Below are 57,671 nucleotides of genomic sequence, written 5' to 3'. Positions count from 1 at the left end.
TAATTTATCTAGTAAACCCAATGACCAGCTGATGAAAAAACCCAGAACGCTGACAACTGCTAGGATGGTCAACATATAGCCCTGAGATTGCCCAGAAATGCTGTACTTTAAAGTTTGCCCGCTAAAAATGGTCGCAAACCCAACCAAGTTTACGAAACCATCGACTAAGTAGCGATCGCTCCAAGCAGAAATTTTAGATAGCAGTGCTACTGCACTCACCACGGTTACAAGATAAACTCGGTCAATATAAAAATCATAACCTAACAAGTCTTGCAGAAATCTCCACGCCAATATTCTCGATCTTGACCAAGCTTTGTGTAGATAAACTGTACACCCAAGACCTACCCCGACTACGGTAGAAGTAAACAATGCTAACGCCACATACCAATTAATACTTTCCCAATCGGGTAGTAAGTACCATTGTTGTAGCATCAAAGGTACAAGCAGAGTCAGGACTGTGAGAATCACCATTGGCAGCGCCATCTGCCAACCAACTTCTGGCGTGCGACGGGTCTTCTGTTGCGGTTTCCCCCAGAAGACTAATCTAAATACTCTGGTCAAGTTGAATGCTGTCAAGCCATTGACTAATACTAAAACCCCAATTACCCAAGGGCTAATATTCACGAAACCGTCAGCCCATGCTAACATTGCCCAGAAACTTCCTAGTGGTAGCAGTGTTACCATCCCCGCTGAACCGACTACAAAGGCTGTGGTGGTGGCTGGCATCCGCGACCACAGACCGCCCATTTCTGTTAAGTCTTGGCTTTGGGTAGTCAAGATGACTGAACCGGAACTCATGAATAATAATGCTTTTGCGATCGCATGAGTTAACAGCAACATCAAGGCTACACCCCCTTGCTGCAACCCCACTGCCAAAAACACTAACCCCATGTATGCACTGGTGGAATGAGATAGCGATCGCTTAATGTCAATTTGAGCTATAGATACTAATGTTGCCCCAATCGCCGTTACCGTGCCCATAACTACCAAGGCATTCAAAGCAACTGGTGACAATGCTAATAATGGTTGAAATTTATACAGTAAATAAGCACCACCAGCAACTACCAGCGAGTTCCGCATTACTGAGGCGGGGTTTGGCCCTTCCATTGCCTCATCTAACCACAGGTGCAGTGGAAATTGGGCACATTTACCAGCAGGCCCAGCAATTAACGCCAACCCCAGCAATGCTGATGTCATTGGACTTAAATTAGCTGTTTGCGCCCACTCATATAAATCCGAAAAGTTCAAACTCCCAGCTAAGGTGGAAAGTGTCACTACAGCCATCAGCAGCAACAAGTCTCCCACCCGTTTAGTCCAAAACGCATCCCGCGCCGCCGTCACTACTAGAGGTTGAGCATACCAGAACCCCACCAGCAAGTAAGTCGAAAGTGTCAGGACTTCCAAAAGGGCATAGCTGAGAAACAAAGAATCACTGATCGCTAGACCACTCAGCGCCGCCTCAAAAAATCCCAGCAGCGCAAAAAAACGTGCCAACGACCAGTCCTTTTCCATGTAACCCAGAGCGTAAACTTGTGCCAGTAAACTTAACCCCGTAATTAAAACTGTTGCCCCAATACTGACTGACGACAGTTCCAAGTTAAAAGATAAGTCTAAATCAGCAGCTTTGAACCAGGCAATTAGTAACTTTTCTGGTTCTCTATCCCAGATTTTTTGAAATACAAACAGGCTATGGACAAAGGCCACAACGGTCGTCAACAAATTGAAGTATGCCGCAGGTCTTGGCCCTGTTCGCTTAATTATTCCTATTCCCCACGGCAAGGTCAAAATTGCACCCAATAAGCTATAAAAAGGCACAAACCAACTTGTTGAAAATAGAAATTGATCCATTTAAATTTTCCTTGACGACTCAGCCTTAATTTTAAAAAACTTTCAAACAATTATTTATTTATTAAAATAAATCTACCAAAAGCCCGATGTTTTTTTAATATTTTTTAAAGTCAATTTCCATGAAGAATTTTACTTAACGTTACCCTATTAAATATAAGTAAAATATAACTTTACATAAGCAAAAGCATTTACTTCCCTTAACATCACTGACCTTTTTACATTTGTATTTCTACTTTAAGCAAAGTAATTTATACGATATATTTGAAAAAATTATCTATTTTTCACCTAGTCCTTGTACATACAGTTATTTTTGAGGAAAGATAGATGCAGCAAAAGACGCAGCCTATGCTTGCCCTTTGCGAGATAGGATTAGCCTTGGTTATGAATGTCGTTTTGTAAATGTGATAAAGAAATTATAAAGCATAAGTGGCTGCTCTAGGAATCAGTGAACTTTAATTGCCCAGAAGCACAGATAAATTTTTGTTAAGTTTTTTAAAACTTTCTTATCATAAACTATTATAGTGATTTATATTGCCAGGGACGCCAAGCTTTCCTATGCTTAATTTGGAAGTGTTTTCTTAGCTCTAAGATAAAGCTCTCCCCGTCAAAAATTTCAAACAACAGTACTGATTAGATTCATTTTGTAGGAGTTCTGCGATGCCAATTGCAGTTGGGATGATTGAAACGAAGGGCTTTCCGGCAGTAGTGGAAGCTGCTGATGCGATGGTGAAAGCCGCCCGTGTCACTTTAGTAGGCTATGAAAAAATTGGTAGCGCTCGTGTCACAGTGATAGTTAGGGGAGATGTATCGGAAGTTCAAGCTTCTGTAGCAGCTGGGGTTGAAGCGGCGAAAAGAGTCTTTGGTGGTGAAGTGTTATCCACTCATATCATTGCTCGTCCTCACGAAAACCTGGAGTACGTCTTGCCGATACGTTACACAGAAGCGGTAGAACAATTCCGTACTTAAAAGCTGTTTAAACAAAGTAATTAACGCTCTTTGCCTGAAAAGAGCATCACTTTTGTCCAAGGCTAAAAACTTTCAAATAGGGATTAAAACTAATGTCAATTGCAGTGGGAATGGTTGAAACGCTAGGCTTTCCAGCAGTAGTGGAAGCTGCTGATGCAATGGTGAAAGCTGCCCGCGTCACCTTAGTAGGTTATGAAAAAATTGGTAGTGGTCGAGTGACGGTCATTGTCCGTGGTGACGTTTCGGAAGTGCAAGCTTCTGTGGCCGCAGGAGTTGAATCTGTAAAGCGAGTTAATGGCGGACAAGTGCTGTCTACTCACATCATTGCTCGTCCTCATGAAAACTTGGAATACGTCCTCCCAATTCGTTATACAGAAGACGTAGAGCAGTTCCGGGAAAATGTGAATGCAATTCGCCCTTTCGGTAGAAGACCGTAATTTGTAATGCAAGTTGCCAAAGTTCGCGGCACAGTAGTTAGCACCCAAAAAGATCCAAGTCTCAGAGGTGTGAAACTACTGTTGTTACAATTAGTGGATGAAGATGGAAACATCCTGCCACAATACGAGGTAGCAGCAGATAGTGTAGGAGCAGGAGTAGATGAGTGGGTACTTGTCAGTCGTGGTAGTGCCGCTCGTCAAGTTACTGGAAATGAACAACGCCCATTAGATGCAGTGGTGGTGGCGATCATAGATACCATTTACGTTGAAGATCGCCTTATTTACAGTAAAAAAGATCAATATCAATAGTCATTAGTCATTGGTCATTAGTCATTAGTCATTAGCTCTCGACAAAGGACAAATGACAACTGACAAATGACAACTGAACAAATGACAATACAGGAGGAATCTCGCGATGGCAGTCCGCAGCACGGCGGCACCCCCAACCCCGTGGTCAAGGAATTTAGCTGAACCCAAAGTCCATGAAACTGCCTTTGTACATTCATTTTCCAATCTGATTGGGGATGTACGAATAGGTGCAAATGTAATCGTTGCTCCGGGGACTACGATTAGAGCGGATGAAGGCACACCTTTTTATTTGGGTGAAAACACCAATATTCAAGATGGTGTTGTCATTCATGGGTTGGAGCAAGGCCGAGTAATTGGCGATGACCAAAATAAATACTCAGTATGGATTGGTAAAAACGCTTGCATTACCCACATGGCTCTAATTCACGGGCCAGCTTATGTAGGTGATAATTCCTTCATTGGCTTTCGCTCTACGGTGTTTAATGCCAGGGTGGGTGCAGGTTGCATCGTGATGATGCACGCTTTAATTCAAGACGTAGAGATTCCCCCTGGTAAATATATACCTTCGGGAGCGATAATTACCAGCCAGCAGCAAGCTGATCGCTTGCCAGATGTGCAAGATCAGGATAAGGAATTTGCTCATCATGTGGTTGGAATTAATCAGGCATTACGAGCTGGTTATCTCTGTGCTGCGGATAGCAAATGTATAGCACCCATTCGGGATGAGAACGCTAAATCTTATACAGGTAATGGTATTACTGTTTTAGAGTTGGAAAGGAGTAGTGAAGTGTCGAGCAATAGCTTGGGTGCAGAAACAATAGATCAGTTGCGGTATCTATTGGGGCAAGGGTATAAAATTGGTACGGAACATGTAGATCAAAGACGATTCCGCACTGGTTCTTGGACTAGTTGTCAGCCAATCGAACCGAGATCAATCGGTGAAGCGATCGCAGCATTAGAAAGCTGTGTAAATGATCATAGCGGTGAGTATGTCCGACTGTTTGGCATTGACAAAGATAGACGGCGTGTGCTAGAAGCTATCATCCAACGTCCTGATGATGATGCAAAACCAGCTACCAGCTTTAAAGCGCCGACTAGTCATAGCAATGGCAGCTACAGCAGCAGTAATGGTAACGGTAACGGTTCTAGCAGTGGCAAAGTCAGTGGCGAAACTCTAGAACAAATCCGCCACTTGTTGGCAGGTGGTTATAAAATTGGTATGGAACACGTAGATGAACGTCGTTTCCGCACTGGTTCTTGGACTAGTTGCAAGCCAATTGAAGCAACTTCCACAAATCAAGTCATCTCCGCCTTAGAAGAATGCATAGCAAGCCATCAAGGCGAATATGTGCGTTTAATCGGTATTGATACCAAAGCCAAACGGCGGGTATTAGAGACTATTATCCAACGTCCAAATGGTCAAGTAGCTTCCTCTGGTAGTCAGAAATCATTTACTACTAGTGCAGCACCCTCTTCTACAGGAACAGCTACCAGTAACCGCTTGAGTTCTGAAGTAGTAGACCAACTCCGGCATTTATTGGCTGGCGGATCGAAGATTAGCCTTGAACACGTAGATGAGCGCCGCTTCCGTACAGGTTCCTGGACTAGTACCGGTCAAATTCAAGCCTCCTCAGAAAGAGAAGCGATCGCAGCCGTAGAAAGACAACTCGGCGAATATCCAGGGGAATATGTACGCTTAATTGGTATTGACCCTAAAGCCAAACGGCGGGTATTAGAGACTATTATCCAACGTCCAAATGGTCAAGTAGCCTCTTCTGGCAGTCAAAGTCAAAAATCATTTACTAGCAGTACACCCTCTGCTACTGCAACAGCAACAGCTACCAGTACGCGCTTGAGTACAGAAGTAGTAGGTCAACTCCGGCAATTATTGGCTAGCGGCTCAAAAATTAGCATTGAGCATGTAGATCAACGGCGGTTCCGTACTGGTTCCTGGACTAGTACCGGTCAAATTCAAGCCTCTTCAGAAAGAGAAGCGCTCGCAGCCGTAGAAAGACAACTCGGCGAATATCCAGGGGAATATGTACGCTTAATTGGTGTTGACCCCAAAGCCAAGCGTCGGGTATTAGAAACGATTATTCAACGACCATAGCAGTACTGAGTGCTGAGTTAAAAGTGCTGTTAGCGGTAGCGGGGCGTTTAGCCCGTGCTGAGTTAACACTTTAAAGACACCAGTCACACCAACTGTAAACTCAGATTTTAGAACATACTAATCACTAAGTACTAATTACTCAGTACTAATTACTCAGCACTCAGCACTCAGCACTCAGCACTACACCTGCTTCCGAGGTTAAAATTTCCATGTCTGTGCCGCCACTGCGCCTCAGCAATAACTTTGATACTTACATTAGTGGTGAGGTGACTATTCATCCAAGCGCGGTACTTGCACCTGGGGTGATCCTCCAAGCGGCTTTAAACAGCAAGATCATCATTGGGCCAGGGGTCTGTATTGGTATGGGAGCAATTCTCCAAGTCCATGAAGGAACCTTAGAGGTAGAAGCAGGTGCAAACCTGGGAGCCGGGTTTTTGATGGTTGGCAAGGGCAAAATTGGAGCAAATGCTTGCATTGGTTCAGCAACAACAGTTTTTAACTATTCGGTTGAACCTGGAGAAGTAGTGCCACCGGGTTCAATTCTAGGAGACACCAGTCGGCAAATTACTCAAACAAAGCAACTAGAACCATCTACAAATAACCCAGCTTCTACAAATACATCACCGCAGCAGGAAGAAGAAAATGGCTTAGGGGGAGTTAAGGAAAAGGTAGTTTCCTCAACTAACTTCTCAGCTTCGGCTTTTGTGGATTTTAAACAAAACAAGTCGATTTCTTACTTTAAATCTCCCGCCACTCCAGAAAGCCAGCCTCCTCCGGTGGAAGAACCGGTCAATAATGCTGACTCCATCTTGGAAGAAGCCGCCCAAACGTCTACAGAACATAACTCAGACCCCAGTCAGCCAACCACAGAATCCCCTAACGGTTTCGGGACTCAAATTTATGGACAAGGGAGTATAAGCAGACTGTTGACTACATTGTTTCCTCATAGACAATCATTGAACGACCCAAACTCTGACAATCAGTCCGAGTAAGTGTTAATTGTAAGTTGTCGGCTTTTTCCGTATTTTGGAGAATTGACATGGAAACATATAATCAACGGCCTATTCGTGCCATCCAGGGAGCAAGTAGTCAAGAAACCTTTCAGGATACTGCTTTGGGTTTAGTTTCTACCCGCAGCTTTCCAGCGATCGTTGGTACAGCGGATATGATGCTGAAGTCAGCGGGAGTTCACCTCATTGGGTATGAAAAAACTGGTAGTGGTCATTGTACTGCGATCGTCCGGGGTGGAATTGCTGACGTGCGTCTGGCGGTAGAATCTGGTGTGCAAACGGCTGAACAGTTTGGTCAGCTAGTTTCTAGTTTGGTGATTCCCCGGCCTTATCCCAACTTAGATATAGTGCTTCCCATCACAACCCGTTTTACTAAATTGATGGAAGAGGGCAATTACAGCCGTCTGAGTAATCAAGCAATTGGTTTGGTAGAAACGCGAGGATTTCCAGCGATGGTAGGAGCTTGTGATGCCATGCTCAAAGCTGCTGATGTTCAGTTAGCAGCCTATGAAAAAATTGGTGCGGGTTTATGTACAGCCATTATTCGTGGTTCCGTAGCAAATGTGGCAGTAGCAGTGGAAGCGGGAATGTTTGAAGCCGAACGCATTGGGGAATTAAATGCAGTCATGGTAATTCCCCGACCTCTCGACGAAATGGAGCTAACCTTGCCATTAGCAAGATGTTGGATAGAAGAACGCGAACCGTTAAACTTACCAGTGAATATTAAAGAACAAGTTGCCGAAATCGAGGTACTAAGATTACCAGATTTAACCAAGCTACCTACAAAAGTTCAAGAAGAATTATGGAATGATGAATGATGATAGATGAATTTTGAAAAACCATCATTCAACATTCATCGTTTAGATGGAAGGCATCTTACGCTTTTGCTGTTCTGATAATAGCTTCTTCAATCCATAAGTAGAATACTTTTGTTTTAATATAAATAATAGAGTTTTATCTATAATGAAACTCGTAACTTTCTGTGAGCATTGCTATATCATTTGCCAGTGTTCAGCAATACTAGTTATATATCTATTAATCGTTATATACAGGAGAATCACCCTTGAACCAAGCGACGCTGCACCAGTTAAAGGTGTTCGAGGCGGCGGCACGGCACAGTAGCTTTACTCGTGCTGCGGAGGAATTGTTTCTCACCCAACCTACCGTTTCTATGCAGATCAAGCAACTCACAAAATCGGTAGGTTTGCCATTATTTGAGCAAGTGGGGAAGCGATTGTATTTGACGGAGGCAGGACGGGAATTATTTGCCACTTGTCGGCAGATTTTTGACAATATAGCCCAGTATGAAATGAAGGTGGCAGATTTAAAAGGGCTAAAACAGGGACAATTACGCTTGGCAGTAATTACAACAGCAAAATACTTTATTCCACGTTTGTTAGGGCCATTTTGCGAACTCTATCCAGGGATTGATATCTCGCTGCAAGTAACAAATCACGAACAAATTTTAGAAAGAATGAGTCAAAATCTGGATGACTTATATATTATGAGTCAAATTCCAGACAATATAGATGTGACTTGTGAACCATTTTTAGAAAACCCTTTGATAGTCTTCGCACCGACTAATCATCCGTTATCCAAGGAAAAAAATATTCCTATACAACGCTTATCTAACGAACCTTTTATTATGCGGGAACCTGGATCAGGAACTCGTCGCGCCGTCCAAAAGCTATTTGAAGAAGAAGGGGTAACGGTAAAAGTCAAGCTAGAATTGGGAAGTAACGAAGCAATTAAACAAGCGATCGCAGGTGGTTTAGGAATTTCTGTTTTATCCCGTCATACCTTACTGTCAGACACTTCAGAATTTAGCATTTTAGATGTACAACACTTCCCCATTCAGCGACATTGGTACATGGTTTACCCATCTGGCAAGCAGCTATCTATTGTCGCTCGTGCCTATTATGAGTATCTACTAGCTGCGGCAAAGAATTTTGTCGAGCAAAATGTTGATCCTGTTTCTAATAGTGCGTTTGAACCAAGTCACGGGTAAAATAATTCGTAATTCGTAATTCGTAATTACGAATTACCTAAAAGGGTTGACTGTTAGACCAGTAAACATTGACAATTAACCAGCAGAATCATTAAGAATGGGGGAAAACTAGTAGTGGTTAACCCGGAAATACCATCTTGGCGCAAAACAGTACAAAGCGAGATTGTAGCTGTTACCGTGTATGCTGACAGAGCATTGGTTACACGGCGGAGTGTAGTTGATTTAACAGGAATTGAACAGGAATTAGTAATTACCGCAATGCCAATGACTCTAGAAACTGAGTCTGTTAGGGTTAGCGGTACAGGTACGGTAGCGGTGCGCTTGGTGGGAGTTAGTAGCGATCGCATCTACACTACTGAACCTGTAGCGGAGCGAGTCGCACATTTGACAAGGCAAATTCAGCAATTAGAAGCAGAAAAACGCCACCTGCAAGCTCAGGTGGATGCTTTAGCATTGCAATCTAGTTTTATCGCTGGCTTACGTGAAAAAACAGAAGAACCCTTTTCACAGAGTTTGTCTCGGAAAAATCTCAGCCTTAGCGAAACTTTGGATTTTTTGAACTTTCTCGGAAGCCAGTATAGTGAATATGCGATCGCATCTGGAGAGTGCAAAACCCAACAGCAGGAATTAGACAAACAACTGCAAGCACTCCACACCTCATTGCAAAAAATTCAAACGCCCCATCCAAAAGAGAGTTTTAACTTAGTTGTAGCAGTTGAAGTAGCGGGTGAAGGAAAATTTGAATTAGAGGTATCTTACATAGTAAATCGCGCTAGTTGGAATCCGCTTTATGACTTACGCTTTAGCACTACCAGCGATATTGTACATCTGAGCTACCTTGCAGAAATTACTCAAAGCACTGGCGAAGATTGGATTGGTGCAAATCTTACCCTTTCTACCGCTAAACCGGGATTAGGTACACTCCCACCCAAACTTGAACCCTGGTATATTGATGCGCCACGTCCACAACTGTTACAACGACACCGATTTACTGCCCAGCCACCACTGCTACCTACCATAGCAGAACCGCCTGCTTCTGCTGCCAGAGCGGATTGGCAAGAACAAGATGAAGTTGCACAAGATAGTCTGATCGCAGCAGAAACCGTTACAGCAGAAGTATCCAAAGAAGGTAGTGTAGTTACCTTTAAATTGAATAGTGGTGGCAATATTCCCAGTGATGGCGCACCCCATAAAACTACGATTTTTAATGATGATTATCCTTGTAGCTTCGATTATGTCGCAATGCCGCGCTTGGTAAGCTTTGCTTATCTACAAGCGAATGTAAAAAATAATCCCAACGGTGCAACTTTGTTACCAGGTAAAGCGAATATTTTCCGCGACAACGTTTTTGTCGGCACTACTGGGTTGGAGAATATTGCACCAGGGCAAGAATTCAAACTGAACTTAGGAATTGACGAAGGTTTAAAAATTGAGCGCGACTTAGTTGAACGTCTGGTAGATAAAAGATTAATTAGTAACCAGCGCCGGATTACTTATAGTTATCGGCTGATAATTACTAACTTACTCGACAAAGAGCTAAATCTGAAACTAACTGAACAATTGCCAGTTAGCCGCAACGAGCAAATTAAAGTGCGTCTCAGTCGTAGCAACCCACAAATTCAACTTGGTGAAATGGGGATTTTAGAATGGCTGTTAACTCTTCCAGCCCAAGAGCGACGAGAGATATATTACCAGTTTAATGTTGAACATCCACCTGACCTAATGGTAGTTGGGTTAGATATCTAGGGAATCCCAAAATTAAAGGAGGCATTCAAGATCCGCCTCGTAACTTTGCCACTTAGAGCGACAAGAAACTTTGGGACGCTCAAAAGTAAGCGGGAGCATCTCACTTTTACAAATATACCAGGCGATTAGAAATCGCGGCTACACGGACTCAAAGAATTTGAAACCCACGGAGGTGGGTTTTGTTTGTATAGCCGCGAATTTCATTCGCCAGAGCTAGCTTTCTCTGGTCGTAGCAATTCTTGGTGCAATACAGTTCAGATAAGACCAAAACACTTGTAGAGACGGCGATTTATCGCGTCTTGAAAACCCACAATTTTGTACTATTAGCCCTTAACCGAACCGTATTGAGAGGCATCCGGCTTTGGCAGACTCGAACCGTCTTCGTCAGAATCCGCGATCGCTGATAAGTCAGTTTTATGTCTACCATCAGTCTTTGTTTGTCAAGTCCTATTGACGATTTGTAACAAATTTGTTATATTTGTTTACATAAGATAACAAAACAAAGAAAAAAACCATGTATACCACCACTAACGAAGACGGCATTCTCAACAACTATGCAGCAGAACCCAAGATGTACTACGCTGAGTACCCAGCAATTTGGGAACAACGTAAATACGTTTTACAGGGTCTTTTTGCAACCTTAATCGTCACCGCTTTAGTTTTGATTAGTTTTACTGTTAGCTAAGATTTTTGATTTCGGTATCGCTGTATCTCATTGTCATTCATACTTCTCTCTGTAACCCCGGTTAGTTTCGCTGGGGTTTTTTGTGTTTTACGTATCCCAGAACGGCTAATTGCCTATTTACAATCTCAAGGTATTGATCCAAATAATTTGCCTTAGCATATATGCATAGGTAACCCCAGCATGAAACGAACTCTTCGCACCCAGGCGGTGGTGAGCGAGTGAGTGATTTAGAAAACCTGATTACCCGTAGTGGCTACAACCGTTACGCTGATGAAGGATTCAGGCGTCATACAGAAATTCAAGCACGGGTGAAAAAGCTACTCGTAGAGAAAAAAGCTAGAGAGGAAAAAAATAGGGTTTTGCTGAATCAAAAGCCAGAATTATTCGTCACTTAAACTATCAATTCCCTACTTACTTCTACTGGAGGATGATTTATGTCATCACAACTGATTCGGTTGATTTCTTTAGGCAGTATTGGCTTATCTTTGTGTCTGGGAAATTCGGCAGCAATGGCGCAATATGATTCTACTGGCGATGGTGTAGTAGTACCAACAATACCATCAGGTGGTACATCAGCACCCGTACCAATTGACACATCGACAGGTATACCACCTTCACCCTCATCTGACGGTACAACTCGGTTTAGCTGTCAGACTTACAATGGACAGTATACTGTCATGTATCAGCCACAAAGTCAACCAGGACAATTCTTTCCTTGGGCGGCGCCTGCGGCTTTAGGTGGTGGTTGGGACGCACAAAGACGTTGTGCAGCGATCGCCAGTCGCTTAGAACTTTATCGCCCAGATGGCTTACAAGAACTCCAGACATCTGTAGAAAATAACGAAAATACTGTCTGCGTCACAACTGAAACTAACCCAAACTGTAGAATTGTGCTGACAGTCCCGCGTGGTAAAGATCCTGTTGTTATTCGCAATAGCATTTTTCAAAACTTGACTATTGCTGATAGTGGACAGCAAACCATAGCTGTTAACACTTATGGCAATCGCAATAGTGGAAGCAACGAAATATATAATTTAGGACGCACACTTCTAGGTAGTGGCAATAATCGGGTTAGTTCATCTAGAAGTGGGATTAATTTGAAACCTTTCCTTGATCGCCAAGATGGTGGTACTGGAAATAATTTGCGGAGTGGAGTAGCAATTCGTCGTCAGTCTCAACCTAACGGTGCTCGTCTAGCTCCTGGTAAGTTCCGGTAAGCAAGAGTGGCTTTTAATACAAAATGACTTTCAAATAAAAAATATCCAACTACTTATTGTGGGGCGGGCATCTTGTCCGCCTTTTTTATGCAATACGCTTGGGTTAAGGGCTAATAGTACAAAATTGTTTTCAAGACGCGATAAATCGCCGTCTCTACATGAACTGTATTGCTTTTTTATGGGCGTAAAATTGCTGCCCCTCCGACTTCTTCAACTAAATTCAGGTGTATATCTCAGAGCAACTGACTACCAAATATTTGTTCTTTTAACCTTTTGCTAGCGGTTTCTTAATGTTGCCGAGATAACTTGAGGTTGCTGAATATGGATTAATGCTAGTAAAATCCGTAGCTTTTTTGACCACAAAATAGTTTTTTTTGATAGTGATATTGCGATTGTCAATATGACTTGATTATGTTTGCAAATTATTCCTGAATATCAGCTTTTCAGGTGGTTCTCAAACAATACAAAATAAATTGAAGGAGACGTTATTAATGGCTTTGACACAAGGCGATATTGCTTTTATCTCTTTCAATGCCGATGAAGATGGTTGGTCTATTGTCACGTTTGTAGACATAGACCCGAATACAATCATTTACTTCACTGATAACGAAGCTACTAGCCTGACATCTTTTAACACTGGGGAGTCTTATTTTCAGTGGAATTCAGGAGCTAGTACCATTACTGCTGGTACTGTAATTCGTTTCAGCGCAATTGACAATGCTGTTAATCTAGCAGCGTCGATTGGTACATTGAGTCGGGTTAGCGTTTCTGGTAGTGCTAACTATGGTCTTGCTGCATCTGATGAGACTCTTTATGCTTATCTCGGCACTAGCGCCACTGCTCCAACCACATTTTTGGCTGGTGTGTCAAGTGAGGGAACGACAAATCTAACTCCTGCTGGGCTAAGTAATGGAGTTAATGCGATCGCACTCTCGAATGACTCTGACTATGGGGTATATAATGGTTCACGCAGTGGACAAGCCAGTTTTGCAAACTACAAACCGCTTGTTAACAACGTCGCCAATTGGTTCGATGGCGGAGATGGTAGTTATGCTGCAACAGTCCCAGATACCACAAAGTTTGCGATCGCTAGTGGAAATCCCACAGTCAATTTATCTGTAAACGCTAACTCCGGAACTGAAGCAGGTACAACCCAAATTACAGTTACCGCTACTGCTTCTAGTGCTGTTTCCGGTAATCAAACAGTTAACTTAGGCGTAACGGGAACTGACATCACCGCTGGTGATTACAACCTCAGCAACAATATCATCACAATTCTTGACGGACAAACCGCAGGTTCCGTCACATTCACCGTTGTAGATGATGCTGTAATTGAAGACACAGAAACCGCTACATTAACCATCAGTAATCCTTCCGCAGGTATTACACTGGGCACTACTTCCCAAAACATCACGATCGCTGATAACGATGCTACGTTTCCAATTGTCAACTTATCCCTCAGCAGCACTACTGGCTTGGAAGCAAACACAACAGCTATCACCGTTACGGCTAATGCATCCAGTGCCGTATCTGGGAATCAGACCGTTAATTTAGGGGTTTCGGGAACAGGCATCACCGCTGGAGATTTTTACCTCACCAACAATATCATCACCATTCCTAGTGGAGAAACCACTGGTTCTGTTACCTTTATCGTTGCCGATGATGCGATCGCAGAAGGAACAGAAACCGCAACATTGACCATTGGTACACCCTCCGCAGGTATTATCCTGGGCAGCACCACTTCCCAAAATATTACGATTACCAACAATAACTCCAGCTTTTTACAGAAAATTGGTGGCTTCACCAGTACAAATGGGGCCGAAATATCCGCCTTTGATCCTGGAAGCGATCGCCTGTTTGTGGTTGCTGGCAGCATAATTGAAATTTATAACGTCAGCAATACAGGTGCAGTAACCTCGGCTGGTACTTTGACAACAGGATTTACGCCCCCCGCAGGTACGCAAGCCATTCCCAACAGCGTGGCGGTGAAAAATGGCATTGTCGCAGTCGCCTACGCCATCCAAAATACCACCACAAACGCCCAACAGATCGGACAGGTGAGTTTCTACAATGCCGCCAGTGGCAACTTCTTGAACTCGGTGGCGGTGGGTGCATTACCCGATATGCTCACCTTTACCCCCGATGGTACGAAGGTATTAGTCGCAAATGAAGGGGAACCCAACAGCTACGGGCAACCAAATTCGGTAGATCCTGAAGGTTCAGTCAGTATTATTAATATTTCTGGTGGCGTGGCTAATGCAACCGTTGCTCAAGCCTCATTTACGAGCTTCAATAGCCAAATTGCCACACTCAAAGCCGCAGGCGTGCGGATTACTGGACCCGGCTCGACGGTAGCACAAGACTTAGAACCAGAGTATATTGCAGTAGCTCCAGACGGTAAAACTGCACGGATTACCTTGCAAGAAAACAATGCGATCGCTATTCTGGATATTGCTAGCGCCACCATCACCAGCATTTTGCCTCTGGGTGCGAAAAATCACAATCTCCCAGGTAATGGATTAGATGCTAGCGATCGCGATGGTAAAATTAATATTCAGAATTGGCCGATATTTGGGTTATATCAACCCGATGCGATCGCTAGCTTCAGTGCTAACGGACAAACCTACTACATCACCGCCAACGAAGGAGATTCCCGCGACTACACTGGTTTTAGCGAGGAAATCCGGGTTGGTGCAGCCGGATATGTTTTAGATCCAACTGTTTTCCCGAATGCGGCAACTCTCAAGAATAATGCCAATCTGGGACGGTTGCAATTAACCGGGGCCACGGGTGATATCGATGGAGACAGAGATTTCGATCGGATCGAAGCATTGGGGGCGCGTTCCTTTTCGATTTGGGACGCAAGCGGTAATCAGATATTCGACAGTGGCGACCAATTTGAACAAATCACCGCAACTAAAGTACCAACCCTGTTTAACTCAGATGGTGCAGCTGATACTTTTGACAGCCGCAGTGATAACAAAGGGCCCGAACCCGAAGGTGTGGTGATCGGAGTCATCAACAACCGCACTTATGCTTTTGTGGGTTTAGAACGGACTGGCGATGTCATCGTTTATGAAGTGACAAATCCGCAAGCGCCAAGCTTCGTTCAATATATCAACACTCCCGAAGATATTGCGATCGAAGGGCTAACCTTTGTCTCGGCGGCTGATAGTCCCACAGGCAAGCCTTTGTTAGTTACCACAAACGAAGTCAGCAAAACGGTTGCGGTGTTTGAAGTAACTCCCTCCGTTCGGATTAGCGATATTCAGGGAACGGGGCATATTTCATCCTTTAGAAATCAGACTGTCAGTAATGTAGCGGGAATTGTCACGGTTAAAACAAGTAACGGTTTTTACTTGCAAGACCCTACTCCAGACAGCGACGATCGCACTTCCGAAGCCATTTTTGTTTTCACATCATCAGCACCAACTGTATCCGTCGGTGATTCTATATTAGTCAGTGGGACAGTTACAGAGTTTCGTCCAGGTAATAATGCCAATAACCTAACGACCACAGAAATTACTAGCCCGACGATAGTCAAACTCTCCAGTGGAAATGCTTTGCCAACTGCCACGATTTTGGGTAATGGCGGCAGAACTATTCCAACAACGGTAATTGATAACGACACTACCGGTAATATCGAAACTGGAACAACCACCTTTGACCCTGCCCAGGATGGCATTGATTTCTACGAAAGCTTAGAAGGAATGCTAGTCCAGATAAATAATCCTGTGGCAGTTAGTCCGACAAATTCTTTTGGGGAAATTTGGGTACTCGCAGACGATGGTGCTAATGCCACCGGACGTACAGCCCGTGGCGGTATCGTGATTAGTCCTAACGATTTTAACCCAGAGCGTATCCAAATTGATGACACACTGTTTACCTCTGGTAGCTCACCCAAAGTTAACGTTGGTGCTACTTTGGACACCATTACAGGTGTGGTGGATTATAACTTCAGCAACTATGAAGTTCTACCTACCTCAGTGACAGTGACTTCAAACACGCTGACTAGGGAAGTCACTAATTTAACTCCGACTACCGACCAGCTGACAGTTGCTACCTACAACGTTGAAAACCTTGACCCAGGTGATGATCCAACCAAGTTTAACAACCTGGCTAACCGCATTGTTAATAATCTGAAATCCCCAGATATCATTAGTCTGGAAGAAATTCAGGACAATAACGGGCCGACAAATGATAGCGTAGTTGATGCCAGTGCCACTTTCCAAAAATTAATTGATACAATCATTGCTGCTGGCGGCCCCACATATCAATATCGCCAAATTAATCCAGTAGACGATACGAACGGCGGTGAACCTGGTGGAAATATCCGGGTTGGCTTCTTATTTAATCCCAGTCGTGTCAGCTTTGTAGATCGCCCCGGTGGTAGTTCCACCACCAGCACCACAGTTACCAATGTCTCTGGTGTTCCCACAGTTTCTAATAGTCCTGGTTTAATCGACCCCACCAACTCAGCTTTTACCAGCAGTCGTAAGCCGTTAGTAGGTGAATTTACTTTCAACGGTGAAACTGTTTATGTAATTGGCAATCACTTTAACTCTAAAGGTGGCGACCAACCATTATTTGGGCCGAATCAACCACCAACTCTCACTAGCGAAACCCAGCGTCAGCAACAAGCTACCCTGGTGAAAAACTTTGTCAGCAGTATTTTAGCGATCGACCCTAATGCCAATGTCGTAGTGGCGGGTGACTTAAATGACTTTGAGTTTTCCAACCCCGTCAACACCATAGAAAGCGCTGGACTGACTTCCTTAATTGAAACGCTGCCGCAAAATGAGCGTTACACATACAACTTTGAAGGTAACGCCCAAACCCTTGACCACGTTTTAGTTAGTAACAACTTGCTCAACAAGCTAGATGGGTATGATGTCGTTCACATAAACTCAGAGTTTGCTGATCAGGATAGCGATCATGACCCTAGCGTGGCTCGGTTTAATCTCCCTAAAAACAATGCTCCCACGGTAGTAGAACCGATTGACGACCAAATCATCTCTACTAATAAACCCTTCTCTTTCAATGTCAGTAACAAATTTGCTGACATCGATCAAGGCGATACCCTCAGCTACAGTGCTACGGGCTTACCCGCTGGATCTAGTATCGTTGCAAACACAGGTGTAATATCTGGCAATATCTCCCAAACTGGGATTTTTGCAGTCACAGTCATCGCTGCTGATGGCAAAGGCGCTAATGTTAGTGATACCTTTGACCTGACTGTGGCCAATAACAAGGCGACATTTGGCAACGATATCATCTTTGTTAGCGAACTTACGGGTTTGAACAGATACATAGTCAACGCTCTAGCTGGAAGCGATCGCGTTATCGGCACTAATGGCAGTGAGTTAATAAATGGTGGAGCAGGTAATGATTACCTGGATGGCAAGGGAAGCACAGATGTACTCCTTGGCGGCGATGGCAATGACACAATTTTAGGTGGACTTGGCAGTGACGCACTTTCTGGGGGTAATGGTAATGACCGCCTGATTGGTTGGGGGGGCGGCACAAACGAAATCGACCTCCTCAACGGCGAGCAAGGTGCAGATACTTACGTCTTGGGTGATGCCAGTTCAGTTTTCTATACCAGTTCCCGCAACAGTGACTACGCCTATATTCTCAACTTCCAAGCAAACGATCAGATTCAGCTTAAGGGAGTTGCTAACAATTACTCACTAGGGTCAGTTAGATCGGACGTGGGCATTTTCACCAACAATGGAGCGGAATTGATTGCTGTTGTGGAAAACGGGTTAAACCGCAATACCAATTTGGCGACAGATACTCGTTTCGTCTTTGTTTAACGCAGATTCGGGCGATCGCTTGGCTCATGCAGAGGCGCAGAGTCGAATGGCACAAAAGCCCAAAAGGTTGTGTCGTCTCGTTCCCAGCCTGGAGGCTGGGAATGTATTTAAAAGAGGCTCTGCCTCAATTCAATCTACTGGAGGCGGCAGCCCTCCCAGAATGGATTCCCAGCCTCCAGGCTGGGAACCAGTCAGAACAAGGGCTGTATCTTTTCTTAGTGCCATTCGGCGCAGAGTCCCAGTGAGTAAGAGTTGGAATGCAAGAAACGCCCATTCCGCACTCCCAATTTTCAAAGCAGTCTCATGTCTGGAATCTACCAGAGAATTCAACTATGGTAACTACAAGCACAATTCGCTTTTCCCAGTTCAATGCTTCTTTGAATCGGAACGCTGAAGGTCAGTTATTAAGTGATTTATCTACCCCCGATAATGCTCAGGCAAAGGCAGTTGCAGAAATCATCCAGCGCAATAACCCAGATGTGCTACTAATTAACGAGTTTGACTACTCCCCGGAGGCAGTTCAACTATTCCAGCAAAATTATCTAGCCATCAGCCAAAACGGTACAACTCCCGTTGACTACCCCTACTTCTACATCGCTCCTTCCAATACGGGTATTGCCTCTGGATTTGACTTGAACAACGACGGTACAGTAGGAGATGGCGATGATGCTTTCGGATTCGGGAATTTTCCTGGTCAATATGGGATGCTGCTGCTGTCCAAATATCCCATCGATACCACCAATATCCGCACCTTCCAAAACTTCCTTTGGAAGGATATGCCCAATGCCTTGCTTCCCGATGACCTCGCAACGCCACAGCCAAATGATTGGTATTCTGACGAGGAACTCGAAGTTGTGCGTCTTTCCTCCAAGAGTCATTGGGATGTACCCATTCAAGTGAACGGCGAGACAATTCACATCCTCGCCAGCCACCCCACACCTCCAACCTTTGATGGGCCGGAAGACCGCAATGGTAAGCGCAACCACGACGAGATCCGCTTTTGGGCAGATTATGTTACTCCTGGTAAAGGTAATTACATCTATGATGATGAAGGCAAAACGGGCGGAATTGCTTCTGGGTCAAGCTTTGTGATTGTGGGTGATCAAAATGCAGACCCGTTAGATGGTGATAGTTTTGACAATGCTATTCGCCAACTGTTGCAAAATCCCAATATCAATACTAATGTCATCCCTACCAGTGTAGGTAGCCCCCAACAAGCAGATTTGCAGGGTGGTGCAAACGCTAGCCAAAAGGGTAATCCTAGCTTTGATACCGCAGACTTTGCTGATACGACTCCCGGAAATCTGCGGACTGATTACGTCTTGCCCTCCGCTGACCTGACCATTGCCAACTCAGGAGTATTTTGGCCTCTAAATACTGACCCGACATTCCCCTTGGTAGGTACTTTTCCCTTCCCCAGTTCCGACCATCGCTTGGTGTTCGCAGATGTGCAAAGTGGGCCAAATGAACCAGGTAAAACTATTCCTCGTGCAGGATTTGTGGAAGAAACTACCTTTGTTACTGGCTTTATTCCTGCTGGTGTGGGGGGTACTGTGAATGGGGTACAGACTCCACTGGGGGGACTATCTGGTGTCACTTACGACGCTGTAAATAACCGCTACTACGCTATTTCAGACGATCGCTCACAATTTGGCCCCGCCCGCTTCTACACTTTCACTGCTGATACTGAGGTGACTTTTACCAATGTCACACCTCTGAGAGATAGCAATAACAACTTATTTGCAACATTTAGCGTTGACCCAGAAGGCATTGCTTTAACCAACAATAGTACTGTTTTCATCTCTTCTGAAGGTGAAGTTAATCCTGGTGCAGGTCGAGTTAGCAATCCCTTTATTAAAGAGTTTTCGCTAGCTACGGGGCAAGAATTGCGATCGCTATTTGTCCCCAGCAAATTCCTGCCAGTAGTTCAGGATACCAACGGCAACGGTCTTGTAGATGCAGGTGACACGCAGACATCAGGTGTTTACAATAATTTGGGATTTGAAAGCCTCACCATCACACCTGACCAGAAAACCCTATTCACCGCTACCGAAAACGCACTTTCTCAAGATGGATTAAGGGCTTCACTCAGCAGCGGCAGCCGTTCCCGAATTCTGCAATACAATCTGCTTAGTGGGCAACCAGAAAAAGAATACCTTTACATTACGGATGCGATCGCGGATGTACCCAACCCTAGCACAGGCTTTGCTGACAATGGTTTAGTGGATTTACTTGCGATCGATAACCGAGGAACCTTGCTGGCGTTGGAACGCTCCTTTGCACAAGGTGTAGGCAACACTATCAAAATCTACGAAGTTTCTTTGCAAGGATCAACAGATATTAGCTTCTACGATTCTCTCAATAATCTGAGTACTGAGCAATTAGAAGTGATCCAACCCGCTCAAAAACGTCTGCTATTAAATTTAAATGATCTGGATTTGCCTAACGGTACAGATAACATCGAAGGCATCACCTTTGGCCCCAAATTAGCAGATGGTCGTCAGTCGATTGTGCTGGTAAGTGATAACAACTTCAACCAAAGCCAATTTACCCAAATTCTGACGCTGGATGCAGACTTAGTTCCAACTGCTGCACCCACGGTAGAAACTCGTCCCGATTTGTTGGATGATGAAACACTCCCAGTTGATCAACGTGCCGATGCTGATGATCCAGCCATCTATATTAATGCTACAAATTCTGCTGATAGCCTAGTATTAACCTCAGTGAAAAATGGCGGACTGCGGATTTATGACTTGTCTGGTAATTTGTTAGAGACAGTTAATCCGGGTGGTATCCGCTACAACAACATAGACCTGCAATACGGTTTTAAATTAGGCAATCAATCTATTGATATTGCCGTAGCTAGCGATCGCAACAATGATAAACTAGCAATCTTCAAAATTAACCCCAATCCTGGCACTGACGGCAATTACCTGGAAGATATTACCGACAGCAGCCTTGGTACTCTCTTCCAAGGGCTACCTTTTGCAGAACCTTATTCCTCATCTTCTCGGAGTGCTTACGGGCTGGCATTGTACCGTAGTCCCATCACCAATGATTATTATGTCTTTGCCAATCGCCGCGAAACTGGAGATGTCGCTCAGTTTAAACTGATTGACAAAGGTAATGGGAAAATTGGTATTGAACGAGTCCGAGAATTTACTGTACCAACAATTGGCGATCGCGATCCGCAAACAGAGGGTATGGTAGTAGACCAGGAAACTGGTTTCCTCTACATCGGCCAGGAAAATGTCGGTATTTGGAAGTTCCAAGCAGAACCAGACGGTGGCACAACTGGCAAGTTAATTGATCAAGTCAGAGATTTGGGTGGTACTAACCTCACCGATGACGTAGAAGGACTGACCATTTATTACGGTAAAAATGGCACAGGCTATTTATTAGCATCCAGCCAAGGCGACAATACCTTTGTTGCCTACACCCGTGAAGGTAACAACGAATACGTAGGTAACTTTGCCGTTGGAAACAATGGGTCAATTGACAGCGTACAAGAGTCAGATGGTGCAGAAGTAATTAACGTGCCACTGGGGCCTAACTTTCCATTTGGTTTATTTGTCACTCAAGATGGCTCCAATGAACCTGCCACAATAGTCAGCGATGAAGGTGAAGAAGAAAATATCAGTTCTAACTTCAAGTTTGTACCTTGGGAAAATATTGCCAATGCCTTGCCTAATTCTCTAACTATTGACACCACTAGTTACGATCCACGTAATCCTGTTGCCCAACCCAAACTGACTATCTATGAATTTGAAAACCTACCCAAGTTAGGAACAACCTCTGAAAATCAAGATATTTTATTAGGTGGTTTCTCTGGGTTGTATTTCCAAGGGTTTGCAGCAAATGGGAATCTGAAGTTTGTCACTCACACAGACAGGGGCCCCAATGGAGAACCTGATGGTGTAAACAGACCATTTTTATTACCCGATTTCCAGCCAGAAATAGTCAGCTTTGAACTCAACCGCAGTACAGGTGAAATTAATATTACCAAGAGAACGGGGCTATTCCGTCAAGATGGGACAACGCCATTAACGGGACTGCCTAATTTGCAAGCTGTAGGAAACGGTTTAGCCTACACAGATGAAATTGCCGTTGACTTAGACAACAATGTTCTCGCTAACGATCCTTTGGGTGCTGACTTAGAGGGAATTGTAATTGCGGAAAATGGAGATTACTGGCTGGTAGATGAATACCGTCCGGCAATTTACCACTTTGACACTAATGGTAAGCTGATTGACCGCTTTATCCCTCAAGGAACTGCCACTGCACCCAACCCAGATCAACCAACCGGAACATTTGGCACTGAGGTATTGCCAGAAGTTTATGCCCAACGCCGCAATAACCGAGGATTTGAAGCTGTCGCCCTGGAAGGTGATAAATTATACGCCTTTATCCAAAGTCCAATTGATAATCCAGATGTCGCCAATGATGCAACTTCCAGAAGTTCTCTCAACCTGCGAATTCTAGAGTTTGATATTGTTACCAAGCAGGTGACAGCAGAGTATTTATATCTCCTGGAAGGTCTACCTGCAACTGATAAGATTGGTGATGCAGTTTCCTTGGGTAACGGCAAATTTGCGGTAATTGAGCGAGACGACAATGGTACATCAGCTGGCAATAAACTAATTTACCAAATTGATTTAGCCGGGGCGACCAACATCAACAACCCTGCTAACTTTACCTTGCCAGCGGATAAAACCATTGAAAAACTTACCTCTGCGGAGTTAGCTACCGCCAATATTACCCCTGTCACCAAAAGCCTAATTGCTAATGCCGCTCAGTTGGGTTACACCGGAGTAGAAAAATTAGAAGGTTTGGCGCTGGTAGCACCCAACACTCTAGCCTTGCTTAACGACAACGATTTCAACGTTACGGGTAATACACCTGCTGAAAAACTCGGCATTCTGGAATTACCCAATAACCTAACAGTTGTAGAGCCTCCTTTCCCGAACGGTTTTGGTTCTAGCAACAGCGATACCGTCAATCTTGAACCAGGACAATTCTTTAGTGCAGGTGACGGCGCAGATTTTGTAGAAGGTACTGAAGGTAACACAATCGAGGCTGGGAACGGTGATGACACCGTACTTGCAGGGAGTGACTCTTCAGTATTTGGGGGAGAGGGTAACGATCAGATTTTTATTGGCCAAAATGGCCCCGCTAAAAATACCAATGCTGATGGTGGTAATGGTGATGATTTGATTGTCGTCGTAGAAGCTAGTGGTAGTAATAATCTGTTTGGTGGGGCAGGTGATGATACTCTCACAATAATTGAAGGTTCTCGCCAATCATTATTCGGTGGTTCCGGTAATGATACCCTTAGCAGTGGCGGTAGCAATAACCGTCTCTACGGTGGTTCTGGAGATGACAAACTTTTCTCTAATGTCAATGATTCGCTATTTGGTGGCGATGGTGATGATGTGCTATTTGCCGGTCAAGGAGGTAGTAATCGCCTCAGTGGTGGGGCTGGTGCTGACCAATTCTGGATTGCTAATGCCAGTCTGCCAATTAGTAATAACATCGTGACTGATTTTACAGTCGGGATTGACAAAATCGGGCTTGGCGGTGTTGGCGTAACTCAATTTTGTGGGCTAACGCTGTCGCAACAGGGTAGTGACACTTTGGTGAAAATAGGAAATACTGAGTTGGCTTCATTGTCGGGAATTATCTCAACTAGCCTGACTGCAAATGACTTTGTTTTCTCTCCTAGCGTCGTAGCTTAGTTTGTTGCCTAGTGTTATCCCAATCCTAAATCATTTCTAAACAACAAGATCCCCGACTTATTAAAGAAGTCGGGGATCTAAATATTTCATGTGTTGCAAAGATTTTCATGAATTTATAAGCCAATACAGTTGAGAATGAGCAACAAAACCCTCATGTAGAGACGCGATAAATCGCGTCTTCAAAGACCAATTACCTACACCAATAACCCTTAGCTGAACCTTATTGATTTATAAGCCCTTACAATTAATCATTTCTTCCAGTTAGCTTATTGTTTTCTTAATCTTCTCATGAAAATATATTTACTGCTAGCTAAGTTCTCTCATACTACTATCAACAGATTTCAATTCTGTATCTCAGTCTTCTACACTCATGACTAACTAACACCAATTAGTAGTTGACATCAAATTCTCATTTATCAAGCTTTCGATAACTCTGAAAGAATACATTTTTTGTAAATGCATTTATTTTCAGTGTTGATGACGAAATCGGACTTAACGGAATTGCCCAAGCTGTAGTGTTGTGATTCTAAAATTTACCCGTAATTCCGGTTTTTAGCATGAGAACATGATTGATTTTTTCCACAAGTGATGCAATGAGAGAACTTGATTAGTTTGCGAACCAGTTAAATCCAAATACCCAACCAACATTCTAATTATGGCAATTGAATTAGTAGGCTTTGCCTCTTTACCTGCTGATACCTATGGTGATGGGCCTGTTTCTGGTGAGGAAATTTCAGGGAATGGCAGAACGGGGCCTTTCCCAGGACAGCCAATACAGGGCTTCAGTGGTGTACAGTTTGCTAATAATGACTCTTTATACTTTCTGTCAGATAATGGTTACGGCAGCAAAGATAATAGTGAAGACTTTCTGTTACGCATCCATCGTCTAGACCCAAGTTTTAAGGGAACAGAAAATGGAGATGGCACTGTTAAAGTTTTAGACTACATTCAACTATCTGATCCCAATAACAAGATTCCTTTCCAAATAGTTAATGAAGGAACTACTGATAGATTACTAACTGGTGCAGACTTGGATGTAGAGTCATTCGTCTTTGATAAAGACGGGACAATTTGGGTTGGAGAAGAGTTTGGCCCTTACCTACTACATTTTGATGCCGCTGGTAAGCTGTTAGAAGCTCCCATTGCTACACCTGACTTCTTCAAAACTCTAGATGGAGAAGCACCTAAAATTCTTGGCCACAGAGGTGCTAGTGGAAAGCTTCCAGAACATACTCTAGAAGCTTACAAACAAGCAATTGCAGACGGCGCTGACTTTATTGAGCCTGACTTAGTAGTTACAAAAGATGGGGTATTAATTGCTCGTCATGAGCCTGCTTTGGCAATTTTGAATCCTGATGGCACTCTTAATTTAAGCAATACAACCACAGACGTTTACGATATTACCAAATATCCACAGTTTGCCGATCGCAAGAAAACAGTCAGTCTAGATGGAACTGAAATCACTGGTTGGTTCGCTGAAGACTTCACTTTAGAAGAAATCAAGACCTTAAGAGCTATACAGCGTGTACCTTTCCGCGACCAATCCTTCAATGGTCAATTTGAAATTCCCACCCTCGCCGAAATCATCGACTTGGTTAAGGAAGTAGAAGCCGAGACGGGTAAAAAGATTGGCATCTATCCTGAAACTAAGCATCCCACCTATTCTGCCGAAGAAGCTACTTATGTAGGCACTACGGAGAAAATTAACAGAAACATCAGTGAAATCCTCATCGATACACTCAAGGCTGAGAATTTCACCGATCCCAGTCGGATCTTCATCCAATCCTTTGAAGTGGGTAATCTCAAGGATCTCCACGATCGCATTATGCCAGAGGCAGGCGTAGATATTCCCCTGGTTCAACTTTTCGATGCCGCTGGAATTACGCTAAACGGTGAGATCATAGAGACTCAGCCTTATGATTTTGAAGTCAGTGACGACCTTCGGACTTATGGCGACTTACGGACTCCAGAAGGTTTGGCTGAAATCGCTACCTATGCTGATGGAATTGGCCCTTGGAAGCGGTTAATTGTCAGTGTCAGAGGTACTGATGCTAATAATGATGGTTTGGCAGATGATATCAACAACGACGGGACAGTAAATGAAGCTGATAGAACACTGTTACCTCCCACTACTTTAGTTCAAGATGCTCACAATGCAGGTTTACAGGTTCATCCTTACACCTTCCGCGATGAAGACCTGTATTTAGCAGCAGATTACAAAGGTAATCCAGAACTAGAATTTCAGCAGTTCTTTCAGCTAGGGGTAGATGCACTCTTCACAGACTTCCCAGATACAGGGGATAAAGTCCGAGATTTCTTGAGTGATCCTCAGAATAACTTAGTGCGATCGCCACAAAACCCCGATGTTCTTTCAGGAGATGCTTTTGCTAACTTGGGTGGCTCTAAAGGTTTTGAAGGTGGAGCAATCAATGCCAGCAAAACCAAGCTCTATATGCTGCTAGAGGGTACGGTTCAAGGTGATGCTCCCGGTGCGTTGCGGATTAACGAATTTGATATCGCTAGCCGTAAGTACACCGATAATAAACTTTACTACAAGTTGGAAAATCCCGCGTATGCGATCGGGGATTTAGCAGTCATTAATGACAATGAGTATTTAGTCGTTGAGCGGGATGGTGGTCAAGGAACTTCTGCTCAATTCAAGAAGATTTTCAAAATAGACTTGTCTAAAACAGATTCTAATGGCTATGTAGTCAAAGAAGAAGTTGCAGACTTGTTGAACATCCAAGACCCCAACGACCTCAATGGAGATGGCAAAACCACCTTTGACTTCCCGTTTGTAACCATTGAAAATGTTTTGGTTGTTGACAAAAACACCATTTTGGTAGCTAATGACAACAACTATCCCTTTTCAACAGGTCGTCCTGGAGATGATCCTCAGAATCCAGTCATAGACAACAATGAAATTATTCTCTTAAAGCTGGAGAATCCTCTCAACCTTGCTCCTGGTTTAGGTCAGCCAAAAGGTGAAGAAATTAAGTTTGGCTCCACAACTAGCGATGATATTACAGCCCAGCCAAATCAAACCTTATTTACAGGTGATGGAGCAGATTTTGTCGAGGCTACTCAAGGTAACACAATCCAAACCGGGAACGGGGATGACACGGTGCTTGTGGGTAATGACTCTTCAGTGTCTACAGGAGACGGTGACGATCAAATATTCATTGGTCAAAATGGCCCGGCTCAAAATACCAGTGCCAATGGTGGTAATGGTGATGATCTTGTTGTCGTAATTGAAGCCAGTGGTAGTAATAATCTATTTGGGGCAGCCGGTGCTGATACCCTGACAGTAATTGAAGGTTCTCGTCAATTATCCTTCGGTGGCTCAGGTAAAGACACCCTCACCAGTAACGGCACTAATAACCGTCTTTACGGTGGTTCTGGAGATGACAAACTCTTCTCTAATGTCGATGACTCTCTATTTGGTGGCGATGGTGATGATATTCTGTTTGCTGGGCAACAGGGTAGTAATAGCCTGAGTGGTGGTGCTGGTGCTGATCAGTTCTGGATTGCTAACGCCAGTCTGCCAACTAGCAAAAACATTGTGACTGATTTTGCGATCGCCATTGATAAAATCGGTTTGGGTGGAATTGGCGTTACTCAGTTTAGTGCCCTAACCCTATTGCAACAGGGTAGTGACACCTTAGTGAAAACTGGAAATACAGAGTTAGCTTCATTGTTGGGAATTACTTCAACTAGCCTCACAGCAAATGATTTCGTTTTTTCTGCTAGTGTTGTTTAGCTGAAAGGTTCAACATTCAAAATTAGTTAAACTGTAGCGATTTTGCTAAAACGAGGAAGTGATACTTCCTCGTTTTTTTATCAAGAAAGGTAGAAGGCAGGAGGAATAATTCTTCCACTGTGACATTAGGGAAGAAGGGTTTGAGATCAATACGCTTGGGTTAAGGGCTAATAGTACAAAATTGTGGGTTTTTGAGACGCGATAAATCGCCGTCTCTACAAGTGTTTTGGTCTTATCTAAATTGTATTGGGTTTCAGATCCCACCAAATTTTTAATTTGGTGGCTTTTATTCAGACCCGTCCTGAATATCCAACTGAGGTAAGACCTTCTGCCTCCTGCCTCCTGCCTCCTGCCTCCTGCCTCCTAACTCATCACTCTCATTGCCTGAGTTGGTATCCATACAGTAAAAATTGAGCCAATACTAACAGTTGATTCTACTTCAATTCGACCGCGATGGAGTTCTATGAGTTGTTTAGTTAAAGCTAGTCCCAGTCCAGTGCCTTCGTAGCGGCGGCGATAGGGTGTATCGAGTTGCTGAAATTTTTCAAACAGTAATGGTAATTGTTCTTCATGAATACCGATTCCGGTGTCTTCGACTTGAAAAATAGCAGTATCATCTTCCACCCAAAGACGTAAAGTAACGCTGCCATTTTCAGGGGTAAATTTAATGGCATTAGTTAACAGATTCCAGATAATTTGTTCTACTCGTTCGGCATCGGCGGTAAAGCGATCGCGCCTGGGATCGATTTGCAAATCAAGTATGAGATTAATTTGTTCGCTTGTTGCTTTTTTTCGCAGTGACTCCATAGCACTTTTGGCAACATTCACCAAAGAAAATTCTGAAATATTTAAAGCTGTTTTACCAGCCTCGATTTGCGATAAATCGAGGATGTCATTAATCATTCCTAATAAATGTTCTCCACTGTCGTGGATCGTTTGCAGATAACCCCGTTGTCGTTGGCTCAATTCACCCAAGGGCCAGCGTAATAACGTCGAAGACATCCCAATCACATAAGTTAAAGGCGTGAGCAATTCATGACTGATAGTAGCGAGAAACTCACTTCTGATCCGGCTAGCAGCTTCGGCGGCGAGGAGGGCATCGCGTAGTGCCCTTGTACGCTCAATAACTCGTTGTTCGAGAGTTTGTTTTTCTTGGGTGAGAGTTTGCATTAACTCGGTTTGGTGAATGGCGATCGCTAATTGTTCTGCGATCGCAATTAGCAAGTTTTTTTCGCTATCATTCCACTGATGTGGCTCATTGCACTGATGAGCAATCAGCAATCCCCACAGTTTTTCTTCAAACATAATGGGTGCCGCCAACTTAGCCCTAACTTGGCTTTCCCTTAAAAAATGCAATAAACACTCTTCTAAAACATAAGTTTTTTCGACATCATCCACAGCTAAGGTAAAACCTTGGCGATACTTCTCCCAACATTGAGAGGTTCGGATAAAGCAATTTTCCTCCGTGTAATTCAACACCGATGTAATAGCATTTGTAGCACGGGACTCATAGACAATATAACCCCCATACTGTTGGTAATCTTCTAATATGGGTTGATTATTTACTGAGATAGAAGTTGAGCATTTCCCATTTACCTCGTCTGTAGAAGACTGGTATTGTTGAGTCTTGACTTGGGAACTTGCAAATTTATAAATTACTAATCTGTCTAATTCCAGAAACTCACGCACCTGTGTAATTGCCGTTGCCATAATGACAGGCAAATCCAGGCTTTTGCGGATCTGCGTTGTTACCTGATTCAATAGCCGCTCTTGAGAAATCTGTTTTTTTAAAGCATCTTCCACTGGCTGACAGATATAAACTGCCGGTCCGATTGGGCTTGGAGGTGCTATTATTTCTTGGTTTGGCTGAGTTAGGAGATATTCTAATAACAACAGCGTAAATTGACTTTGGAGCGTAGCATCATTAGGTCTAATAATTTGCTGATAGCGTTCGAGATTTTGGTGAGTATAAGAATCGCACTCAAACAAATCTCTCAATTCGTAGACAAATGTTGCGATCGCCTCTAAATTAAATGTCAATTTAGTGCTGAGTGCTGTTAGCGGGGCGTTTAGCCCGTACTGAGTGCTGAGAGGGGAGTTAGGAGTGCTGAATGCTGAATAAATTTCCTGCCCCTCTGCTCCCCTGCTCCCCTGCTCCTCCTCAAAGTTTCCTACTAAGAGCGCACTAAACTGCTCAGAAACTACTAGCGTAAACCTTTGTCTTTGCCACTCCACAGGTATACAAACCCGCACCAAAACAGCTTCTGTCAGTACCAAAGCGGCACTTCCCACCGTTTGAGCCATCTGTTCCAACAACTCCCCAAGCTGATTAAATACAACAATAGGCAAGGTTCGAGAAAAGCTCAAATCAGGAGAACTAAGCATTTTCAATCATTTTGGTAAGAGGGGGCTGAATCCAAGGAAAAAAGTTTGTTTTGATTATGTACTAACCAACAGTTTAAAACGGTAAGACAGGATTATGCATCGTATAAGTAGCACATCGGGTGGATGGAATCAGTCAGAGGGTTTAATTTTTTTAGAACAAACTCCAGCGCCTTTCGTGTTGATTACGGCCGCTGATACGGATATTCAAACTTTGGCAGCTTCGGTTCCGAAATTACCTGCAAATTTTCCTGCATTAAGAGTCGCCAACCTGTTGCAGTTGCAGCAACAATTAAGTGTAGACACTTATGGAGAGCAAGTTTTGGAACTTGCCCAAGTAATTGTTTTGCGCCTGTTAGGAGGACGTTCCTACTGGAGTTATGGCTTAGAAGTTGTGCAGGAAATTGTGCAACGTAATGGTAGAACCCTCATTGTAATGCCAGGGGACGACGCTTTTGATCCTGATTTAATTTCCCTGTCTACTGTGCCTTTGGCTATTGTTAATCAGGTATGGCAGTATTTTAGCGAAGGCGGCGTGGAAAATTTCGTTAATGCTCTGCAATTTATCTCCGACAGTTGTTTGTCAACTGCATATAATCCCCCGCCACCCCAGCCGATTCCGCGCGTGGGATTGTATGAGTGGGGAGTGGGAAGTGGGGAGTGGGGAGTGGGAGCAGGGGGAGCAGGGGAGCAGGGGAGCAGGGGAGAGTTAGAACTTCATCCATCCGCCTTGGAACCTCAAGGGTTCCAATGCCCAATGCCCCATGCCCCATGCCTCATGCCCAAAATCGGCATCCTTTTCTACCGCGCTCATTATTTAGCGGGAAACACTAAAGTAATTGATGCTTTATGCGAAGCTTTGGTACAGAAAAATTTACAACCAATGCCAGTGTTTGTTTCCTCATTGCGTGAACCCGATGTTCAAGCTGAGTTGATGGAATTTTTTCAACCCAAAGAAGCCGAATCAATAGCTGTGCTGCTAAATACCACCAGTTTTTCTTTAGCACGCTTGGAAAGGGAAACACCCCAAACTGAAATATGGGAAAAATTAGATGTGCCTGTGTTGCAGGTAATCCTCAGTGGCGGGTCAATTGAGCAGTGGGAGTCACAATTTCAAGGGCTTTCTCCCCGCGATATTGGGATGAATGTGGCGCTACCAGAAGTAGATGGGCGGATTATTACTCGTGCTGTGTCTTTTAAAGCATTACAAACTCGTAATCCCCATTTAGAAACAGATGTGGTAATTTATGAACCAGTGAGCGATCGCATCGAGTTCGTTGCTAAACTAGCAGCAAATTGGGCGCGTCTGGGTTCCAAACCACCCCAAGAACGGCGAATTGCCCTAATTCTGGCAAACTACCCCAACCGCAATGGCCGCCTCGCCAATGGTGTGGGACTCGACACCCCAGCTAGTTGTGTAGAAATCCTGCAAGCTTTACATCAGGCTGGGTATGAAGTAGAAAATCTACCTCCTGAAGGAGACGAGTTGATTCAACGGCTGACAGATGGCGTAACCAACGATCCGGAAGGTCAAGAATCGCTTCCGGTACACCAAAGTGTTTCTTGGGAAGAATATCAAGAATATTTTGCTTCATTACCGCCAGCAGTTCAGCAAGGTATTACTGAACGGTGGGGAATGGGGAATGGGGCATGGGGCATGGGGCATGGGAATAAGGGAGATGAGGGAGATGAGGGCAATAACCCATACCCAATGCCCAATGCCCAATGCCCAATGCCCAATTCCCAATTCCCAATGCCCAATGCCCAATGCCCAATCCCCATTTCTGGAATCCAACTCGGCAACGTTTTTGTGGGAATTCAGCCAGCAAGGGGTTATGATAATGACCCCAGTTTGAATTATCATGCGCCGGATTTAGAACCAACTCATGCTTATTTAGCTTTCTACTATTGGGTTAGAGAAACTTTTGGTGCTGATGCTGTAGTTCATGTGGGAAAACACGGAAATCTAGAATGGCTACCGGGTAAAAGTGTGGCTTTATCCAGTAATTGTTATCCAGAAGTAGCTTTCGGCGCACTTCCCCACCTGTACCCGTTTATTGTCAATGACCCTGGTGAAGGTTCCCAAGCCAAACGTCGCGCTCAAGCGGTGATTATAGATCACCTCACGCCACCGATGACTCGCGCGGAACTCTACGGTTCTTTGCAGCAGTTAGAAAATTTAATTGATGAATATTATGAAGCCGACAGTTTAGATCCTTCGCGTTTGCCAGTAATTCGCGATCGCATCCACGAACTGGTAATCAAAGAAAATCTCCATCTAGATTTGGGAATCCAAAATGAAACAGAAATTTTTAAGTCTGAATCCTTAATTTTGAATTCCATCGGTGGCTATCTGTGTGAATTAAAAGAAGCCCAAATCCGCGATGGGTTGCACATTTTTGGGCAATGTCCCCAAGGAAGGCAGTTACGAGATTTAATAGTAGCGATCGCTCGCATCCCCAATCGCCATTCTTCAGGTATTACCCGTGCGATCGCTCAAGATTGGGGACTAGATTTCGATCCCCTCACAGCCGATTTGTCAATGACTAGTGGTGAATATTCAATAGTCAATGGCACTGAATGCCGTACCCTCGGTGATATCGTCGAAGTCCTAGAAGAACACGCCGCCCTCTTAGTAGAACAACTAATAAATCAGGACTCTTGTAGAGACGCGATTCATCGCGTCTGTGCTGGAAGTGGAGACGCAATGAATCGCGTCTCCACCTGGATACGCGATCGCCTCCTCCCAGCTTTACAACAAACCGATCAAGAAATTACCCATTTATTACACGGACTCGATGGCGGATATGTCCCAAGCGCTCCATCTGGCGCACCCACACGCGGACGCCCAGAAGTTCTACCAACAGGGAGAAACTTTTATTCTGTAGATATTCGCGCCATTCCCACAGAAACAGCTTGGGATATCGGCAGAAAAGCCGCTGAAACTCTCGTTGAATATTACACTCAAGAACATGGTGAATATCCCAAAACACTAGGCTTATCATTGTGGGGAACAGCCACCATGAGAACAGGGGGTGATGATATTGCCGAAGCCTTGGCTTTACTCGGAGTCCAACCAGTCTGGGATGGTGCGGCGCGGCGAGTAGTAGATTTTGAAATTTTGCCCCTAGCGATTTTGGGGCGTCCCCGTGTAGATGTCACCTTGCGAATTTCGGGATTCTTCCGGGATGCTTTTCCCAACTTAATTGACTTATTCGATCAAGCAGTATCAGCAGTAGCAGACTTAGATGAACCGCCAGAACAAAATCCCCTTGCAGATGCAGTTCGCCAAGAAACTGATTTGTGGACAAGCCAAGGATTAACTATACAAGAAGCTGCGGTGCGATCGCGCTATCGCATCTTTGGTTCTCGCCCAGGTGCTTACGGGGCCGGACTTCAAGGTTTAATCGAATCGCAAAATTGGACAGATGACGAAGATTTAGCCCGCGCCTACATCAACTGGAGTTCTTACGCCTATTCTTCGGGAAATTTGGCAGAGGGGCAGGGGAGCAGAGGAGCAGAAATTCTTCCTAATGCCCAATGCCCAATGCCCAATGCCCCATGCCCAATACCCAATACCGAAGCCTTCAAACAACGCTTGGCGCAAATGCAAGTTGTGCTGCACAATCAAGATAACCGTGAACACGACTTACTCGATTCTGATGATTATTACCAATTTCAGGGTGGCTTAACCGCAGCGGTGCGTTCTCTACAGGGAAAAAACCCCCAAACTTATTTTGGTGATAATTCCATACCCGCTAAACCACGCGTTCGCCAACTGAAAGAAGAAATTGCGCGGGTGTATCGTTCTCGTGTAGTCAATCCCAAGTGGATTGCGGGAGTCATGCGCCACGGTTACAAAGGAGCCTTTGAAATGGCGGCGACAGTAGATTTTTTATTCGCCTATGATGCAACAGCTAAATGTGTAGAAGATTATATGTATCAAGGCATAGTAGAGGCTTACTTGCTCGACCCAGTTGTGTCAGAATTTATTCAGCAAAAGAACCCTTACGCTCTGCGTGATATTGCTGAAAAATTATTAGAAGCACACAAGCGCAATTTGTGGGAGGATGTAAATATAGGAACATTAGAAGCTTTGAGGAACCTAGTACATCAAGCTGAAGCAGTTATCGAAGAAAAATCAATGGTGTAGGAAACAAATATGGAAAATCTTGCGTATTTGCACCTAGCTTTCGCCTACGAAGACAGCACACCCAGTGAATTGGTATCCCTCAGTTCTTTGTTTAACAAAGCAGCTGCGCCAGACTGGAAACGGCTTTCTGGTAGGGCTTGGAAGTATATGTTGCCCCTTGCTCTGTCCTTGTCCATTCTTGGCGCTGTGAGCAGTGTCATAGCTTTGGAAAAAGGCGATCAAGGCCCTTCTGTCAGAAATCTACAACAAAAGTTGAAAACAGCAGGTTTTTACCAAGCTTCTGTTACCCAAGTATATGACGTATCCACACAAGAAGCTGTGCGGCGCTTCCAAAAGGCTGCTGGTTTACCAGTTGACGGCATTGTTGGAGCAAGCACCCTGCAAAAATTAGAAAGTTGGCAAGCTAAAAAGCCCAGTACTACGACTACACAAGCTAAAAAAGCTACTGTTGTAAGTACACAAGCCAAAAAGCCTAGCACTACTAGTTCAGCAACAAGAGAGCGCCGTAATTCCAACTACCTTTCTAAAGGGGATGAAGGTGAAAATGTCAGGGTTTTACAAGAACGTTTAAGAGTCGCGGGCTTTTATTACGGGAACGCCACAGGAATATTTGGCCCAATTACCGAAGAAGCTGTCAAGCGGTTCCAAGATGCTTATAAATTAAGCGTTGACGGTGTTGTTGGCCCAGCAACATTAGGTAAATTGCCCGGAGTTGGCATTGGTAGTGGAGAAGAGGCTCCCAAAAAGGTAGTCAATCGAGATAAACTTCGTGTAGGCGATCGCGGTGAGCCAGTTAGAATTGTTCAAGAACAATTGATCCAGGCAGGATATTTAGAGGGAGAGCCAAATGGCTACTATGGCCCCTACACTGCCGATGCTGTAAGGAGATTCCAAGCCGCTAATTACTTGGCAGCAAGTGGCGTTGCTGGCCCAACTACTCGAGCTAAGTTATATAGCTCAGTTAATACTGCTAGCAAAAGCGAATTTAATACCCTAGAAATCCAAACGCGTCTACGGGAGCGGGGTTTTTATAAAGGTAAGCTGAACGGTGTGATGGCAGATGACACCAAAAAAGCGATTAAACAAGCCCAGGAGTTTTACGGCATCAGTCTCAAGGATCTTAAGAGCGGACGCTTTTAACATCCGCTTTGGCGTTGTTAGTATCACTTACCAACTGGTTGCTTACCTCCAGTAACAGCAAATTAAAAACTGCTCAAAATTCCATTTATTTGGTTAATTTGAGTAGTTTCGTTTTTTATCTACCCAAGTGCTAAAGCGGCATCAGCGCCCGTTGGCACTTGGGACATACTGCATGAATGGTCATTTGACAGTCCAGCAGATGGAAACCTTCTTTTTGAGCAGTTTTCGACCCAATTTTTAAAATTGAGTCATTTTTAAACTCAATAGTTGAGTTGCATCTAACACAAATTAAGTGATGGTGGTGATGGGGATAAGGCTGGTTGATTTCATAATGCTTATGTCCCTCGCCCAGTTCTAGTTCCCGCAAAATTCCCATTCTTGCCATCAACTTCAAAGTCCGATAGATAGTTGACAGACTGATCCCTTCACCATCAGTTTCTAGCCGATGATAAAGATCCTCCGCACTCAGATGTTCACCTTGCGGAAGTTCTTGAAAAATGTGTAAAATTGTTTCGCGCTGGGGAGTTAATCGCCAGCCTCGTTCGTTCAGTTCTGCCTTGAGTGAAGTAGTTGTGTAGACAGTCATACTAATATTTCTCAACAAAGCTCGTTAATTGAGAATATAACAAATCTTGGGAGCAATTTGCAACAATCATTGCCTATTGAGAATTTATGTTAAATATTTAAGAACAATTCATCAAATCTTGATCAAAATTAAAGTAATAAGCTGTAATACATTTAATTTCCATACAGCTAATAGTTAGGATACTTGTAACGATTGCATCCTTTGACTTTGAATTTTGAACTAGTGAATTTTAAATTGCTTATTTGATCACCACCTTCGATATATCTGAGCAAAGTTATGGGGAAATTTTTGTACCATTAAATGCAAATTATTTGCTACAAGCCTCTAAAAGGCTTTTAACCTGGGGATCAAATCAGTCTTTTGTCCCTAGTCATTTGTCAAGTGCAGTTTTCTAATGACAAATGACCCTCAATACTTGTCGGGTTTTGGGGAAAAGGGGAAGGTGGGGCCCCTCTGGGGATAAGGGGCGGGGGAAAGGGGAAAGAAAAAACCTTTAACCTTTAACCTTTTCCCAAACCTTATTCCGAGTTAAAAATGCACAAAGCGAGCAGTATTGAAATGACCCTGCGGGTGACGCTCCTACATCGCTAACGCCAGTGCGGTCATGGGGGTTTTCCCCATGACCGCACTGGCTCACTAATGACAAATGACTCTTGATCATTGCCTAACTTAGAGACTCCAAATAGTCGCGGATGAGGTTGCGGCGTTTGGGTTGGCGTAGCTTTTGCAAAGCCTTGGATTCTATTTGGCGGACTCGTTCGCGGGATAAATCGAGAGCGCGGCCAATTTCTGCTAAAGAATAAGGATGACCATCTGCTAAACCAAACCGCATCAAGATGACATCGCGCTCCCGGCTAGTCAAATCTGACAGAAGATGATGCAAATCTCTTTGTAAAGATTCTCGCATTAACATCTCTTCTGGGGTTACACTGTCAGTTTCGAGTAATTCACCTAACTCAGTGTCTTTATCTTTGCCTACCTTGGTTTCCAAAGAAACAGAGCGAGGAACCCGCAACAAAACTTCTCGGACTTGGGTCGGTGTCATTTCTAACTCAGTTGCTAAATCCTCTAGAGTCGGAGTCCGACCTTTTTCTTGAGCAATTTTGCGTTGAGCCTTTTTGATTTTGTTTAACTTTTCGGTAATATGAACCGGTAGGCGGATCGTGCGACTAGAAGTAGCGATCGCCCGTGTAATTCCCTGACGAATCCACCAGTAAGCATAAGTACTGAAGCGATAACCCTTTGTTGGGTCAAATTTTTCTACAGCCCGCTCCAAACCAAGTGTGCCTTCTTGGACTAAATCCAACAATTCCAAACCGCGATTTTGATACTTCTTGGCAACAGACACAACTAGGCGAAGATTAGCCTTAATCATGTGTTCTTTTGCTTGGAGTCCTTGGGACTGGATTTGCTCCAACTCTTCTACTGTCAACTTGGCGATTTCAGCCCAGCGACGTTTACCATTTGCCAAAGTCGGTCTAAGATCGGATAAAACTATATCAGCAGTAGCAGCCCATCTTTCCAAAGACGGGCGATGTCCGAGTTCGGAAGTAAGACGTTCTTGAACTTCAATTAACCGAAGATAGGGCGTTATCACTTCATCCCCTTCCTTGGCGGCCTTAGCAAGCACTATCCGCATCCGCAAGTAGCGTTGGACTTTTTGAGCTTCTGAAACTTCTTCATCCCGCCCTAACAAGCGAACCCGACCAATTTCTTGAAGATAAAGACGTACTAGGTCTGTACTCCGGCGGTTAGTGTTAGCAGCAAAGTTAGCGTTGTCAACAGAAGCAATTTCTAGCTCCTGTAAATCATCTACCGATAACTCACTGTCATCAACCGTGAGATCCGAGTCCAAAGCCTGGCGGGACTTTTTGGTGTTGTAGGGGGCATCTGCATAAAAAGATGTTGCTGGCATAAAGATCGTCTCAATGGCTCCAGGTAACAATAGATTACGGTCAGCTTAGATTACGGTCAGCTATTCAACTGTTGCTATTGTTCCCGTGATTTACGATGAACTAACATGGTTGAAGGTTCCATTACAATTTTTTTAGAAATTAACTGTAAGGGTTTTATTGGATACAGTATTACTGAACTTAATCGGCTGCTAAACTTTTGATTGAACCAATAGCTATTTAAATCCATAGCTAGGCTTTCAATATTTCAACTACTTGGTTAATATTTTAACCACTAAGGTTTTGAATAGTAACTTTTGTAACACAGTATAAACATCCTTCAGTGAATGTCATCTTTATAATTGGCATAGTCACATTTACATGGTGACTAAAGTAATATCCTGACGATTTACCAATTTTTTCTAAGGATTATTCAGGTATAAGTAGAACTAATAGATATCAGAAAATTTATTAGTATTAACGGCAAAAAGTATATTAACACGGAGATAGAAGACGTAGATAAATATCAGATACTCTCTCCGTGTTCCAGCGCCCTCTTAGATGTCAGCCTTAATCTGCCAATTTCAATTTGACAGACTACATAGTTAGTAATCTGTCTAGCTAACAAAAGCCCGGTATGTAGTAAGCACTGAAGTGCTTAACACAAGGACTAAAGTCCTTACTACAAACTTATTTACCCATCGACAAACTGCTAGTAGTTGTACTCTGGCTTGATATCTCGCAACATCAGTTCATCAAGTGCTTGTCCGGGTGTGATTTCGCCTTGAAGTAACCGATAAACTTGCTCGGTAATTGGGACTGCTATGTTTTGTTGCTTGGCTCGTTGCATTAAAACCCGGCAAGTGTTTACTCCTTCAGCAGTTCCTTGTAAATTTGCGAGAATTTCTGTAAGTGACTTACCACCAGCTAACTGATAGCCAACTTGGTAATTGCGACTTAAGGGACTATTGCACGTTGCTAACAGATCCCCTAGACCCGATAAACCATAAAAAGTTTCCGTCTTTGCGCCCCAGTTGTTGCCGATGCGAACCATTTCTGTAAGTCCACGGGTGACTAAAGCAGCTTTGGCATTAGTTCCCAGTTGTAAACCATCGCACACACCAGCTGCGATCGCAATCACATTTTTCAGTGTTCCCCCTAATTCCACCCCCAAAGGGTCGGGATTGGTATATACCCGGAAACGATGAGAAGAAAATACTAATTGCACTACTTCCGCAGCCGTGGGAATATTACTGGCTACCACCGTGGCTGCTGGTAATTCCATTTGAATTTCTTTCGATAAATTAGGCCCAGACAAAACAACTACTGCATGGTTAGGGAATATTGTTTGCCAAATTTGTGACGGCGTGCAGGTAGTTTCGGGGTCTAAGCCTTTCGTCGCCGTCACAAAAATTGCCTCTGGAGAAAGGGGGAAAGACTGGACTTGTGAAGCAACATCCCTCACACCAATCATCGAGATAGCGGACAAGATTATTTGGACATCTTTTAAAACTGCTTCCAGAGTTTGGGAACCTTGACGCGACCACACGCGCACCTGATGACCATTTGCGGCGGCGAGATTTGCCAGAGATGCACCCCAAGCACCCGCACCAAGAATTGCTACAGTTTTTGGATTAGTCATTAAATCAAAAGTCTCCCCATCCTCTTAGCTCACCAATCTAAAATCTAAAATCTAAAATCTAAAATTGGCTGCGGGGATAACGTTCCATTAATTCTCTGACTTGTTCAGCATGATACGAACTTCTTGTCAATGGTGAAGAGACAACTTGTAAAAATCCGATTTCTTCGCCGAATGCCTTCCAAGCCGCAAATTGTTCTGGGTTGACAAATTCGTCTACTTGCAAGTGTTTTTGACTAGGTTGGAGATATTGCCCAATGGTCAAAATGTCGCAATCTACAGTTCGCAAGTCTTGCATGACTTGGCGGATTTCGGCATCAGTTTCACCGAGTCCAACCATGATCCCGGATTTAGTGTACGTGTTGGGAGAAACTTGACGAGTGCGCTGCAATAATTCTAATGTGCGATCGTAGTTTCCTTGGGGACGCACCCGGCGATATAGGCGTGGAACAGTTTCGGTATTGTGGTTTAATACTTCTGGCGCAGCTTGTAGAATCAACTCTAGAGCATTCCAATTACCACACAAGTCAGGAATTAGTACCTCAATTGTCGTGTTGGGTGAAACAGAGCGAACTGCATCAATACACGCCATAAACTGAGACGCACCACCATCAAGCAAATCATCTCGGTTTACAGAAGTGATTACTACATGATTAAGGTTCATGCGGCGAACAGCTTCCGCCAGCCGTGAAGGTTCCGTAGGGTCTAGTGGTTTAGGTTTTTTCTCAAAATCAATATCGCAGTAGGGACAAGCGCGTGTACAAGCCGGGCCCATAATCAAAAACGTGGCAGTCCCAGCGTTGAAGCATTCACCAATATTCGGACAGGACGCTTCCTCACAAACTGTATTGAGGGCTAAATCCCGCAAAATTTCTTTAACGTTACCGATGCGCTCACGCTGAGGTGCTTTTACCCGCAACCAGTCTGGTTTTACAGTCACAATCCACTTTTACCATTAGAGTTATATAAATTTAATCGTAGCAAGCAAAGCTTTGGGCGAAGTGATCATATATATAGATATAGATGTAATTCTGCTATTTGCCGCAGGTTGTGATATTGTTAATCTACAATGCCATTTTTATGACGGGATGTGGCGCAGCTTGGTAGCGCACTTCGTTCGGGACGAAGGGGCCGCTGGTTCGAATCCAGTCATCCCGATTTTTTGAAAGTACAGTACCTTGAATTATCGATAGCGCCGTAATTTCTGGTCTAAGGCACTTTAAAATTTAAATATTCTAACATAATTATAAATACTCCCCCTTATTTGCTTATTTTTCTCTGTTGACAAATTATAAGTAGCGTCTTCCAGACAAACTAGGGCGGTTATTCGCACCGGGAATTTTTAGCATAATTTGTCAAAATTAAAGATAACTAGGAGGTTCAAGATATGAAATTTTCAATCCAATCGCTTTACACCTGGTATCGGGATGTGCTTCGTAACCCTAAGTACCGTTGGTGGGTAATTTTAGGAACGTTGGTTTATTTGGTCAGCCCATTTGATATTCTCCCAGATTTTATACCTGTCGTGGGACAGATTGATGATGTTTTTCTTTTGACCCTGCTAGTTAGTGAGGTGTCTGGGCTAGTGATTGAAGGCTGGAAAGCTCGTAAGGGTGAGGTGGGTGCTGAAGTACCTAATACTACTGAGGGTTCTACCTCTAGTGGAAGCACTATTGATGTTGATGCTGTTTCTGTTAAGTAGTTTTAACAACAAAAGAAAATTTAATAAACCCCTGCTTTTGCTGTCTGTTTACAACGGCGCTTCTGAAGTAGGGGATATTTTTTTGCAACAGTCAAAACTAATTAAAGGTCATTTAGAGGATGTTTGTAAAGTCTAATTTATTACTGGCTGGGCGACTATAAGTCGCGGTTACACAGACAAAATCCGCGCAGACGGGTCGAAAGACTTTGATTTTCTCTTAGTCCGCGTAGGCGGACTAAATATGTAGCCCGAGTCGGTAGGTTTCGCTTTTGAGCCAGTAACTTAGAAGTCTGTTAGCGTAGTGTGCGCTTGGTGCAGAGCGATTTACCAAAACGGGATGCATTTACTCAGATCCCTCTTCACATAGTAGTATTTATACTGAACTGTATATATGACTACGGTGCTAAGTTATAGTTGTCAATTTAGCATCTAGCTTCAGTATGAACTCCACGACTCTCAATACCGCTGCTGAAATCCTTGAAGCTTTCCGCACCTGTGAAAATGCGGGTGAAGAGATTGACCTCTTTGAGTCTGTGGCTACTCGCGCTGACTCACCTTTAGAAGCGTTTGTAGAGATACTGAAAGAAGTCAAACTAGAGGCCATTCTGGCACTAACAATACAAGCTTTTGGCAAAATTACTGATGCAGATGTTAAGGAACGACTAAAACAAAGCAGTGATTTGTTGAAACTGCTAAGTGAGCAGGCGCAGTCAGGAAAAACTGATTTGATTCGTTGGTCTGCTGCGACAACAATTGAGAATTTAGGATTTGATTTTATCTCGGTTTCGCGACATCTTGCTGAAGAACCCAAAAAGATTGCTGAAAAGATAATGCAGTTGAAAATTAAAAGGTTTGCTGATGCAAATCTTACACATAGCAATGATTATGATGAGTATTTGCGTTTCTGGACTTACGGAAATTATAACAAGCTTAGGGAAGTTACTTTAGGTCTAGATTATGAAGTCTTAAATCTCCATTGGACAAAATGCATAAAACAAAATGATTCTAAAGATGAAGATTTTAATAAATATGATGTCTGCTATAAAGTAATAAATTCATTAGCTTTGAAAGGAGTGAAAGAAATTAATATCGCTTTAGAAAGAGCTACATCTGTGATGGATGATAATTCTCACTTAGATGAGAACGAAGTATTTGAAGGTATAGGAAATACATTTGCATCTATGTACGCGAAAGATGGAGATCATCATATTAAAAATTTGATTTTATGCCTCCGAAGCAACAATCATATAACTAGATTTAGAGCCGCTAACAATATATTGAATAACAGAAGTGTTGAACGGTAAGAAAAATCCGATAAAAATAGCCCAAAATATGGTATTTTTGGGCGAAGGCTTAAACTATATTAGTTTGATTGTGATTATAAATTCATTTCCCAAAATTGTCAAAGATATCTTGAAAAGCCTGCCAAAAAATGATTATCCAGTATTGAATAGTCGTCTATTCTTTGAGTGCTGGCTATCCTATGCTCTGGATAATAGCTTAACAAGTATGCGAGATTTATTTAAGAGATTAAACAATACAGGATTTGAGTATCGGCTCAATAAGTCGGGGTAGCGAATAAAAGTAAAAAAGACTTGCTAACATCCAATTTATTGAGAGTTAACTAGATTGTTCTAACGCAGGGATTCTATTTGAATGCAAACGCTTGACTATAAAGGTTGAGGATTAATAGAAAATTTTGAGCGAATAATAGTGTCCAATTCGGGGATTTTATCAGAGAGAGAAATCCGGTCATGTATATATTCAAAGAAGCTGATTCCCAATTTACGAGTAGTGGCAACAAGAGACATAAAAATGTCCCATGCCTTAGTACCCTCACTCGTTTGAGTGGCGTAACTAATTTTTCGTCGCTGCACCATAGTCCTAGCAGCTAATTCCGCCGGATTATTATGTAAAGGTAAGTTTGGATACTCTAAGACCAGCAGTAGTTCAGACTCTTTAGCTGCCGTTAATTTTTTTCGCTCATCTAATTGTTTATATCCAGTTTCAGTACCGAATAGCTGACAGAATTTAGTCTTTAATTCCTGTTTGGTTTTTGGGGAAGGGGAATTTCTGTAAGCGACTAATTCTCGGTAGTAATCCCAAAATTCCCCTAAAAAATTTGTCTAATGTTTGTTGACAAAAACCAACAAATGGACTTAATTATTTATAATGTCTGGCTTCATGTACCCAACATAAAGCCAAATTATCTGTAATTAATTTGAATTGGGGTGCATCATCGCAGACCAGAAATTCTACCACTGGTATTTGAGATTGCTGATGATAGAACGAAATTGCAGCAGCTTCCAAAACACGAGTCCGGTATTGAGAACCTAGCTTGCTTAAATACGTATCCAGCAATGAATTAAACTCTAATTCAGTCAAAACTGTTTCTTGCGGCAACAATTTCATTTGATTGTGCCATTTAGTTGGGACATTAAAACTTGTAAGCAACTCGTAAGTCAGCCCATTTAGAACATATTCAAGCTCTTGTCTATTTTGCAAGACCCCAATTACGCTTAGTCGGTCTTTCTTAGCTGTAGTTGAGTAGACTGTGTACCAGGGGTTACAAATTACATTCGTGGTCTGATTTACTCCTTTAACACGGGCACTTGTTTGGTCTATATGCTGCCACGAGCTACTTTCTAACCCAGATGTATAAACTTGATTATATTCAGCTTCAAAATCGCCTAAGTTTTTGATGAGTAGATTTGATAAATAGCCAGCCGACATTGAGATCCCAATATTCTCTAAAAACTCTAGCAACTTACCTGACTTTTCACGGCATGTGGAAAAGGTCATTTTGATGGTTTCCCAAGCCCTGATTTCTCCGTTGACTATTTTCATTAACTTAGAGTTATTGAGAATGAACCTGTGGAAAAATCCACGCTTTTTGGGGGCTTGAGGACTTCCCGTGAAAAGTCAGAGCAACTTACCTTGGGTCATATTACCGCCGTAATATAAGCTAATTACTAGAGCTTTTATTCCCGGACCAAATTCTCCATCGTAACCAGGTGGCAAAGATGCTAAATACGTTTTTCCAACACTAGGCGAGTAATATTTTTCTTTCCGGAATAATACGTTATCAGTTAACAGTGAAATATCTTGAATGATTACCTCTTCATAGCCTTTGAACTGTGCATCAGGCGGTAGCTCACTCGCCGGATAATCCAGAATGCATGTCCTGTCTACTTTTATGCTCTGATTTTTGCTACTTTTCGTATGTTTTTTTGGAGTGTGTCGTTCTTTTTCGGATGAATGATTGCTCTTGAACCCTTTCGACTGATTGCTCTTGATTTCTGGTTTCCCCTGTTCGCCTTTCAGACGATTGTTTTCGTCCCGTAGTTTTTGGTTTTCTTCACGTAATTCTTTTATCTCTGATTGTTGCTGCTCTATGACGTTTAGCAGAACAGTTAATGTCTGGCGCAAGGATTCGTCTGCAAACTTTGAGGGGTCGATGGTTTGCAACAATGCCTCTACTTGTTTTTCTGGAGATTGCTTTTGCGCCATGTCATATATTCTACGACCCTATGTGCATCTCTCTACTTTGTTATTTTTTCTACTACCCCGATTTATTGAGCGGATACGACTCTTTAGAATCACTCAAAAAAAAGGGGCTATCAAGTTATTATGTACCGATGCAATTAGAAGCTGAAGAAGCTAACGATATGCTAGTAGTTTGTCAGGCTATTGCTAGCTTCAATAGTCCACTAATGTTGGAAATAACTCTGGAACCAGATACTACATCTTTGCAAGATAAATCTAGCTGGATTAATTCCCTTGACCAAATGCTCTCACAATTAAGACAGGCTAGTAGCGGTTCCAGCTTAAGTAGTTCTAGAGAGGGAGATAGAAATGCACAATTGGTTTCCCGACTTTATGAAAAATATCAATCTTCTTACCTTACCGAAAGTCTATATAGTTATAGCTTTAAAGTCCTGGGAACCAATGAATTAGTAGTTCGTAGTGTCTTGGGAACTTTGTTGCTGAGTGGTACGAAAAAGAGTCGCTATCGTACCGTTATTATTGATAAATATCATCCAGCATTTTCAAGTAGTATCATTGCAACCCAACAGGGGACAATCTCCCTTTCTACACACTGGGAAGAATGGGATAGAGAACTCGGTGAAGCGGAATTTGGTGGTGATTCTATCACGGGTAAAGGTGGTGTGCGAGTCGCAGATTTAAAACCATTACATCGCTACGCCACATTGAGTGAAATTAGCGGTTTATTTCGCATTGTTGTTCCTGGTGATGCCTCCGTAGCCGGAATACGTCAGGAAAATGATATCACTAGTTTAACACCGGACAAGCAATGGATTGATTTTGGTGGCTATGAAACCACTCGTCCAGAAAACACCATCCAAATCAAACTTGAGCAACTTAACAAACATGCCTTTATCTGTGGTGTTCCCGGTAGTGGTAAAACAACAACAGCATTTAATATACTCACTCAACTATGGTGTCAAAATATTCCTTTTTTGGTATTTGAACCTGCAAAAACAGAATATCGTTCTCTACTCACTATTGAACCTAATTCTGATAAATTTACTACTGACCAATTGCAAAAGCTTCACGCTCTTAAACGAGAATTGCGGGTTTATACTTTGGGAAATGATCTGATTTCACCTTTCCGGTTTAATCCTTTTGACGTGTCGCCAGGTGTACCTTTTTATGAACATATTTCTAATCTAGAGGCTTCATTTCGTGGTGCATTACCGCTTTCTGGACCTTTACCTGCTTTACTTTCAGAAGCATTGGAAGAAATTTATTATGACCGGGGTTGGACTGGAAATGAAGAGGGAACACCAGAAAATTTACAAATTCCCATGATGCGGGATTTGTATGACAAAATCACTGCCTTATTTGCAACTAAAGACTACGCGGGGGAAGTAAAATCTAACCTGAAAACTGCCCTTGAAGTAAGGATAGGTAGTTTGTTACGTCGTGGTGTCGGTGCAATGTTAAATAGCCAAAAAAGTAGTCCAACAATTGCTGACTTATTAAAATATCCAACGATTCTGGAATTGGATTACTTGAACCAAGATCAAGCTAATTTGATGACATTTCTTTTGTTAACTAAGATTCGGGAATATATTAAACGTCAACGTACCGAGAAACCTGGAATTCCCGAACATGTAATTTTATTAGAAGAAGCTCATAACTTAGTAGGACGTAATTTAGGAGCAAGTTCAGCAGATGATGCTAATACTAAACAGGAAGCTGCTAATTATGTCACGCGAATGTTAGCAGAAATGCGGGCGCTGAGAGAAGCAATTATTATTGCCGACCAGTTACCCACAGCAGTTGCAGCAGAGGTGGTAAAGAATACTAATATCAAAATTGCTCATAGGTTAGTATCAGCAGATGACCGCAAAGATATCGGTCAGGCGATGCTTTTGGATCAATCTCAAACAGAAGAAATTGCTCGTTTAAATCCTGGTGAGTCCTTCTTATATATGGAAGGTTGGTATCGTCCCCGTATGGTCAAAATTCCTCAAGAAAATAGTGCTAAAGAAAAGTTAAAGGTAGAAAGTTCGACTAATAATGACAAAATTAAAACTTTGATTCAGTCCTATAATTGGTATATTCAAGGACAGCAAACAGTATTTGAGACAAGTTTACAAGAACATCACCGCCTATGTGGTGAGTATCGTCAAACTTTTACCGACATCTGCAACCAGTTGCAAAAGGTTTCTCAGGGTTGCAACGAGTTACAAGCACTATTGAATGAGTTGAAAACAGAAGTTTTTTATAGTCTTGCTGGGGAGTTACGCTTTGTTCTAAATCCAATTCCTCAAGACGAACTATTACTAACAGACAAACGCATCAAAGCTGATAATATTCACAATTTCAAACGTCTACAGCCTTGTCCTAATTTGACTTTAAGCGATTTATTGGAGTTGCGATCACATCTTACCAGCAAATTAGTTGTATTTGACAGGCTATACCAGGAAGTAATTGACACCCATAACCGCATTCCGCGCGACAAGTACAAACACCAATGGCAAAAACTTTCTCGTCAATTGCAAACTCTCCAGCAACAGGTAACGAAGCTAACGAAGTTTTTGGATAACCCTAAACAAGCTAACCCACTTAAACAACATGAGGATGAAATTGCTTATGAACAACGGCGAATTACAGATTTAGAGGAGCATTCTCTCCAGGATACTCTTAAACAGTTACAAAAAGACCGACAAGAATTACAATACGAATTGACAAAAGTCTTGAATCGTGCTGTTGAGCAAGTAAAAATTGATAAGGTTAGGCAGGATTTGAAATTAGGAGGAAATAGCCTTGGATATAACAGTTAAAAAATTTGTTCTTAGGTATGAAACTTTAGCTAATAAAGCTATCAAGCTCAACCAATCTTACCTAAGTTTGCTCAAAATCTACCAAGAGCTTAACTTTGCTCCTGATTTGGTATCCGAATTGGATAAAACTGGTAATTCACCTTCAAAGGTAATTGTGTCTATGCAAAAAGACCAAAAGGTAATCCAGAATAATTTTACTCATCTAGCCGGATTGATTGCTAAATTTCAGTCATATTTCCCAACTAATCCAGAAGCAGAACAACTGAAAGCAATAGCCCACGATTGCCAAGTAATGACAAATTTTATCCAAAGCATGAACTTAGCTGATTTGCAGAAAATGTTTGTTAAAATTAATAATTTATAAAATACTTATGTCTGGAACAGAATATAGCGATCGCCAAGAATTAGAAGCTGAAATTAAAGACTTTGGAAAAAAAATTGAATCTTTGGGCGAAGAACAAAAAGACCATCAAGAAGATTTAGAAAGTCTGCAAGAAAAACTGCAAATTCTTAAAAGAAGTAAAGGAATTTATACAGAGTCTGATAGTAAGTTAGTACAAAAAATAGAAGTTGCTGTTCAAGCTCGTGAAACTAGCGTAGAAACTTGTAAAGAAAAGATTGGTGAAGTCAAAAGTCAGATGGAGTCCAAGTTAGAGAATCTAAAACAAAGTATTAATAAAGTAGATACACGTATTGCTCAGATGGAAAACTTGCTAGATTCTCTTAATCACAAGAGCGACCAAGTAACAGTTAACATAAATAATGAAATCCAGCAACAAAAAGATGACAGTGAGGATGCTAAAGAAAAAGGTGATTCCTTGAAAGAAATAATCCAAATAGCTGGTAGTTTGGCAACTGGTGCTGGTGTTGCAGCAGGTGGTATTGCTCAGTTACTTATGAGCTTGCAATCAATAGGGATAATCCGATAATGTATATGGCTGTTTAGTTATAGTCATTCACTGTCCTAGTTTTGGGTGCGATCGCATCCTATAATTGAGTTTTTTCTTACAATACGCTTGGGTTAAGGCTTGATGCTCCCTAACCCTCCTTAAAAAGGAGGGAATTAGAGCAAGGCTTTTTCAGTTTGTGAACATAGTGTAACGCAGCCTACACTTGTGCTAATTAAGCTGCACTGACTTCGCCAAATTTTGTCAAAAAGCGGAAGGCTTTGAGGATATAACTAGCGCAATCTCTAGGAGAGGTGTTGTAAAACGATCGCCATGCACTCGCCTTATCCTCATCATAGCGATCGCTGCGATGATTATGATTCTCTAACCACGCCAATCGCACTGCATGGCCGATTAACACATCCAACACGATATATTCTTCAATTTGCAGGTTGGGATTGTTGGCTGCGATCGCAGCTAATTCGATTAATGCTTCAATATTAACTTGGCGGTATTCTGGAGCTTCAATTTTATTTAGCAAATGCTCAACTAACAGAGCAAAATTTCTTTCTCCCGCTGTCATTTCCGACAGCATTATCTCACTATCTAAACGATTGCGCCGCTCTAGTTTATCGCCAATTACTAGACCCTTGCAATGTTGCATTAATACCCAAACTTGTTTAAAAAACTCTTTTGGTACACGCCCTGTTGCACCTTCTGCTTGGCGAAACCGCCGCCAACCGCCTGATGGGACTTCTATTCCTTCTGCAATCGCTGGTAAAACCACCCAAGCAATATCACTTTCTTTTTGTTTGACGTGTAGTGATTCTTGCTGGCGTAATAGGTTACTCATGCCAGTATATCCAGTTAATACCTGACGCAAACGCATTTTCACTTCAAAGGGTGAAAGTTGCATTAAGTAATCATAAGCTTCATCTTGAGTAACGTGTAATTCCCGCGCTAGTTCGCTGGTTAGTAATAAGATGAGATAGCCGACTCTTAGCGTGAGTAGTCCCTGAAAGAGTTCGGATTCTGAGCGAATTAAGATACCAAGATAGATTAAAATCTCTTGAGTGAGGACGCGATCGCGGATATCTTCACGACAAAAATGATTAATTTTATCAGCAATTTCATCGTGAGACATGGGTACGGTAATCAAGGACGCTTCGCTGTAAGCTTTACCCACAGCAATTTGTTTACCTCGCACCAAAATACTCGTGACTGCATCTGATAGGCTAATATCAACCATTTGGCGTAACCCAGCAGCCCGCCGTACCACTGCCCAAATACCTAAATCTCCAGCTTTGGTGTAAACTTCATCTAGTAAATCGCCTACGGTGACGCGATATCCTGGGCCACCGTACCCTGTATCAAATTTCATTCCCTGTAAGCGAGTTAAAGTTTGCAATAACTCAATTTGCTCATAGATGTTCTCTGATGAGCGCAAATGAGAAAGTAATAACCCAAAGTTGGTTTCACACTCCACTTGAAATTCTTGGGTATGTCCTAAGCGCCAGTTTTTCTCAGGATGATAGGCTAGATAATAGCAACGTGGGCTAGCATTTTTTACTGGCGATCGCGAAAATTCTGCATTGGGGAGGAAATCAATTCTTTGGATTCCGGCTGTCAACATTAGCTGATTTAGCCGCCCTAATTTTACCCGTACACCATTACAAATACCATCTTTCAGTTCTTGCATCAGTTCTAGTAATGCCTCAGAACCACTTTCTAACATGGTGTGCGTCAACATTAAAGTCAGAGTAGGACGCCCTAAATCGCTCCAATATTTTTGAATGTAAGCTAGTTCGCTTCTAATTTGATCCAGCAAAAAATGGTAATCAAGAGTTAAGTAAAACTGCTGGGAGTCAGAAAAGGAAGGCAAAAATACAATTGTTTCACCACGAATCCGAAAGATTCTAGATGTTGTCAAACTCCGCAGCCGCCGCACTGGCCGCCCAGTCAAACCAAGTTTGTCGTTACGTCCAATTTGGGTATAAATAGCTGAGAATTCTCCAGCTTTTCTCACTTGAATCGGTTCTACTTGAGCAGGTGTTTGGGCTTCAATTCCATGAATTTCTAGTTTCGTCTGTAAATCTTCATCTTCTGCTAATAAAGCAATTTGTACTAATGCATCGCGCTGTTTGCCCACACATAAATGTCTTCCTAAAGGGTCGATATCACCAACCGCCAGTAACCCTTCACTCAACATTTGACTGAGGAAATATAAACTCTGCGCCCACACCAAGGGAATATTTTCATTAGGCAAACGTGGTTGCGTTTGTGGTGCTAACTTTTCTGCCTCTATATTTTCGGCTGGAACATAATAAAGTTCTGGCAATAAACGCAAACCATCTTGTTCTATAAGTAATGATTCTAAAAGCTCTTGGTATTTTTTAACTTGTTCTTGTTCGCCACGAAATAATCCATCTAAAACTAAATAAGTGAAAAATAACGGCCATTCGCATTCAATATGCTCGAATTGCTTGAGTTCCCACGGTTCGTAGTGTAAACGTTGATTATCTTCTAAAACCGTTTGGTGTCCATCACGCAGAAAGCGTTTGCAGCCGTATTTACCTGCGAGTTTATTGATAATATCGTTTAGAGTGCGATCGCGTAACTCCAAATCTTCTACTGCAAAGGCAGGATAACTAATAATACTTAACAGAGCCGCATCAATTTCTTTAGAACCAGATTCCCTCGGTAATAGTGATTCTAAAGTAATCCGGGCGCGGGCGATTTCATCTGGTAGCACATGAATTACTGATGCTTGACTACCACGCACACCAAACAAATCCAATCCGTTGATAGCTTCTAAAGCAGCTTTTGCCATGCCTACAGAACTGGCGTTTAACTCAGCACTACCCCGATTAATTTTATTACCACGTTCCCAAATGCCGTAATCTGGTGTACGGTAAGCTCGTCCAATGTAGTAAACCAAATTTTGGACGAAATTCACTTCATCAATTGTATAAATTATTGGCAATCCCGCAGCCGTCATTTGCGCCAACATCAGCAAAAATATAGATGTGGCATCAAGTTGCAAATGTCCCCATTCATCATCACCAACAACAATATCACCCGTCGCGGTATTATATTTGGCGTGCAGTCCATCTAGTAGCGACTGAGTATGTTTAAATGTCTCTACTTTATGAGCCTGTCGCATCATCGCAAATAGCAATCCGCGCATCAGTTTGATGACACTGTGTTCTAGTTCATAGGTGCGTCCTTTGTCGTCGTCAATCTTGCGGTATGCAAGTCCTAAACCCCAAACTGCCAAAATGCTGTAAACGTTGTCTCGCACCCAGGCATCTGTATAATCGCCGTGGGCTGTAATCGCCGTACTCGCAGGTAGTAAACCAGTAATCGGATTCTGCCGAGTCAGGATGATCGTTTTGATTTGCTGGTAGTAATAGTCTAGACGAGTTAGCAATTTGGTAGATGTTTTCATGGTTTGGTTCAGAACAACTTGCAAAATTCGACCCTGTGACTGTGAACTGAATTACCTAAACCAAGTCAGAACAAGCTCTGTAATGGTTGATGGAAGAACAGTGGAGGGTAGTAAGTTTATTATTATCTCCTGTTAATAGGTTTCTGGGTACTTAATTTTAGTGATTTTATTTCGGCGTGGCACTGGCGAAATAGTGAAAAATTAGGGAGATTTTTGGGTGTGGTCAGAATTATGTGCTACGGAGTGCAATCTGGGAGATATGAGCTAGTATGCTAGCATAACAGCAGATTAACTTTTTTCATTATGGAAACTCGAATTAACAAACGCACCCACAGCGATTACACCCAAAGTGCAGCCTATCTGCCCAAGGATTTAGTTAAAATTTTCAAACAGCTAGCTCTTGAGTTAGAAATAGGGCACAGTGAGGCAATGGAAGAAGCTATCAGGATGTGGTGTGATGCGGCTATTAAAAAGGTAAGTCAATCTTGATGAGGTATCCTACACCCAAACAAAATTTGATTTGTTTTATCCTCTGTCAAACCTCACAACGTTTCTACTACCTATCTTTATAGTCAGATTAGATGAACGAACAGGAGACATCTATATCTTGGCTGGAGATGAAACAGGTATTTTAATTAACCCTAATGGTGAATGGAGATACGACGAATGACTAAGCCTAATTTTGCCGCAATGAGTAAAATAGAGTTAAAACGTTATTTATTAGAGAATCGTAATGATACAGAAGCTTTTTACGCTCTAATGGATAAAATTAACGCCGAACCTAATCCGAAGTTTTATACCATAGATGAAATTGGTGAACTGGAAAAACTAATAGAAGCAAAACGGACACGAGAAAATCTCTAAAAATTACCTTTATCAACTCGCTTAAACAAAGTTATGAAGGATGAATTTTTCTCTTATGGGCTAGACAACAAAGCTTCCTTACCTTCGCTCAAGCTATCTGAAGATGAGAGAAAAAAATATTTATCGCCATTAAAACTCTTTAAAGTTTTGCGATCGCATAAAATACGTAATTCAGATATGGGAGTCGCACAAATTGCTATTGATGAATTGCAAGGAATTCTTGCTTGTTCATCAAGAGATGGAAAGGTAAGTATTTGGCATCTTTTATCTGGTGAGCTTATCGCCTCATACTCTCATGAGCGTAATGCTGGTGCAGTTGTAATTGGAGAGAAGGGTGATGTAATCAGTGGAGGTTCAGACAACAGAATAAAAATCTGGAATTATTTTTCTAATCAGCTTTCACGAACTTTAGAGACGCCAAGTGCTGTAGGATGTCTTTCAATCAATCTTAGAGCTAATTACTTGGCTGCGGCGATAAATTACTCACATCAAGTCAAAGTGATTGTATGGAACTTAAAGTCATTTGAGCAGATTGCTGAAATTAGTGACGAAAGATTTTGGGATTTTGACCTATTAGCATTTAATGATACTGGAGAACGGTTGTATGCACGAGGCGGACTTGGAGAAAATCGAGTCTGGGAAATGCCTTCTACAAAACTTATTAGAGCTTTCCCTGATAGTCATTATGGAGAAGTGAGTTACTGCTCAATTGATGATAGAGGAAGGATTCTAGCTACTGCATCAGATCGACATAACGAAGTATACCTATGGGATACTATGAGTGGCAAAAGAATACAAATAATTGAAGCAGCACCAATATCGGATGGTGGTCCATTTGTCCCCAACGTTCTCCTAAATGAGAACGGTAGTATTCTCATCACTGCTACACTAAATGGAAATATCAGGATATCGTGTACTGAAAGCAAAGAACTTTTGCAAGAATTTCCAGGTAAACACAAACCAGGGATCAGTTCATTAGCTATCAGTAATAAGTTTTTGGTATCTGGAGATCATGATGGAAATCTTAAACTTTGGCAATTTACTGCCTAAGAAACCATTTATAAAATTTTTGTTTGTATATCTTAAGTATAGAGAAAACTAGGCACAGCCAAGAGCGATCGCTAAAGCTCAAACACATTACCGCAACTATGAAGTAAAACCTGCCAACCCATTTTTGATTCTCCGTCGTCCAGGTGACTATGCATGAAGTTGCTTGATACCAAAAATTACTGAATCATATTGTAAGTATTTTAACTGTATAAAGTTTGCGAAAAAAATCGTTGATTGGCAAGACACATAGCTTGTAGCAGTAGTAAAATCTACTTTAAGTTACATGTAAATTACTTGCAACACAGGGCAATTAAATTACTCATGACTGAGGAATATCACAGATGCTGAATGCTAAGATTCAGTATCCACCGGAGAGTGCTATTCCGGGTTAGGATGATGACTAGCGATGCCTTAATTTTAGATATCGATATTGAATTGTTGAAATTTTATGGGCAATAGTCCACCAGATGGCAGTATCAACCTCCTCTGAGCTGGCGAGGAAGTCTCCCAGCGCGGGGGAGACTTTGGAGATATATCTCATGCTCACACAAGATATTCGTGATTTGCTGACTGATACTACCGATTTAAACCAGTTGAAATGGGATTTAAATCGCTTGCAACCTGTGGATGTGGGAGAATACATTACACAATTGCCTGAGAAACAACGCGCGATCGCATTCCGTTTACTCAATAAAGCTCAGGCAATTGATGTATTTGAATATCTGCCAACCGAGGTTCAGGAAGAACTAATTAATTCTCTGCATGATGTGCAGGTAGTGCAACTTGTAGAAGCGATGAGCCCCGACGAACGGGCAGAATTATTTGATGAACTACCTGCTGGGGTAATCAAACGGTTATTACAAGAACTTAGTCCAGAACAAAGGCAAGCAACAGCAACGATTCTCGGCTATCCAGAAGGCACTGCTGGGCGGGTGATGACAACCGAATATGTCCGGTTGCGGCAAGGATTGACTGTAGGTGAAGCCCTAAGTAAAATCCGCCGTCAGGACGAAGACAAGGAGTCAATTTACTATGCCTACGTCACAGATGATAACCGGACGCTGGTAAGAGTAGTTTCACTGCGGCAATTGCTGTTTACCTTTCCCGATGTTTTCATTAAGGATATTGCTAGCGATCGCGTCATTAAGGTGACAACTGAAACCCCTCAAGAAGAAGTGGCGCGAATCATGCAGCGCTACGACTTAATCGCTATCCCCGTAGTTGACCGAGAAGACCGATTGGTTGGCATCGTCACCATTGATGATGTCATGGATATTTTGGAAGAAGAAGCCACAGAAGATATCCAAAAACTGGCGGGTGTGAGTGGTGATGAAGCAGCTTTATCTTCTCCTCTACTCACCATCCGCAACCGCTTGCCTTGGCTTTTGGGCATTATGGCCATGTATATTGGTGCTGCTAGTGCGATCGCACCTTTTCAATCTGTAATCTCCGCAGTGCCAGTTCTAGCAGTCATCATGCCAATTTTTTCTAACACTGGTGGTACTGTTGGGATTCAATCATTAACGGTAACAATTCGCGGCTTGGGAGTAGGCGAGGTAACACCCAAAGATACTCTAAAAATTCTCCGCAAAGAACTTTTAGCAGGATTGGGCACAGCTGTAGTTTTAGCCATAACGATGATGCTACTTTCCTTAATTTGGGCGCGGCCTCAAGAACGATGGGTAGCTTTAATTGCCGGAATGGTAATGGCAACTAATACAATTGTGGCCGTTACACTCGGCACTTTACTGCCAATGGGTTTGAAACGACTCAAACTTGACCCTGCCTTGGTTAGTGGCCCGTTAGTGACTACAATGCTAGATACAATTGGGTTTTTAACCTTCCTTAGCCTAATTGCTCTAGCTTTAAACGTTTTCCATTTACCAACTTGAAGGAAATGGGGATGGGGCATGGGGCATGGGGCATTGGGCATTGGGTTATTACCCTTTTCCCCCTCATCTCCCCACTCCCCACTCCCCACTCCCCACTCCCCAAATTCTATGCCTACTACTACCACCTGGAATCGTCATCACATTCTTTCCCTAGCTGACTTCACCACCGCTGAATACGATACTGTTTTGCAAACTGCTGCTAGTTTTCAAGAAGTGCTATCACGGCGGACGAAGAAAGTGCCAACCTTGCAGGGACAGGTGGTGGCGAATTTATTTTTTGAATCCTCTACCCGCACTCGCAGCAGTTTTGAACTCGCAGCCAAACGCTTAAGTGCAGATACGCTGAACTTCGCCGCAGCCACATCTTCTATGACTAAAGGAGAAACAATTCTCGACACAGCGAAAACTTATTTGGCCATGGGAACTGATATTATGGTAGTCCGCCATCGAGAGGCAGGAGTACCAAATGCGATCGCGGCTGAAATGGATCGTCTAGGTGTACGAGTTAGCGTCCTCAATGCTGGTGATGGCCAACATGAACATCCTTCCCAAGCACTGCTAGATTTATTTACCATAACTACTCTAATTGACCCAGATCATCCCCGAATGGAACTTTTGAAGGGGAAAAAGATTGCCATTGTTGGGGATATTCTCCATTCTCGCGTGGCGCGATCGAATATTTGGAGTTTAATTGCCAGTGGTGCCGAAGTGCATCTTGCAGCACCACCAACCCTCTTACCCAAGTTATTTGCCGAGTTTATCTCTGAAGAGTCAGAAGTCAGAAATCAGGAGTTTGTTATATCCTCATCCCCCACTCCCAACTCCCCACTCCCCACTCCCCAACTATTTTTACATTGGCAACTAGAACCAGCTTTGCAGAATGCTGATTTTGTGATGACTTTGCGCCTGCAAAAGGAACGGATGACGGCTCATTTGCTGCCAAGTTTGCGAGAATATCATCAGCTATTTGGCATTACAAGCACAAAACTGCAACTTTGTAAACCTAATGTCAAAGTTTTGCATCCAGGCCCAGTTAACCGTGGTGTTGAAATTAGTTCTGAATTGATGGATGACCCAGAATTTAGTCTCATTCAATCGCAAGTTACCAGTGGTGTCGCCGTTCGCATGGCGCTGCTGTATTTATTAGGTAGCGGCAAGGCTTAATATAATCTCAGTGAATTTTACTCCCATCGGACTATCTGACGGAAGAATACCTAATCTCATAGAAATTATATGTTCTTCCGATCGCATGAGGACAAAATTCTGTAATTTTGCGACAGTGGAACCACAGAAGTTAAAAATTGAATAACTTCTAGAAATGTCGGAGGTAAATATGAAACCAATCTTTTTGACGGCAGCAGCCTTACTCAGCACGCTATCTTTAGCTGCTCCCATTTCCGTCAAAGCAGAAAACTCCGCCCCTGTCCGCCGCTTGTTAGAAACTAGAGAATGTTTCGGATGTAATTTAACAGGAGCAAATCTCAAAGGCGCTCATCTCATAGGTGTTGATTTGAGAAATGCAAATTTAAAAGGGGCTAATCTCGAAAATGCGAACCTAGAAGGTGCTGATTTAACTGGTGCAAATTTAAAGTCTGCTAATCTCACAAATGCTTTTGTTAGTGGTACTAGCTTAAATGATGCTAATCTCACCGACGTTGATTTGAGTAATGCTCATCTATATAATACTGAAGTTGATGGCGCAGTTTTAGCCAATATTGATTTAAGCGGTGCTGACGTGTTTAATACTGCCATTAGTGTGGGTGGTGAATATTAATTGATGCCAAAGTGATGAGTTAAGAGTTATGTTCAACTCCTAACCCTGCACTTGTTAAGTTTTACTCACCGGTAATCGAAAGTTCATTAACCCAGATTTTCGGACAAACTCCCCCTGGCGTTAACTCTGGCTCTTTTTCTACATAAATAATTGATTTCAAGAGTTCTAAGAAATCGCCAGCAACAGTTGCTGACTCAATACTCGTCCTCACACCCTTGTTAACTAGCCAACCATCAAAGGGCAAAGAGAAGGAACCTTGCAAGGATTTAACTCCAGCATGGAGGGCTTGCAAATCATCGAT

41 protein-coding genes, 1 tRNA gene and 2 pseudogenes (2 of these 44 running past the window's edge) are annotated in these 57,671 nt (G+C 42.8%); 32 read left to right on the top strand and 12 right to left on the bottom strand.

Annotation, left to right across the window (positions count from 1 at the left end; genetic code table 11):
* On the bottom strand, nt 1-1,848 hold the 5' portion of the coding sequence (locus HUN01_RS16815) for an NAD(P)H-quinone oxidoreductase subunit F (protein ID WP_181932211.1). It extends 9 nt beyond the left edge of the window; the window shows 1,848 of its 1,857 coding nt (coding positions 1-1,848); the start codon lies at nt 1,846-1,848; its stop codon lies beyond the left edge, outside the window.
* A 657-nt stretch (nt 1,849-2,505) separates the two neighbouring features.
* Here HUN01_RS16815 and HUN01_RS16810 point away from each other — a divergent pair.
* The 16 genes from HUN01_RS16810 to HUN01_RS16735 all read left to right on the top strand — a co-directional run bounded on the left by HUN01_RS16810 (nt 2,506) and on the right by HUN01_RS16735 (nt 27,647).
* Nucleotides 2,506-2,814: a carbon dioxide-concentrating mechanism protein CcmK gene (locus HUN01_RS16810; RefSeq protein ID WP_012410633.1), complete on the top strand. Its 309-nt coding sequence runs from the start codon at nt 2,506-2,508 to the stop codon at nt 2,812-2,814.
* Nucleotides 2,815-2,906: 92 nt separating this feature from the next.
* Nucleotides 2,907-3,251 carry a carbon dioxide-concentrating mechanism protein CcmK gene (locus tag HUN01_RS16805; protein ID WP_010995041.1) on the top strand — a complete coding sequence of 115 codons (345 nt, stop codon included), beginning with the start codon at nt 2,907-2,909 and terminating at the stop codon, nt 3,249-3,251.
* Nucleotides 3,252-3,257: 6 nt separating this feature from the next.
* Nucleotides 3,258-3,560 (top strand): beta-carboxysome shell vertex protein CcmL, encoded by a 303-nt coding sequence (locus HUN01_RS16800; protein WP_069071088.1) that lies wholly within the window; start codon nt 3,258-3,260, stop codon nt 3,558-3,560.
* 106 nt (nt 3,561-3,666) lie between these two features.
* Entirely contained in the window at nt 3,667-5,670 is a 2,004-nt protein-coding gene (locus HUN01_RS16795) for a beta-carboxysome scaffolding protein CcmM (protein ID WP_181932210.1), read from the top strand.
* A 209-nt stretch (nt 5,671-5,879) separates the two neighbouring features.
* Nucleotides 5,880-6,662: a beta-carboxysome scaffolding protein CcmN gene (locus tag HUN01_RS16790; protein WP_181932209.1), complete on the top strand. Its 783-nt coding sequence runs from the start codon at nt 5,880-5,882 to the stop codon at nt 6,660-6,662.
* Between the two features lie 47 nt (nt 6,663-6,709).
* Nucleotides 6,710-7,498 carry a beta-carboxysome assembly protein CcmO gene (locus HUN01_RS16785; RefSeq protein WP_181932208.1) on the top strand — a complete coding sequence of 263 codons (789 nt, stop codon included), beginning with the start codon at nt 6,710-6,712 and terminating at the stop codon, nt 7,496-7,498.
* A gap of 245 nt (nt 7,499-7,743) precedes the next feature.
* Complete coding sequence (locus tag HUN01_RS16780; protein ID WP_181932207.1) at nt 7,744-8,688, top strand: LysR family transcriptional regulator; 945 nt, start codon at nt 7,744-7,746, stop codon at nt 8,686-8,688.
* A gap of 114 nt (nt 8,689-8,802) precedes the next feature.
* A complete protein-coding gene (locus HUN01_RS16775) occupies nt 8,803-10,434 on the top strand; it encodes a mucoidy inhibitor MuiA family protein (RefSeq protein ID WP_181932206.1) in 1,632 nt (543 codons plus the stop codon).
* A 242-nt stretch (nt 10,435-10,676) separates the two neighbouring features.
* Entirely contained in the window at nt 10,677-10,838 is a 162-nt protein-coding gene (locus HUN01_RS16770; RefSeq protein ID WP_181932205.1) for a hypothetical protein, read from the top strand.
* A 110-nt stretch (nt 10,839-10,948) separates the two neighbouring features.
* Nucleotides 10,949-11,119, top strand: coding sequence for a photosystem II assembly protein Psb34 (gene psb34 / locus HUN01_RS16765; protein WP_181932204.1), 171 nt, complete (start codon nt 10,949-10,951; stop codon nt 11,117-11,119).
* Nucleotides 11,120-11,337: 218 nt separating this feature from the next.
* Nucleotides 11,338-11,514: a hypothetical protein gene (locus HUN01_RS16760; protein ID WP_181932203.1), complete on the top strand. Its 177-nt coding sequence runs from the start codon at nt 11,338-11,340 to the stop codon at nt 11,512-11,514.
* A 39-nt stretch (nt 11,515-11,553) separates the two neighbouring features.
* Nucleotides 11,554-12,336: a COP23 domain-containing protein gene (locus tag HUN01_RS16755; RefSeq protein WP_181932202.1), complete on the top strand. Its 783-nt coding sequence runs from the start codon at nt 11,554-11,556 to the stop codon at nt 12,334-12,336.
* Nucleotides 12,337-12,827: 491 nt separating this feature from the next.
* The gene (locus tag HUN01_RS35430) at nt 12,828-18,152 is read left to right on the top strand and encodes a choice-of-anchor I family protein (RefSeq protein ID WP_181932201.1); all 5,325 of its coding nucleotides are present in this window, start codon (nt 12,828-12,830) and stop codon (nt 18,150-18,152) included.
* Between the two features lie 101 nt (nt 18,153-18,253).
* Nucleotides 18,254-18,397 (top strand): hypothetical protein, encoded by a 144-nt coding sequence (locus HUN01_RS16745; RefSeq protein ID WP_181932200.1) that lies wholly within the window; start codon nt 18,254-18,256, stop codon nt 18,395-18,397.
* An 87-nt stretch (nt 18,398-18,484) separates the two neighbouring features.
* Nucleotides 18,485-23,887 carry a phytase gene (locus HUN01_RS16740; RefSeq protein WP_181932199.1) on the top strand — a complete coding sequence of 1,801 codons (5,403 nt, stop codon included), beginning with the start codon at nt 18,485-18,487 and terminating at the stop codon, nt 23,885-23,887.
* Nucleotides 23,888-24,539: 652 nt separating this feature from the next.
* Nucleotides 24,540-27,647, top strand: coding sequence for an esterase-like activity of phytase family protein (locus HUN01_RS16735; RefSeq protein ID WP_181932715.1), 3,108 nt, complete (start codon nt 24,540-24,542; stop codon nt 27,645-27,647).
* Between the two features lie 363 nt (nt 27,648-28,010).
* On the opposite strand, the gene HUN01_RS16730 is transcribed toward HUN01_RS16735, so the two are convergent.
* The gene (locus HUN01_RS16730; RefSeq protein ID WP_181932198.1) at nt 28,011-30,032 is read right to left on the bottom strand and encodes a GAF domain-containing sensor histidine kinase; all 2,022 of its coding nucleotides are present in this window, start codon (nt 30,030-30,032) and stop codon (nt 28,011-28,013) included.
* A gap of 94 nt (nt 30,033-30,126) precedes the next feature.
* On the opposite strand from HUN01_RS16730, the gene cobN reads away from it, so the two are divergent.
* Nucleotides 30,127-34,182 (top strand): cobaltochelatase subunit CobN, encoded by a 4,056-nt coding sequence (gene cobN, locus HUN01_RS16725; RefSeq protein WP_181932197.1) that lies wholly within the window; start codon nt 30,127-30,129, stop codon nt 34,180-34,182.
* Between the two features lie 9 nt (nt 34,183-34,191).
* Nucleotides 34,192-35,322, top strand: a complete 1,131-nt coding sequence (locus tag HUN01_RS16720; RefSeq protein ID WP_181932196.1) for a peptidoglycan-binding domain-containing protein — start codon at nt 34,192-34,194, stop codon at nt 35,320-35,322.
* Nucleotides 35,323-35,452: 130 nt separating this feature from the next.
* On the opposite strand, the gene HUN01_RS16715 is transcribed toward HUN01_RS16720, so the two are convergent.
* The 4 genes from HUN01_RS16715 to lipA form a co-directional block, all read right to left on the bottom strand.
* On the bottom strand, nt 35,453-35,908 hold the full coding sequence (locus HUN01_RS16715) for a Fur family transcriptional regulator (protein ID WP_012407750.1): 456 nt from the start codon (nt 35,906-35,908) through the stop codon (nt 35,453-35,455).
* A gap of 664 nt (nt 35,909-36,572) precedes the next feature.
* Nucleotides 36,573-37,823 (bottom strand): RNA polymerase sigma factor SigC, encoded by a 1,251-nt coding sequence (gene sigC, locus HUN01_RS16710; protein ID WP_181932195.1) that lies wholly within the window; start codon nt 37,821-37,823, stop codon nt 36,573-36,575.
* Nucleotides 37,824-38,512: 689 nt separating this feature from the next.
* Complete coding sequence (locus HUN01_RS16705; RefSeq protein WP_181932194.1) at nt 38,513-39,442, bottom strand: NAD(P)H-dependent glycerol-3-phosphate dehydrogenase; 930 nt, start codon at nt 39,440-39,442, stop codon at nt 38,513-38,515.
* Between the two features lie 58 nt (nt 39,443-39,500).
* On the bottom strand, nt 39,501-40,379 hold the full coding sequence (lipA, locus tag HUN01_RS16700) for a lipoyl synthase (RefSeq protein WP_181932193.1): 879 nt from the start codon (nt 40,377-40,379) through the stop codon (nt 39,501-39,503).
* 144 nt (nt 40,380-40,523) lie between these two features.
* Here lipA and HUN01_RS16695 point away from each other — a divergent pair.
* The 4 genes and pseudogenes from HUN01_RS16695 to HUN01_RS16680 all read left to right on the top strand — a co-directional run.
* Nucleotides 40,524-40,597: transfer RNA gene (locus HUN01_RS16695), tRNA-Pro, on the top strand.
* A 229-nt stretch (nt 40,598-40,826) separates the two neighbouring features.
* Nucleotides 40,827-41,141: a YkvA family protein gene (locus tag HUN01_RS16690; RefSeq protein ID WP_181932192.1), complete on the top strand. Its 315-nt coding sequence runs from the start codon at nt 40,827-40,829 to the stop codon at nt 41,139-41,141.
* 440 nt (nt 41,142-41,581) lie between these two features.
* Nucleotides 41,582-42,445 carry a hypothetical protein gene (locus HUN01_RS16685; RefSeq protein WP_181932191.1) on the top strand — a complete coding sequence of 288 codons (864 nt, stop codon included), beginning with the start codon at nt 41,582-41,584 and terminating at the stop codon, nt 42,443-42,445.
* A gap of 70 nt (nt 42,446-42,515) precedes the next feature.
* Nucleotides 42,516-42,692: pseudogene (locus tag HUN01_RS16680) on the top strand (IS4 family transposase); the annotation flags it as partial.
* Between the two features lie 119 nt (nt 42,693-42,811).
* Here the strand turns inward: HUN01_RS16680 and HUN01_RS35425 are convergent.
* From HUN01_RS35425 to HUN01_RS16670, 4 genes and pseudogenes are all read right to left on the bottom strand, one after another.
* Nucleotides 42,812-43,021 carry a hypothetical protein gene (locus HUN01_RS35425; protein ID WP_203219578.1) on the bottom strand — a complete coding sequence of 70 codons (210 nt, stop codon included), beginning with the start codon at nt 43,019-43,021 and terminating at the stop codon, nt 42,812-42,814.
* A 6-nt stretch (nt 43,022-43,027) separates the two neighbouring features.
* Nucleotides 43,028-43,168, bottom strand: a pseudogene (locus tag HUN01_RS35420) (hypothetical protein); the annotation flags it as partial.
* A gap of 136 nt (nt 43,169-43,304) precedes the next feature.
* Nucleotides 43,305-43,988 (bottom strand): hypothetical protein, encoded by a 684-nt coding sequence (locus tag HUN01_RS35415; protein ID WP_238846297.1) that lies wholly within the window; start codon nt 43,986-43,988, stop codon nt 43,305-43,307.
* A gap of 75 nt (nt 43,989-44,063) precedes the next feature.
* Nucleotides 44,064-44,651, bottom strand: a complete 588-nt coding sequence (locus HUN01_RS16670; RefSeq protein ID WP_238846296.1) for a hypothetical protein — start codon at nt 44,649-44,651, stop codon at nt 44,064-44,066.
* Nucleotides 44,652-44,779: 128 nt separating this feature from the next.
* Here HUN01_RS16670 and HUN01_RS16665 point away from each other — a divergent pair, with 128 nt between their 5' ends.
* Genes HUN01_RS16665 through HUN01_RS16655 form a run of 3 tightly spaced genes read left to right on the top strand, consistent with a single transcriptional unit; the run spans nt 44,780 to nt 48,384 of the window.
* Nucleotides 44,780-47,455 carry an ATP-binding protein gene (locus HUN01_RS16665; protein WP_238846294.1) on the top strand — a complete coding sequence of 892 codons (2,676 nt, stop codon included), beginning with the start codon at nt 44,780-44,782 and terminating at the stop codon, nt 47,453-47,455.
* Nucleotides 47,439-47,819 carry a hypothetical protein gene (locus HUN01_RS16660; protein ID WP_181932190.1) on the top strand — a complete coding sequence of 127 codons (381 nt, stop codon included), beginning with the start codon at nt 47,439-47,441 and terminating at the stop codon, nt 47,817-47,819. The genes HUN01_RS16665 and HUN01_RS16660 overlap by 17 nt, the downstream gene beginning before the upstream one ends.
* Before the next feature lie 7 nt (nt 47,820-47,826).
* Nucleotides 47,827-48,384 (top strand): hypothetical protein, encoded by a 558-nt coding sequence (locus HUN01_RS16655; protein WP_181932189.1) that lies wholly within the window; start codon nt 47,827-47,829, stop codon nt 48,382-48,384.
* 193 nt (nt 48,385-48,577) lie between these two features.
* Here HUN01_RS16655 and HUN01_RS16650 read toward each other — a convergent pair whose 3' ends face one another.
* Nucleotides 48,578-51,790, bottom strand: coding sequence for a glycoside hydrolase family 15 protein (locus HUN01_RS16650; RefSeq protein ID WP_181932188.1), 3,213 nt, complete (start codon nt 51,788-51,790; stop codon nt 48,578-48,580).
* A gap of 303 nt (nt 51,791-52,093) precedes the next feature.
* Here HUN01_RS16650 and HUN01_RS16645 point away from each other — a divergent pair, with 303 nt between their 5' ends.
* The 7 genes from HUN01_RS16645 to HUN01_RS16620 all read left to right on the top strand — a co-directional run bounded on the left by HUN01_RS16645 (nt 52,094) and on the right by HUN01_RS16620 (nt 57,370).
* A complete protein-coding gene (locus tag HUN01_RS16645; RefSeq protein ID WP_181932187.1) occupies nt 52,094-52,279 on the top strand; it encodes a ribbon-helix-helix protein, CopG family in 186 nt (61 codons plus the stop codon).
* 31 nt (nt 52,280-52,310) lie between these two features.
* Nucleotides 52,311-52,460: a DUF6888 family protein gene (locus HUN01_RS36580; RefSeq protein ID WP_420832802.1), complete on the top strand. Its 150-nt coding sequence runs from the start codon at nt 52,311-52,313 to the stop codon at nt 52,458-52,460.
* Nucleotides 52,457-52,654: a DUF6887 family protein gene (locus HUN01_RS16640; RefSeq protein ID WP_181932186.1), complete on the top strand. Its 198-nt coding sequence runs from the start codon at nt 52,457-52,459 to the stop codon at nt 52,652-52,654. The genes HUN01_RS36580 and HUN01_RS16640 overlap by 4 nt, the downstream gene beginning before the upstream one ends.
* A gap of 33 nt (nt 52,655-52,687) precedes the next feature.
* Nucleotides 52,688-53,704, top strand: a complete 1,017-nt coding sequence (locus HUN01_RS16635; RefSeq protein ID WP_181932185.1) for a WD40 repeat domain-containing protein — start codon at nt 52,688-52,690, stop codon at nt 53,702-53,704.
* A gap of 539 nt (nt 53,705-54,243) precedes the next feature.
* Complete coding sequence (mgtE, locus tag HUN01_RS16630) at nt 54,244-55,596, top strand: magnesium transporter (protein ID WP_181932184.1); 1,353 nt, start codon at nt 54,244-54,246, stop codon at nt 55,594-55,596.
* A gap of 108 nt (nt 55,597-55,704) precedes the next feature.
* Nucleotides 55,705-56,760, top strand: coding sequence for an aspartate carbamoyltransferase catalytic subunit (locus HUN01_RS16625; protein ID WP_181932183.1), 1,056 nt, complete (start codon nt 55,705-55,707; stop codon nt 56,758-56,760).
* A 169-nt stretch (nt 56,761-56,929) separates the two neighbouring features.
* Nucleotides 56,930-57,370, top strand: coding sequence for a pentapeptide repeat-containing protein (locus HUN01_RS16620; RefSeq protein WP_181932182.1), 441 nt, complete (start codon nt 56,930-56,932; stop codon nt 57,368-57,370).
* Between the two features lie 61 nt (nt 57,371-57,431).
* Here the strand turns inward: HUN01_RS16620 and HUN01_RS16615 are convergent, their stop codons facing one another.
* Nucleotides 57,432-57,671: the 3' end of a TldD/PmbA family protein gene (locus HUN01_RS16615; RefSeq protein WP_181932181.1), read on the bottom strand. It continues 1,101 nt past the right edge of the window; 240 of the gene's 1,341 nt are visible here — the last part of the coding sequence; its start codon lies beyond the right edge, outside the window; the stop codon is at nt 57,432-57,434.

The sequence above is a fragment of the Nostoc edaphicum CCNP1411 genome (assembly GCF_014023275.1).
GTDB lineage: Bacteria > Cyanobacteriota > Cyanobacteriia > Cyanobacteriales > Nostocaceae > Nostoc > Nostoc edaphicum_A.
The sequence above is the reverse complement of the archived record's forward strand: the minus strand, read 5'-3'. Positions and strand labels throughout refer to the sequence as shown.

Bases quoted from the DNA above. Each gene is read 5' to 3' on its own strand.
- HUN01_RS16810 (WP_012410633.1), top strand. From the start codon at position 2,506: ATGCCAATTGCAGTTGGGATGATTGAAACGAAGGGCTTTCCGGCAGTA.
- HUN01_RS16805 (WP_010995041.1), top strand. From the start codon at position 2,907: ATGTCAATTGCAGTGGGAATGGTTGAAACGCTAGGCTTTCCAGCAGTA.
- HUN01_RS16800 (WP_069071088.1), top strand. From the start codon at position 3,258: ATGCAAGTTGCCAAAGTTCGCGGCACAGTAGTTAGCACCCAAAAAGAT.
- HUN01_RS16795 (WP_181932210.1), top strand. From the start codon at position 3,667: ATGGCAGTCCGCAGCACGGCGGCACCCCCAACCCCGTGGTCAAGGAAT.
- HUN01_RS16790 (WP_181932209.1), top strand. From the start codon at position 5,880: ATGTCTGTGCCGCCACTGCGCCTCAGCAATAACTTTGATACTTACATT.
- HUN01_RS16785 (WP_181932208.1), top strand. From the start codon at position 6,710: ATGGAAACATATAATCAACGGCCTATTCGTGCCATCCAGGGAGCAAGT.
- psb34 (WP_181932204.1), top strand. From the start codon at position 10,949: ATGTATACCACCACTAACGAAGACGGCATTCTCAACAACTATGCAGCA.
- HUN01_RS16755 (WP_181932202.1), top strand. From the start codon at position 11,554: ATGTCATCACAACTGATTCGGTTGATTTCTTTAGGCAGTATTGGCTTA.
- HUN01_RS35430 (WP_181932201.1), top strand. From the start codon at position 12,828: ATGGCTTTGACACAAGGCGATATTGCTTTTATCTCTTTCAATGCCGAT.
- HUN01_RS16745 (WP_181932200.1), top strand. From the start codon at position 18,254: ATGTATTTAAAAGAGGCTCTGCCTCAATTCAATCTACTGGAGGCGGCA.
- HUN01_RS16740 (WP_181932199.1), top strand. From the start codon at position 18,485: ATGGTAACTACAAGCACAATTCGCTTTTCCCAGTTCAATGCTTCTTTG.
- HUN01_RS16730 (WP_181932198.1), bottom strand. From the start codon at position 30,032: ATGCTTAGTTCTCCTGATTTGAGCTTTTCTCGAACCTTGCCTATTGTT.
- cobN (WP_181932197.1), top strand. From the start codon at position 30,127: ATGCATCGTATAAGTAGCACATCGGGTGGATGGAATCAGTCAGAGGGT.
- HUN01_RS16720 (WP_181932196.1), top strand. From the start codon at position 34,192: ATGGAAAATCTTGCGTATTTGCACCTAGCTTTCGCCTACGAAGACAGC.
- HUN01_RS16715 (WP_012407750.1), bottom strand. From the start codon at position 35,908: ATGACTGTCTACACAACTACTTCACTCAAGGCAGAACTGAACGAACGA.
- sigC (WP_181932195.1), bottom strand. From the start codon at position 37,823: ATGCCAGCAACATCTTTTTATGCAGATGCCCCCTACAACACCAAAAAG.
- HUN01_RS16705 (WP_181932194.1), bottom strand. From the start codon at position 39,442: ATGACTAATCCAAAAACTGTAGCAATTCTTGGTGCGGGTGCTTGGGGT.
- HUN01_RS16690 (WP_181932192.1), top strand. From the start codon at position 40,827: ATGAAATTTTCAATCCAATCGCTTTACACCTGGTATCGGGATGTGCTT.
- HUN01_RS16685 (WP_181932191.1), top strand. From the start codon at position 41,582: ATGAACTCCACGACTCTCAATACCGCTGCTGAAATCCTTGAAGCTTTC.
- HUN01_RS35425 (WP_203219578.1), bottom strand. From the start codon at position 43,021: ATGGTGCAGCGACGAAAAATTAGTTACGCCACTCAAACGAGTGAGGGT.
- HUN01_RS35415 (WP_238846297.1), bottom strand. From the start codon at position 43,988: ATGAAAATAGTCAACGGAGAAATCAGGGCTTGGGAAACCATCAAAATG.
- HUN01_RS16670 (WP_238846296.1), bottom strand. From the start codon at position 44,651: ATGGCGCAAAAGCAATCTCCAGAAAAACAAGTAGAGGCATTGTTGCAA.
- HUN01_RS16665 (WP_238846294.1), top strand. From the start codon at position 44,780: ATGCAATTAGAAGCTGAAGAAGCTAACGATATGCTAGTAGTTTGTCAG.
- HUN01_RS16655 (WP_181932189.1), top strand. From the start codon at position 47,827: ATGTCTGGAACAGAATATAGCGATCGCCAAGAATTAGAAGCTGAAATT.
- HUN01_RS16650 (WP_181932188.1), bottom strand. From the start codon at position 51,790: ATGAAAACATCTACCAAATTGCTAACTCGTCTAGACTATTACTACCAG.
- HUN01_RS16645 (WP_181932187.1), top strand. From the start codon at position 52,094: ATGGAAACTCGAATTAACAAACGCACCCACAGCGATTACACCCAAAGT.
- HUN01_RS16640 (WP_181932186.1), top strand. From the start codon at position 52,457: ATGACTAAGCCTAATTTTGCCGCAATGAGTAAAATAGAGTTAAAACGT.
- HUN01_RS16635 (WP_181932185.1), top strand. From the start codon at position 52,688: ATGAAGGATGAATTTTTCTCTTATGGGCTAGACAACAAAGCTTCCTTA.
- mgtE (WP_181932184.1), top strand. From the start codon at position 54,244: ATGCTCACACAAGATATTCGTGATTTGCTGACTGATACTACCGATTTA.
- HUN01_RS16625 (WP_181932183.1), top strand. From the start codon at position 55,705: ATGCCTACTACTACCACCTGGAATCGTCATCACATTCTTTCCCTAGCT.
- HUN01_RS16620 (WP_181932182.1), top strand. From the start codon at position 56,930: ATGAAACCAATCTTTTTGACGGCAGCAGCCTTACTCAGCACGCTATCT.